56 protein-coding genes, 1 pseudogene, 1 riboswitch and 1 other annotated feature (1 of these 59 only partly in view) are annotated in these 57671 nt (G+C 38.0%); of the genes and pseudogenes, 30 read left to right on the forward strand and 27 right to left on the reverse strand.

What is annotated here, in order from left to right; translation table 11 throughout:
* Positions 1-47: 47 nt before the first annotated feature.
* Positions 48-1325 carry a histidine--tRNA ligase gene (hisS, locus tag LMB56_RS08915; protein WP_003669340.1) on the forward strand — a complete coding sequence of 426 codons (1278 nt, stop codon included), beginning with the start codon at positions 48-50 and terminating at the stop codon, positions 1323-1325.
* A 118-nt stretch (positions 1326-1443) separates the two neighbouring features.
* Here the strand turns inward: hisS and LMB56_RS08920 are convergent, their stop codons facing one another.
* The 3 genes from LMB56_RS08920 to LMB56_RS08930 form a co-directional block, all read right to left on the reverse strand.
* Positions 1444-1938 carry a helix-turn-helix domain-containing protein gene (locus tag LMB56_RS08920; RefSeq protein ID WP_153701055.1) on the reverse strand — a complete coding sequence of 165 codons (495 nt, stop codon included), beginning with the start codon at positions 1936-1938 and terminating at the stop codon, positions 1444-1446.
* A gap of 103 nt (positions 1939-2041) precedes the next feature.
* Positions 2042-2680, reverse strand: a complete 639-nt coding sequence (locus LMB56_RS08925; protein ID WP_229284071.1) for an NAD(P)H-hydrate epimerase — start codon at positions 2678-2680, stop codon at positions 2042-2044.
* A gap of 197 nt (positions 2681-2877) precedes the next feature.
* The gene (locus LMB56_RS08930) at positions 2878-4263 is read right to left on the reverse strand and encodes a L,D-transpeptidase family protein (protein WP_229284072.1); all 1386 of its coding nucleotides are present in this window, start codon (positions 4261-4263) and stop codon (positions 2878-2880) included.
* Positions 4264-4779: 516 nt separating this feature from the next.
* Here LMB56_RS08930 and LMB56_RS08935 point away from each other — a divergent pair.
* Complete coding sequence (locus tag LMB56_RS08935; RefSeq protein WP_019253184.1) at positions 4780-5436, forward strand: L,D-transpeptidase; 657 nt, start codon at positions 4780-4782, stop codon at positions 5434-5436.
* Between the two features lie 198 nt (positions 5437-5634).
* On the opposite strand, the gene LMB56_RS08940 is transcribed toward LMB56_RS08935, so the two are convergent.
* Complete coding sequence (locus LMB56_RS08940) at positions 5635-6216, reverse strand: hypothetical protein (RefSeq protein ID WP_229284073.1); 582 nt, start codon at positions 6214-6216, stop codon at positions 5635-5637.
* A gap of 70 nt (positions 6217-6286) precedes the next feature.
* On the opposite strand from LMB56_RS08940, the gene LMB56_RS08945 reads away from it, so the two are divergent.
* Together LMB56_RS08945 and LMB56_RS08950 are read left to right on the forward strand one after the other, a co-directional pair.
* Positions 6287-7498, forward strand: a complete 1212-nt coding sequence (locus LMB56_RS08945; protein WP_003675327.1) for a D-alanyl-D-alanine carboxypeptidase family protein — start codon at positions 6287-6289, stop codon at positions 7496-7498.
* A gap of 67 nt (positions 7499-7565) precedes the next feature.
* Complete coding sequence (locus tag LMB56_RS08950; protein ID WP_229284074.1) at positions 7566-8420, forward strand: alpha/beta hydrolase; 855 nt, start codon at positions 7566-7568, stop codon at positions 8418-8420.
* A 41-nt stretch (positions 8421-8461) separates the two neighbouring features.
* On the opposite strand, the gene LMB56_RS08955 is transcribed toward LMB56_RS08950, so the two are convergent.
* Positions 8462-9583, reverse strand: coding sequence for a glycerol dehydrogenase (locus LMB56_RS08955; RefSeq protein ID WP_229284075.1), 1122 nt, complete (start codon positions 9581-9583; stop codon positions 8462-8464).
* Between the two features lie 427 nt (positions 9584-10010).
* Between LMB56_RS08955 and LMB56_RS08960 the strand changes: the two genes are divergently transcribed.
* Genes LMB56_RS08960 through LMB56_RS09000 form a run of 9 tightly spaced genes read left to right on the forward strand, consistent with a single transcriptional unit; the run spans position 10011 to position 17713 of the window.
* Positions 10011-11225, forward strand: a complete 1215-nt coding sequence (locus tag LMB56_RS08960) for an MFS transporter (protein WP_229284076.1) — start codon at positions 10011-10013, stop codon at positions 11223-11225.
* Entirely contained in the window at positions 11212-12084 is an 873-nt protein-coding gene (locus LMB56_RS08965; RefSeq protein WP_229284077.1) for a shikimate dehydrogenase, read from the forward strand. Before LMB56_RS08960 ends, LMB56_RS08965 begins: the two co-directional genes overlap by 14 nt.
* Positions 12085-12090: 6 nt before the next feature.
* Positions 12091-12846, forward strand: a complete 756-nt coding sequence (gene aroD, locus LMB56_RS08970) for a type I 3-dehydroquinate dehydratase (RefSeq protein ID WP_229284078.1) — start codon at positions 12091-12093, stop codon at positions 12844-12846.
* Positions 12847-12857: 11 nt separating this feature from the next.
* Positions 12858-13130 (forward strand): chorismate mutase, encoded by a 273-nt coding sequence (locus LMB56_RS08975; RefSeq protein WP_229284079.1) that lies wholly within the window; start codon positions 12858-12860, stop codon positions 13128-13130.
* A gap of 5 nt (positions 13131-13135) precedes the next feature.
* Entirely contained in the window at positions 13136-14308 is a 1173-nt protein-coding gene (gene aroC / locus LMB56_RS08980; protein ID WP_229284080.1) for a chorismate synthase, read from the forward strand.
* Complete coding sequence (locus tag LMB56_RS08985; RefSeq protein WP_229284081.1) at positions 14308-14859, forward strand: type 2 periplasmic-binding domain-containing protein; 552 nt, start codon at positions 14308-14310, stop codon at positions 14857-14859. The genes aroC and LMB56_RS08985 overlap by 1 nt, the downstream gene beginning before the upstream one ends.
* Complete coding sequence (gene aroA / locus LMB56_RS08990; protein ID WP_229284082.1) at positions 14837-16129, forward strand: 3-phosphoshikimate 1-carboxyvinyltransferase; 1293 nt, start codon at positions 14837-14839, stop codon at positions 16127-16129. The genes LMB56_RS08985 and aroA overlap by 23 nt, the downstream gene beginning before the upstream one ends.
* 2 nt (positions 16130-16131) lie before the next feature.
* On the forward strand, positions 16132-17208 hold the full coding sequence (locus tag LMB56_RS08995; protein ID WP_229273020.1) for a prephenate dehydrogenase: 1077 nt from the start codon (positions 16132-16134) through the stop codon (positions 17206-17208).
* A 4-nt stretch (positions 17209-17212) separates the two neighbouring features.
* Positions 17213-17713, forward strand: a complete 501-nt coding sequence (locus tag LMB56_RS09000) for a shikimate kinase (RefSeq protein ID WP_229287866.1) — start codon at positions 17213-17215, stop codon at positions 17711-17713.
* A 46-nt stretch (positions 17714-17759) separates the two neighbouring features.
* On the opposite strand, the gene LMB56_RS09005 is transcribed toward LMB56_RS09000, so the two are convergent.
* A complete protein-coding gene (locus tag LMB56_RS09005) occupies positions 17760-19889 on the reverse strand; it encodes an LTA synthase family protein (protein WP_216577944.1) in 2130 nt (709 codons plus the stop codon).
* A 125-nt stretch (positions 19890-20014) separates the two neighbouring features.
* Positions 20015-20278 (reverse strand): hypothetical protein, encoded by a 264-nt coding sequence (locus tag LMB56_RS09010; RefSeq protein WP_229284083.1) that lies wholly within the window; start codon positions 20276-20278, stop codon positions 20015-20017.
* 130 nt (positions 20279-20408) lie between these two features.
* Here LMB56_RS09010 and LMB56_RS09015 point away from each other — a divergent pair, with 130 nt between their 5' ends.
* Positions 20409-21062, forward strand: coding sequence for a histidine phosphatase family protein (locus LMB56_RS09015; RefSeq protein ID WP_229284084.1), 654 nt, complete (start codon positions 20409-20411; stop codon positions 21060-21062).
* A 168-nt stretch (positions 21063-21230) separates the two neighbouring features.
* Positions 21231-22784, forward strand: a complete 1554-nt coding sequence (locus tag LMB56_RS09020; protein WP_029507510.1) for a YfcC family protein — start codon at positions 21231-21233, stop codon at positions 22782-22784.
* A gap of 161 nt (positions 22785-22945) precedes the next feature.
* Here LMB56_RS09020 and nhaC read toward each other — a convergent pair whose 3' ends face one another.
* Positions 22946-24355 (reverse strand): Na+/H+ antiporter NhaC, encoded by a 1410-nt coding sequence (gene nhaC, locus LMB56_RS09025; RefSeq protein WP_229284085.1) that lies wholly within the window; start codon positions 24353-24355, stop codon positions 22946-22948.
* Positions 24356-24666: 311 nt separating this feature from the next.
* Positions 24667-25995, reverse strand: a complete 1329-nt coding sequence (locus LMB56_RS09030) for a nucleobase:cation symporter-2 family protein (protein ID WP_229284086.1) — start codon at positions 25993-25995, stop codon at positions 24667-24669.
* Positions 25996-26099: 104 nt separating this feature from the next.
* A riboswitch (purine riboswitch) is annotated at positions 26100-26198 on the reverse strand.
* Between the two features lie 164 nt (positions 26199-26362).
* Between LMB56_RS09030 and LMB56_RS09035 the strand changes: the two genes are divergently transcribed.
* Positions 26363-27796: a C69 family dipeptidase gene (locus tag LMB56_RS09035; protein WP_229284087.1), complete on the forward strand. Its 1434-nt coding sequence runs from the start codon at positions 26363-26365 to the stop codon at positions 27794-27796.
* Between the two features lie 182 nt (positions 27797-27978).
* Here the strand turns inward: LMB56_RS09035 and LMB56_RS09040 are convergent, their stop codons facing one another.
* On the reverse strand, positions 27979-28896 hold the full coding sequence (locus LMB56_RS09040) for a magnesium transporter CorA family protein (RefSeq protein ID WP_229284088.1): 918 nt from the start codon (positions 28894-28896) through the stop codon (positions 27979-27981).
* Between the two features lie 146 nt (positions 28897-29042).
* On the opposite strand from LMB56_RS09040, the gene LMB56_RS09045 reads away from it, so the two are divergent.
* Genes LMB56_RS09045 through trxA form a run of 3 tightly spaced genes read left to right on the forward strand, consistent with a single transcriptional unit; the run spans position 29043 to position 31056 of the window.
* The gene (locus LMB56_RS09045) at positions 29043-29963 is read left to right on the forward strand and encodes an RluA family pseudouridine synthase (protein WP_229284089.1); all 921 of its coding nucleotides are present in this window, start codon (positions 29043-29045) and stop codon (positions 29961-29963) included.
* An 18-nt stretch (positions 29964-29981) separates the two neighbouring features.
* A complete protein-coding gene (locus LMB56_RS09050; RefSeq protein ID WP_003665044.1) occupies positions 29982-30737 on the forward strand; it encodes a TerC family protein in 756 nt (251 codons plus the stop codon).
* 1 nt (position 30738) lies between these two features.
* On the forward strand, positions 30739-31056 hold the full coding sequence (gene trxA, locus LMB56_RS09055) for a thioredoxin (protein ID WP_003675303.1): 318 nt from the start codon (positions 30739-30741) through the stop codon (positions 31054-31056).
* A gap of 67 nt (positions 31057-31123) precedes the next feature.
* Here the strand turns inward: trxA and LMB56_RS09060 are convergent, their stop codons facing one another.
* Positions 31124-32446 (reverse strand): MATE family efflux transporter, encoded by a 1323-nt coding sequence (locus LMB56_RS09060; protein WP_229284090.1) that lies wholly within the window; start codon positions 32444-32446, stop codon positions 31124-31126.
* A gap of 210 nt (positions 32447-32656) precedes the next feature.
* On the opposite strand from LMB56_RS09060, the pseudogene LMB56_RS10565 reads away from it, so the two are divergent.
* Positions 32657-32746 (forward strand): annotated as a pseudogene (locus LMB56_RS10565) (hypothetical protein); the annotation flags it as partial.
* A gap of 73 nt (positions 32747-32819) precedes the next feature.
* Here LMB56_RS10565 and LMB56_RS09065 read toward each other — a convergent pair.
* The 7 genes from LMB56_RS09065 to LMB56_RS09095 all read right to left on the reverse strand — a co-directional run bounded on the left by LMB56_RS09065 (position 32820) and on the right by LMB56_RS09095 (position 38877).
* Positions 32820-33152 (reverse strand): ArsR/SmtB family transcription factor, encoded by a 333-nt coding sequence (locus LMB56_RS09065; protein ID WP_035157273.1) that lies wholly within the window; start codon positions 33150-33152, stop codon positions 32820-32822.
* 47 nt (positions 33153-33199) lie between these two features.
* The gene (locus LMB56_RS09070) at positions 33200-33763 is read right to left on the reverse strand and encodes a cadmium resistance transporter (protein ID WP_229284091.1); all 564 of its coding nucleotides are present in this window, start codon (positions 33761-33763) and stop codon (positions 33200-33202) included.
* 65 nt (positions 33764-33828) lie between these two features.
* The gene (locus LMB56_RS09075) at positions 33829-34593 is read right to left on the reverse strand and encodes an ABC transporter ATP-binding protein (RefSeq protein WP_003669785.1); all 765 of its coding nucleotides are present in this window, start codon (positions 34591-34593) and stop codon (positions 33829-33831) included.
* Entirely contained in the window at positions 34586-35485 is a 900-nt protein-coding gene (locus LMB56_RS09080) for an ABC transporter permease (protein ID WP_182578561.1), read from the reverse strand. The genes LMB56_RS09075 and LMB56_RS09080 overlap by 8 nt, the downstream gene beginning before the upstream one ends.
* On the reverse strand, positions 35482-36477 hold the full coding sequence (gene trpX, locus LMB56_RS09085; RefSeq protein ID WP_229284092.1) for a tryptophan ABC transporter substrate-binding protein: 996 nt from the start codon (positions 36475-36477) through the stop codon (positions 35482-35484). Before trpX ends, LMB56_RS09080 begins: the two co-directional genes overlap by 4 nt.
* A gap of 374 nt (positions 36478-36851) precedes the next feature.
* Entirely contained in the window at positions 36852-37880 is a 1029-nt protein-coding gene (locus LMB56_RS09090) for a C40 family peptidase (RefSeq protein WP_229284093.1), read from the reverse strand.
* Between the two features lie 364 nt (positions 37881-38244).
* Entirely contained in the window at positions 38245-38877 is a 633-nt protein-coding gene (locus LMB56_RS09095) for a TetR/AcrR family transcriptional regulator (RefSeq protein WP_229284094.1), read from the reverse strand.
* A 569-nt stretch (positions 38878-39446) separates the two neighbouring features.
* On the opposite strand from LMB56_RS09095, the gene LMB56_RS09100 reads away from it, so the two are divergent.
* Both LMB56_RS09100 and LMB56_RS09105 read left to right on the forward strand, forming a co-directional pair.
* The gene (locus tag LMB56_RS09100) at positions 39447-40049 is read left to right on the forward strand and encodes a sortase (RefSeq protein WP_229287865.1); all 603 of its coding nucleotides are present in this window, start codon (positions 39447-39449) and stop codon (positions 40047-40049) included.
* Positions 40050-40094: 45 nt separating this feature from the next.
* Entirely contained in the window at positions 40095-40550 is a 456-nt protein-coding gene (locus LMB56_RS09105) for a class Ib ribonucleoside-diphosphate reductase assembly flavoprotein NrdI (RefSeq protein WP_182587194.1), read from the forward strand.
* 594 nt (positions 40551-41144) lie between these two features.
* Here the strand turns inward: LMB56_RS09105 and LMB56_RS09110 are convergent.
* The 3 genes from LMB56_RS09110 to LMB56_RS09120 form a co-directional block, all read right to left on the reverse strand.
* A complete protein-coding gene (locus tag LMB56_RS09110) occupies positions 41145-41765 on the reverse strand; it encodes a DUF3278 domain-containing protein (RefSeq protein WP_229284096.1) in 621 nt (206 codons plus the stop codon).
* Complete coding sequence (locus LMB56_RS09115; protein ID WP_020843384.1) at positions 41734-41958, reverse strand: helix-turn-helix transcriptional regulator; 225 nt, start codon at positions 41956-41958, stop codon at positions 41734-41736. The genes LMB56_RS09110 and LMB56_RS09115 overlap by 32 nt, the downstream gene beginning before the upstream one ends.
* Before the next feature lie 234 nt (positions 41959-42192).
* A complete protein-coding gene (locus LMB56_RS09120) occupies positions 42193-42495 on the reverse strand; it encodes a hypothetical protein (protein ID WP_019251948.1) in 303 nt (100 codons plus the stop codon).
* A gap of 219 nt (positions 42496-42714) precedes the next feature.
* Here LMB56_RS09120 and LMB56_RS09125 point away from each other — a divergent pair, with 219 nt between their 5' ends.
* From LMB56_RS09125 to LMB56_RS09135, 3 genes are all read left to right on the forward strand, one after another.
* Positions 42715-44256 (forward strand): ABC-F family ATP-binding cassette domain-containing protein, encoded by a 1542-nt coding sequence (locus tag LMB56_RS09125; protein ID WP_020843382.1) that lies wholly within the window; start codon positions 42715-42717, stop codon positions 44254-44256.
* A gap of 40 nt (positions 44257-44296) precedes the next feature.
* Positions 44297-45076, forward strand: coding sequence for a putative ABC transporter permease (locus tag LMB56_RS09130; RefSeq protein ID WP_229284097.1), 780 nt, complete (start codon positions 44297-44299; stop codon positions 45074-45076).
* Between the two features lie 77 nt (positions 45077-45153).
* Positions 45154-45747, forward strand: coding sequence for a glycoside hydrolase family 73 protein (locus LMB56_RS09135; protein WP_153702766.1), 594 nt, complete (start codon positions 45154-45156; stop codon positions 45745-45747).
* A gap of 72 nt (positions 45748-45819) precedes the next feature.
* Here LMB56_RS09135 and brnQ read toward each other — a convergent pair whose 3' ends face one another.
* Both brnQ and LMB56_RS09145 read right to left on the reverse strand, forming a co-directional pair.
* Positions 45820-47205: a branched-chain amino acid transport system II carrier protein gene (brnQ, locus tag LMB56_RS09140; protein ID WP_229284098.1), complete on the reverse strand. Its 1386-nt coding sequence runs from the start codon at positions 47203-47205 to the stop codon at positions 45820-45822.
* A 51-nt stretch (positions 47206-47256) separates the two neighbouring features.
* Positions 47257-47496: a binding site (T-box leader), on the reverse strand.
* 63 nt (positions 47497-47559) lie between these two features.
* A complete protein-coding gene (locus LMB56_RS09145; protein WP_107721163.1) occupies positions 47560-48795 on the reverse strand; it encodes a DUF2325 domain-containing protein in 1236 nt (411 codons plus the stop codon).
* Positions 48796-48930: 135 nt separating this feature from the next.
* Here LMB56_RS09145 and LMB56_RS09150 point away from each other — a divergent pair, with 135 nt between their 5' ends.
* Positions 48931-50010: a DHHA1 domain-containing protein gene (locus LMB56_RS09150; RefSeq protein ID WP_229284099.1), complete on the forward strand. Its 1080-nt coding sequence runs from the start codon at positions 48931-48933 to the stop codon at positions 50008-50010.
* A gap of 67 nt (positions 50011-50077) precedes the next feature.
* Here the strand turns inward: LMB56_RS09150 and LMB56_RS09155 are convergent, their stop codons facing one another.
* Positions 50078-50458, reverse strand: a complete 381-nt coding sequence (locus LMB56_RS09155; RefSeq protein WP_229279271.1) for a hypothetical protein — start codon at positions 50456-50458, stop codon at positions 50078-50080.
* A gap of 106 nt (positions 50459-50564) precedes the next feature.
* Positions 50565-50918 carry a helix-turn-helix domain-containing protein gene (locus LMB56_RS09160; RefSeq protein WP_225420836.1) on the reverse strand — a complete coding sequence of 118 codons (354 nt, stop codon included), beginning with the start codon at positions 50916-50918 and terminating at the stop codon, positions 50565-50567.
* A gap of 323 nt (positions 50919-51241) precedes the next feature.
* Between LMB56_RS09160 and LMB56_RS09165 the strand changes: the two genes are divergently transcribed.
* Positions 51242-51673 carry a hypothetical protein gene (locus LMB56_RS09165; RefSeq protein ID WP_229279272.1) on the forward strand — a complete coding sequence of 144 codons (432 nt, stop codon included), beginning with the start codon at positions 51242-51244 and terminating at the stop codon, positions 51671-51673.
* 17 nt (positions 51674-51690) lie between these two features.
* Positions 51691-54756 (forward strand): KxYKxGKxW signal peptide domain-containing protein, encoded by a 3066-nt coding sequence (locus tag LMB56_RS09170; protein WP_229284100.1) that lies wholly within the window; start codon positions 51691-51693, stop codon positions 54754-54756.
* Positions 54757-54941: 185 nt separating this feature from the next.
* On the opposite strand, the gene LMB56_RS09175 is transcribed toward LMB56_RS09170, so the two are convergent.
* A complete protein-coding gene (locus tag LMB56_RS09175) occupies positions 54942-55109 on the reverse strand; it encodes a hypothetical protein (RefSeq protein WP_229279280.1) in 168 nt (55 codons plus the stop codon).
* Positions 55110-55239: 130 nt separating this feature from the next.
* The gene (locus LMB56_RS09180; protein WP_011953591.1) at positions 55240-55524 is read right to left on the reverse strand and encodes a hypothetical protein; all 285 of its coding nucleotides are present in this window, start codon (positions 55522-55524) and stop codon (positions 55240-55242) included.
* 226 nt (positions 55525-55750) lie between these two features.
* On the opposite strand from LMB56_RS09180, the gene LMB56_RS09185 reads away from it, so the two are divergent.
* The gene (locus tag LMB56_RS09185) at positions 55751-56806 is read left to right on the forward strand and encodes an Rpn family recombination-promoting nuclease/putative transposase (protein WP_229284101.1); all 1056 of its coding nucleotides are present in this window, start codon (positions 55751-55753) and stop codon (positions 56804-56806) included.
* 104 nt (positions 56807-56910) lie between these two features.
* Positions 56911-57671, forward strand: the 5' portion of a protein-coding gene (locus LMB56_RS09190) for an Lreu_0056 family protein (protein ID WP_229284102.1). 199 nt of this gene lie beyond the right edge of the window; the window shows 761 of its 960 coding nt (coding positions 1-761); the start codon lies at positions 56911-56913; the stop codon falls past the right edge of the window.

Here is a 57671-nt window from a genome sequence, read left to right on the forward strand (position 1 = left end):
AAGTCTTAGAGGGCTTTTGTTTTTATACGTAACGAAAGGGGAAACATATGGATTATCAAAAGCCAAAGGGAACTGCAGATATCTTACCAGGAACTACAAGCATTTGGGAAAAAGTAGAACAAAATGCGCGCGAAGTTTTTAACCAGTTTGGATACCGTGGAATTCGAACACCGATGTTTGAAGACTACCATGTTTTTTCACGGAATGTGGGCGATACTTCAGATATTGTTGAAAAAGAAATGTACGATTTCCATGATAAGGGTGATCGGCATATTGCATTACGTCCAGAGGGAACAGCTGGAGTAGTACGGGCTTACGTAGAAAATAAGCTCTATGGTCCAGAATATCCTAAACCTTATAAAGTTTATTACATGGGGCCAATGTTCCGGTATGAACGACCACAATCAGGGCGGCAACGTGAATTTCATCAAATTGGGGTTGAAGCATTAAACAATGAGTCACCACAGATTGATGTGGAAGTTATTTCAATGGCAATGGCTCTCTTTAAGAAATTTGGAGTGCCAAATGTTAAATTAGTTATTAATACTCTTGGGGATAAGAAGGTTCGTGAAGATTACCGTGAAGCATTAATTAACTACTTGAAGCCTCACTATGATGAATTGAGTAAAGACTCTCAAGAACGTTTATATAAGAATCCATTGCGTGTGCTTGATAGTAAAGATGAAGGTGATAAGAAGATTGTTGCAGAAGCTCCATCAATCCTTGATTACCTTGATGAAGAATCACAAGCTTACTTTGACGAAGTGCAGGCTTTATTAAATAAATTAGGAATTGATTTTGAAATTGATACCAATATGGTGCGGGGACTAGATTACTATAACCATACTATTTTTGAAATTATGTCAGACTCACCAGTATTTGGTGGTGGGTACACGACTGTTTGTGCAGGGGGCCGTTATAATGGGTTGATTAGCCAGCTTGGTGGTCCTGAAGAAGGTGGAATTGGCTTCGGAATGGGTGTTGAACGATTAATGCTCTTACTCCAAGAAGAAAATCCTGCATTTGCTCCTCAAGACCAATTAGACGTCTTCTTTGCTAGTGCAGATCAGCAAGGAGATGAAATGGCATTTGAAGTCCTCAGTAAAATTCGTCAGCAAGGAATTGTGGCTGACAAAGATTACAGCGGGGTAAAAGTTGGTAAGCAGATCAAAGAAGCTTTCCGTCGTAATGCGAAGTACTTTGCAGTGTTTGGTGCTCGTGAAGTTGAAGAAGGAACTTTCCAACTAAAGAATGCTGCTACTAAGGATGCAACAACTATTAAAGTGAGCGATTTTGTAGCAAATCCGGCAGAATATTTGAAATAACTAAAATAAACGCAAGCGGGAAAGTGCCTTTCTGATAAGGCTTGACGCCATTAAAAAAGCAGCGGCTAAGAGATCATAGCAAATTCTCTTAGTCGCTGTTTTTTGATCGGATACCATTTTAACGGCAAATATTGCCAAGGGCGTTGTAATTTACGTCGCGGTTCGCATAATCCTCAGTTAGCTTATTTACGAGCCGGTCTAATTCTCGTTGTTCATTTTCACTTAATGTGTGGTAAGCAGCTTCAGCAATCTTGTCACGACGCTTTAGCAAATTATCAGCAACTTCGATACCTTCAGTGTTAAGCTGAATTTTATAGTCTTCCTCGTTAATTGGGGTGGTAGTTGCCAAATTGTTTGTTACTAATGCCTTGGTAGCATCTTCAAGGTCACTTGGCCGGTAATCGAAGTCGTAAATTAGTTGTTTGCTAGTTAAACCGTCATCATGTTTACGTAAAATCCGGAGAAGACGGTGGAAATTGTGACGATCAGGAAAACCTGGTAAGCAATAATCACCATGACGTTCTTCTTCAATGTGTACTTGACACTTTAACATTGATTGGTATTTTTCAAAATTTTTAACATCTATAAATAATTTGGTTGTTAACTCTGACATATTATTTACCTCCAAATTAGTTCACTGAAACGTTCGTCACTTATTATAATAATATTAATATTCAGTGATTAATAGTAAAACGGCTCGGTAAATAATATTCCAATCAATCTATTGCATAGGTTCCCATATCATTTGCAACGACAACATTTCCTGCGTAATCTTTTCCGTCATTCTTGGTTAAGCCGACCTTATTATAGGCAAAAGTTACGGTTGTAGTAGCTCTGACAGCAGTTCCCATTACTTCTCCAGTATCAGTATTAACTCCTGATGGCATATCTACTGCAACGACAACTGCATCAGTGTTATTGATCGCATTAATCGCGTCGGCATAAGCTCCTTTTACTGCGCGATCGATTCCGATTCCAAACATGGCATCGACAATTAATGTTGCCTTATTAAGGACAGCGAGATCAGAAGTTTCAGGAATTTGATAATAGTGCGCGATCTTTTCTTGTGTTTGATGTTCAGCAGATGCATGCTTAGGATTACCTATATTGAGGATTGTTACATGGACACCAGCAATATGAAGCAAGCGTGCAATGGCTATTCCGTCCCTGCCATTGTTTCCACTGCCAGCTACCACTACCACATCTTTTAGCGCAATCGGAAAAGCATGTAAAATTTCATCGCGAACGGCTAAGGCAGCCCGTTCCATTAACACAAGGGAAGGGATACCAATTGTATTAATGGTGTAAGAATCGTAATGTCGCATTTCTTCTGCAGTAACAATTTTATCAGTCATAATCTAAGCCTCCTAAGGTTAAGATACATTTTTACTGTACCACTATTTTAGAATTATGAGGTGCAAAGGGAAATTTTTTACGTATATATTAATTAAGAGAATAAAAAGTAAGCTAGCTTGCGAGTTTTTCACCACAGTCCAGTTAGGTGTTCTTTTAAAATAATAAAGAGGCTGGGGGTTCCCAACCTCTTAGAGTATTAATAAATAATAACAGGTTCATTTTGCTTTAAATCATGGAAGGCTTGACCAGCCACGCTTGGTTGCATATTAATACAACCGTGCGAACCATCGCTTAGGTAAGCAGTCTTGGACCAATTGTGACGCCAACTTGCATCGTGGAAGCCACATCCTGTTAAAGTAAACGGCGACCAATAATTAACTTTACTTGCATAACTTGATCCATCATCGTTTTGTCCACGGAGAACGGAAGGGCTTTGTTGGTACATGATATACCAGACTCCCTTTGGCGTTTTGTTGCCTTCATTATTAGTTCCACTAACGATATCTGTTTCAAGGACACATTTACCATCTTTGTAGAAATAAGCTCGTTGGTCAGCTAATGAAACCTCAGCATAAGTGTCGCCAATACCATTATTGGATGTAACATTGTAGCCGAGTCCAGCAGTGTTATAGCCTTTTCCTTCAATATCGTGCTCCCCATCAACTTCTTGGCGACCATCGATAATTGCCTTAGTTAATGAATTACCAGCTTTTTTCTCGCTAATTTTCCAACCATAGGAACCATTAGCTGTAGTGGTAATTTCTGCTCCAGAATGGGTTTTAAATTTAAATGGTTTATCAAGAGTTGCATGTTTTTCATTGATTTTCTTTACTTGTTTATTTAAGGCCGTAGTGTCGAAATGATATTTGCCACTTTGATAAGTTGCCCGGGTAATAATTTGATTGGTAGTGAAGCTATACTTTTCATTTTGAACAAGGTAAGTAACTTTCTTCCCTTTTAACTTATTTAACTGTTTTTCCTCGTTCTTAACGGTTTTGCTATTTGCCGTAATTGGCTGTTCCTTATGTAAAGTAATATTAATTTTAGTACTTCCTGCTTGATTGTTTAGTTGATTAACAGCATTTTGTAAATCATATTTATTACCCTTAACTGCAGGAACTATGGAAACTTTCTCATTTTGGTAGACCGCGTAAGCATCAACGGGAGCTTTACGACCTGTATTGAGCTGCTGTACCTTGTTAGTTAATTTGTTTTTAGCAATATTAAGCGAATCTTGATCAAAATTATCTGGCTTTATTGATAAGTTTGTTGCTTTATGAGATGGGAAAAATGTAAACTGTTTTTTCAGTGCTTGATTAAATTTTTGTTCATCATTATTGCTAAAGTTAGCCTTCATGGATTTAGTTTGGTAAACTAGCTTATTGTCAACGTATATCTTGGTTGCTCCTGAGGTCCCCTTTACCTTCTCAAAAGCTTGCTTGGCTGTTAGTCCCCCAACAGCAACATTATTGATGGTTACGTTTTTATTGAAATGATTTTTCTGGTGAACAGTCATCCCCGCAATCATTATAATTAATAATGCTCCTATTCCTGCTATCCAGTATTTAATATATGAATGCATTGTACCTTCCTCAAATCGAAAATAAATAATTACGTTCCTATCTTAGCACGGAAAATTGATAACTCAATAAAGAATTTATAAAGTTACCGTGTTCTTAAATAGCGATCAATACCATCTAAAAGGAACTTAAAAAACAAACAAATATTTAATAGCAGAAATACTTTAAAAAAGATCCGCCAATTAATTATTTTTAATGAAAAGTGAAAAAGATCGTAAACAATAACTAAAAGAATAAAAAGGATGTTGGCTCGTAAAATATCCTTTGACCATTTATGGTTGATGGTATACGACCAAATATTTGATATGAATGAAAAAAATGATGTCATAGTAGAATCCTCACGGTTATTACGCAAGATTTGCATAAATGATAGCAACAATAAAGAAAAAGATAGCAGTTAAGTATGAAACTTTAAGATTATCTCGCATTTTGTACACCTTTTTTAAAGTATATTGAATAAAAAATTTCCTATAATTATAATAGTGATGTTTTGAATTATCTGTAAAGGAGAAATTAATTTGAACTTACGAGTAAAGCATTGGATTTATGGAATATTTTGCTTATTAGTAGCAATAATTGCAATTGGTCCAGAATTACATGCTGCTTCAAATGCACATCCCAAAAAAGCAGTAGTTGAATCGCAAGTAAAAGAAAAGCCAACACAAGAAAAGGAAATCGATAATAGTGAAAGTCATATGAGAACCCCAATTGATTGGCATAAGTCCTCGGAAACAGTTCCGTATCCAGATTTGAATAAAGTGAAGGACTTTTGGATTAAAGTTGATTTAAAAAATAATCGGACATATTTGTATGATGGTTCAAAGGTCATTTACACAATGTATAGCACAGGTGGAATTTATAAAAAGGATCCAAAAACTGGTAAGCTGAAAAGCGCGACCCCGACAGGGACATTTTATGCTCAACAAGAGCGAGGAGATAGCTTTTTTAATCAATCGTTGAAAGAGGGAGCTAATTACTACGTTTCTTGGAAGAATCATGGAGAATACTTGTTCCATAGTGTTCCCACTAAAGCAGATGGAAAATATAATGAACAAGAAGCTGCTAAACTTGGAAAAACACAGGGTTCTCACGGGTGTATTCGGCTTTCAGTGCCAGACGCTCAATGGATGGAAAAGAATTTGCCAGTCGGTACTAAGATTGAGATTGTCGGCTAATTGTGTAACGCTAAAATCTTAAAGATAATCAAGAGTAGATCAATTATTAGAAAGAAGAAAATTATTTGAGTGATTGAAATTTTGATTAATGGGATGAAGTACGTAAGAAGATTATAAAAGCTAATTATAATTAGCAAAATAAGATTACTTCCAAGTAAGTGATTAAAAAACCGTCCATATTTTAGGCGTGAAATCATATTAATAGTCCTCCTTAACTATTAAGGGTGTGTTTTCAGGTAAAGTTTGCAGCCATTTAGCATCAGGGGTTGACACCTGAATAGTGTTTTCAACTTTGGGTGCTTTTCGTAGATTACGTGGGACCTGATGATTATTCATATCTGTAACGGGGGTTTCAATGTAGTTCCCACCATTAACGCCTAACCAGTTTTTAGCGATGGCTTGCTGGGAACCATTAATGTGATAGATTTGCTGCCCCCGAGCATGAAGTAAGCGAAAAGAATTTTTTTGTGCTGGTAAGTTAATTTGTGCGTGGATGATGTAAATAACTTGTCGCTTATTTGAGTTGATAACTAGGATTCTTTTTGCTTGTTTGATGGCGACCAATTCAATAGGAGCGTTATCGATCTTAGGGTATGCCCAATTTTCAGAGGAACGGTGGATATTAGGGGCACGAAGCCGATTTTGATTGAGAATTTGACTTGTTTTGCTAGCTTGGGGAATAAATCTAGCAGCATTATATGTATAAAGATTAAAAATTAGAACAAAAATAAGGAATAGGCCAGTTGAGATGAAAAGCAGAGATTTAAGTTCTTTATTCATAATGAATTCCTTTATTATTTATTATTAAGTTTATCTTACCGTACTTGGAGAAAATAGGAGAATAGATTTTATGAAAAAATTGACAGTTTTTATTTTATCTCTATTCATGATGCTAATGGTGGGAAGTCAATCCGTATTAGCAAATAATCGAATTGATGCTTCTGCAGCGATCATGGCTGATGCTTCAACAGGGCAAATTATCTATAAGCAAAATGTAGATAAGGCTCTTCCAGTGGCCTCAATTACAAAATTATTAACTATTTTGGTAATAGAAGATGAAATCCAACAGAAGCAACTCTCATGGGATACTCAAGTAAAAATAACTCCTGAAATTGCGGCTATTTCTAATGATGCTGCTTATTCTTCAATCGGACTAAAATCTGGTCAATCTTATTCAGTTCGGACATTAATCAATGCAGCTCTTGTAAAGTCAGCTGATGGAGCTACCGTCGCACTTGCAACTGCTACCGGGGATGGGACCGATGAATTTAATCTTAAAATGATGCAAAAAGCCAAAAAAATTGGAATGACTAAGACAAATATTGTTAATTCAGTTGGATTAGACAATGGAGATATGAAAAGTTTTAAGTTAGCTGATCTTCCTAACAATGCTGCTAATACGATGAGTGCACGTGATGTTGCCATTTTATCGCAATACTTTGTAAAACATTATCCAGAACTTTTGCAAATTACAGCACAAAAAGAAGTAAAATTTCAAATAGCGAAAGATCAAGTTAAGACTGAAAAAAATCTTAATAAGATGTTACCGGGAGAACAGTACGCTGTAAAAGGGGTAACGATTGATGGCTTGAAGACGGGGACTTCTGACAGTGCGGGAGCTTGTTTTGCAAGTACAGGTAAGTATCAAGGACATCGTATCATTACTGTTATCTTACATTCAAAAGGGAGCAATAAAGACAACCGATTTAAGGCTACTCAGAATTTATATAAGATCCTTAAAACAGAGGACCATTTACAAAAAATAAAAGTTCCATCATCAGTAACAACACGTAAAGTAGCTAATGGTGTTGAAAAAACAATGAAACTCACGCCACAACAAGTAACTATTTGGAGTCCGTATGATACAAAAACGGACTATACAATTGGAACACAATATAAAAAGAAAAAATTAGAAGCACCTATTTGGAAAGGTGAACGTGTCGGCAGTTTAAGGATAACGAGTGATCAGTTAGAAACGCTTAATGGGGAACCATTAACTTACTCTTTATATAGTGCTAATGATGTTCGCCGTGGGAACTTTTGGCAACGTCTCCTGCATTAAAATAAGTTTTGACTGCATTATTGTTCTTAGGCTTATAATCTAAGTAAACAAAAAAGCGGGTGAAATTATGAAAAAAAGCCATATTGGGATTGGTGTAGTGATAGTAATTGTTATCCTGGCAATAATTGGTGGGGCAGTTTGGCGTCAGCAAAAACATAGTAAGTATGTGCAATCAACAACGCCAACGCTATTTTTCCATGGTGGAGGTAGTAGTTATCATGCAGAAGAACACATGGTAAACGCTGCTAAAAAAGCCGGGGTAACGAGCACAGTCCTGCGAGCTGATGTTGCTAATAACGGGAAAGTTACCCTTCATGGTTCAATGCATAAAGGGGCCATCAATCCAATTGTTGAGGTGAATTATGATAACAATAGACAGTTGGATTTTAATAAGCATGGTGAATATGCGACAAATGTTGTAAAGGCATTACAGAAACGCTATCGCATAACTAAGATTAATATGGTTGGTCATTCCCTGGGAAATATTTCGATTATTTACTATATGCTGCAAAACGGTAAAAAGCAGAATATGCCTCAATTACAAAAACAGGTTGATATCGCAGGTCATTTTGCGGGATTGAATTTTAAACAGGTACCTGCTGCTATCCAGCAGCCAGTTGGAATGAAATTAAATAAAGACGGAAAACCAAATGAAATGAACGCTACATATCGTCAAATGACAGAAGTACGGCAAACTTATCCGAAAGGTCAAGTAGCTGTTCTTAATATTATTGGTGATGTTGGTAATCATTCAGACGGTACTGTTGATAATGTATCTTCATTGTCACTTAAGTATCTAGTGGCTGCTCGGGCAAAGTCATATCGTGTTCTAAAAATAACAGGAAAAGATGCTCAACATTCGAAACTTCATAATAATGCTCAAGTTGATAAGGCATTAATTAATTTCTTATGGGGTAAATAACAAAAAAATCAGACGCAGAAAAATTCCGCGTCTGATTTTTATTACATTTGGCTATGATGACAATGGTGACTATTTAAATATTGTTTAGTATATGCATCAACTGCTCGTAATGCTTGAGCCACGTCATCTGGTGTTACCTTAAATGGCAAACGATCCATGGTATCTTGTTCTGAACAGGCGGCTTTTCCAGCATTGAGCAATTCTTCATCAGTGACATTTTCTAAATGTAGATCAGCAAGAGTAGTTGGTAGACCTAAAGAAAGAATAAATTGGAAGTACTTGTTATAGCGTTCCTGGTCAGCGCCTTCCAACATTAATTGTGTTAAGGTACCGTATGCGACCTTTTCACCGTGTGTTAAATCATGAGTCTCTTCTAAAATTGTTAAGCCATCATGAATAGCGTGGGCACCAGATAGACCACCACTTTCAAAACCGAGACCGCTCATTAGCGTATTTGCTTCAACGATATTAGAAAATGCTGGTGTAACGACATGCGCTTCTGCATCAGCTACAGCTAGGTGTGAGTAATTAAATAATGTTTCTTCACACTTCTGAGCGATTGCATTTCCAACAAGGGTTTGTTTTTCACCAAGCATTGTATCGCTATTAGCTTTGGCAACTGCTTGTGCTTCAACATTAGTAGCTAAAGCATCAGCAATTCCGGAAATTAGCATCCGAACAGGACCATTAGCGATAACTTGTGTATCAACTAAGACCAAGTCAGGATTTTGGTTGTAGAAACGATAATGGTCAAATCCACCGTCATCAGTATAAATTACTGAGAGACGTGAACAAGGTGCATCATTTGAAGCCAATGTTGGCATAATTACAACGGGTAGATGGAGATTGTCGGCAATTGCTTTGGCGGTATCAACTGTTTTACCCCCACCAAGACCATAAACGACGGTTACATTATTTTCTTTACCAATTTCTGTGACCCGGTTTACTTCGTTAGTGGATGATTCACCATTAAATTGAACACAGGTAACATCATAACCACTTTCTTGAAGATACTGTTCAAAACGCTTACCTACAATTTTATAGACGGTTTCGCCAGCCAATAATAATGGTTTTGTGCCAAAGTTTTTAAGATACTTATCACTTTCAAAAAGGACACCTTTTCCTTGAATGTAAGACGATGGTGAGCCAAATTCTTCAACCATAAAAATCCCTCCATTATTCTTTGTGTATAAGTTAACAATATCACTTTTAATGAATTATAGAAATACCATATTTTTATTAAATTTAAATTAAATATTGACTTTAAATCATTAGAATGTTTTAATGATAGTCAATAATTAGACGGAAAGGAAGATTTCTGATGATCTCATTATCATTAACTACAAAGAAATACTATTTCAACTTTGCTTACTTTAGGTAGGTCCGTACTGTTTAGGTGCGGACTGAGACGTTCGAACCTAAGCAGAGTTGAGTTAATGATGCTTTGCTAGGTATTAATCTAGTGAAGCGAGATATTCAGAATTCCTGTATATAATTACAACACTTAATGTTGTTCAAAGCGCTAACTAGATTGATTGAGTCTCAGATCTAGTTAGCGCTTTTTAATATTGTTAAAGGGAGAGAAAAGACATGGAAATACCAGTTGCAAACTCACAGATTAATAAACGTCGTCTGTCATTAAGCCTTTATATGAATTATTTGATTCATGGTTTCGGAATCATTATTTTGGCACAAAACATGGTTGCTCTTAGTGGTGCCTGGCAAGTGCCAATAAAAACAGTTTCTTTTGTTATTTCAGGAATTGGAATTGGACGGTTGATTGCTTATTTAATAACTGGAACATTAGCGGATATATTTAGTCGAAAATTATTCGTATTTATTGGAATGGTCTGCTATTTGCTCTTTTCCCTGGGGATGGTAATGACGCACAATATTCCTATGGCTTACGGTCTAGCGATTTTAGCAGGGATTGCTAATTCAGCGTTGGATGCAGGAACGTACACAACTTTAGTAGAAATGAATAATGGTAAAGGTTACGATACGATTTTAATTAAAGGCTTTGTTTCGATTGGCGAATTTATCTTACCGTTAATTGTTGCGACTTTATCGGCCAACAATTTGTGGTTTGGTTGGTCCTTTATTGTGATGGCAGTGCTGATTATTGCAAATATGATTAACATGAGCACCATTAAATTCCCGAAAATTCAACGCGTGACAATTCGCCAACAACAAATGGCTAGTCAGTCTCCGAAGTCGATTAGAAAAAGAATTGCCACAATCCTTCTGCTAGGATATGGATACTCGTCAATGGCTGTAATGATTTGGTTTACCCAGTGGATTACCCTCTTTGCACAAAAGTCTTTAAGATACAACGATCTTGCTGCCCATACCCTCTTATCGCTTTATAGTGTTGGCTCAATTGTAGGAGTAATTACTTTATTTATTTTATTAAAGCGGAATGTTAGTGAAATGACTTTATTGGTCAGCTTGAATTTAATTGCAGTTATTGCATTACTCATTATCTTAACTGCGGGGAATAATATTAACCTTGTTAGTGTTGCAAGTCTAATATTTGGCTTTAGTGCTGCTGGTGGAATTATGCAAACCGGATTAACAGTTTTCATGAACCTCTACCCACACCATCGTGGAATGGCAACTGGAGCATTTTACTTTTTTGGTAGTATTGCATCCTTCACAGTTCCACTAATTACAGGAATTTTATCAGCGCATAGTATTGAATTAGCATTTGCTGGGGACTTGGCAGTTGCAGTTGGAGGAACGATTTTAATGGTTATTTTGGCTTTATTAAATACAAAGGAGAAGATTAATAATGGAACGAATTGATGGACACACAATTTTAATTGGACTAATGGCAACACCAATCAGGCACTCAATGTCACCAACAATGCATAATAATGCTTTTGCAAAACTAGGCTTAAATTATGCCTACCTTGCTTTTGAAGTAGGTAATGATCAGTTGGCAGATGCAGTACAGGCGATTCGCACGCTTGATATGCGCGGATCGAATGTTTCGATGCCAAATAAACAAAAGATTTTACCGTTATTAGATAAGTTATCGCCAGCAGCTGAGATGGCTAGAGCGGTGAATACTGTTGTAAATGATAATGGAGTGTTGACTGGCTACACTACTGATGGGATTGGATTTATGAAATCACTGGCAGATGAGGGCTTAGATATTTGCGGGAAGAAAATGGTCCTAACTGGCGCTGGTGGTGCAGGAACGCCAATTGCCATTCAGGCAGCATTAGATGGAGTAAAAGAGATTGCGATTTTTAATCGCCAGGATATCCAATGGCAACAGGCCAAAAAGAATGTTGAAATGATTAATTCGCAGACAAAATGTCAGGCCACGTTACACCATTTAGAGGATCGCGATGATTTTAAATCTGAGTTAGCAACTGCTGATATTTATTGTGATTCAACCGGGGTGGGAATGAAACCGTTGGAAAAGATGACTCTTGTTGAGGATCCGACATGGTTTCACGAAGATATGATTGTTTATGATACAGTTTATGCTCCCCGAGAAACAAGACTCATGAAAGTTGCTAAAGAAGCTGGCGTTAAACACGTCCTAAATGGTTTAGGAATGATGCTTGAGCAAGGGGCAGAAGCTTTTAAACTGTGGACGGGAGAAGAGATGCCAGTTGAATATATTCATCAGCTACTATTTGACGAGGAGTGAGGTTGGATGCGGACAGTTAAGATAAACGAACTTGAAATCGGTGCAGGTAAACCAAAAATTGCAGTTCCCTTAATAGAAGCGACGACAGAAGCATTAATTAATACGGCAAAACAGGTATGTCAAGAACCGATTGACATGATTGAATGGCGTTTGGATTTTTTTACTAATATCCATAGCATTGAGGCAATTCTTAAAACTGCCCGCCAGTTACGCCGGATTTTGGACAATCGACCGTTATTAGTTACGTTAAGAACAAAAGATGAAGGTGGCAATTACCAGCCACAGATTGCTGAATATACAAATATTTACCAAGAATTAATAAAAAGTCATTTAGTTGATTTAATTGATATTGAAGTTTTGCAGCCGACAACAGTAATACGACCGTTAGTTCAGCTAGCACATGAAGAACAAGTGAAAATTATTATGAGTAATCACGATTTTTGCAAAACACCGCCTGCAACTGTTTTGCAAGCACGCATTGAACAAATGACAAATTTTGGTGCTGACATTGCTAAATTTGCGGTTATGCCACAGTCACGGGAGGACTTATTAACAATTTTGAATGTTAGTATTCAGCATGCAAATTTGGCAGATGGGATCCCATTGGTTGCGATTGGTATGGGGCACCAAGGAAAAATTATCCGGATTGGTGGCGAAGTTTTTGGCTCCTGCATTAGTTTTGGTGCAGTTGGCAAATCTTCTGCCCCAGGTCAAATAGCAGTAGCTGAATTAAATGAAATTTTAGATATATTACATGAGTAAGGAGCATTTAGATGGAAGATTTAGCGATAAGTCGAAAGAAAATTAACGAACTCGATCAACAGTTGGTGAAACTTCTTGAAGAGCGTTTTAGCGTTGTAATAGAGATAAATAATTATAAGACTAAACATGATTTACCGGTGTTTGATGCTAAACGTGAACAACAGGTGCTAGCGAAAGTGGCAGAATTAGCTGACGATTCCGCTATTCTCCCCTATCTTCAAAAAATTTATCAAGAAATTATGCATTGTTCACGAGAATATCAAAAAAATCAACGAAAGGATTGAACTATATGCATTACATTACAGCAGGAGAATCACATGGACCGCAATTAACAGGAATTATTGAAGGAATCCCCGCTGGCTTAACAATTAATGTTGAGAAAATTAATCAAGCGCTTATAAGCCGTCAAGGAGGATATGGCCGTGGAAATCGACAAAAGATTGAACATGATCAAGTCGAAATAGTTGGTGGCTTACGGCATGGCGTAACACTTGGTTCACCGATTGCGTTAAGTATAAAAAATCGTGATCATGCGCACTGGTCTGAGATTATGAATCCAACTAGTCCGGCAACACCAGTCAACACTGTTCGGCGTGTCGAACATCCCCGCCCTGGACATGCTGATTTAGTTGGGGGGATGAAATATCGTCATCGCGACTTACGTAATGTTCTTGAACGCTCTTCTGCACGAGAGACAGCGATACGGGTAGCAATCGGAAATGTTTGTGAACAACTATTGGCAGCCCTTGATATTCACATAATTGGCTATGTTCAGCAAGTCGGATCAGTAAAAATTAATGCAGATGTTCCTCAAAAGCTAACAGTTCCCCAAATAAAAAGACAAGTAGAGAGTAATGATTTGCGAATTCTTAATTACGATAAAGTTTCGTTAATCCATGACTTGATTGATCAAACCAAGCGTAAGGGAGATACGCTTGGGGGTATTATTCAGGTAATAGTTGAGAATATTCCTGCTGGCTTAGGAAGCTATGTTAGCTGGAACACTAAATTAGATGCTAAATTAGCAGGTGCTGTTATGGGAGTTAACGCAATTAAAGGTGTTAGCTTTGGTGATGGTTTTAATGACGCTGAAAATTTGGGCAGTCAGGTAATGGATGAAATAAGTTATGACTCTACCAATGGTTTTTCACGACTTACTAATCATCTTGGTGGTTTTGAAGGCGGAATGACGAATGGGATGCCGATTATTATTAATGCGGCAATGAAGCCAATTCCAACTCTCTATAAACCATTGCAAACGGTAGATATAAATACTAAGGAACCATTAAAAGCAAATGTTGAGCGTTCAGATACGACGGCAATTGTTCCAGCATCAATTGTTGTTGAAAATGTTGTAGCAATTGAATTAGCAAAAGCAATAACGGATACGTTTGAATCTTCAAATATTAAGCGGCTTAAAGCTGAAATCAATCGTTATCGACAAGAATTGGTGGAATACTAATGATTATTCATACACTGGGACCCAGAGAAACAGATAGTTATCAAGCAGCCGTAACTTATATTCGTAAGCGAAAACTTAACGCCGAAATTATATTACATCCTAGTTTTGAAGAGATATATCGACAGCTTGAACAGTTAAGAGATGATTATTTAATTATTCCCGCGGCGTTTCGCAACCAGCAAGGAGACAGTTGGGGTGACTTACATTACCGCTATATTAAACAGTTAAACTTGGTTGATAGTTTAGTGACAGAGTTAGATCCATTGGTATTGTTGCAACGGGAAAAGACGAGTTCGTTAGTTGCTTATACCCATGCGGCCACAATAGAGTTGGTGCGAGAAAGTGTTGACGAACAGGTAAAGATTGTAACAGTTTCGAGCAAGTACGTGGCTTATCGACAATTTATAAATAATGGACGGTATGTATTAACTAGTAGGAAGTTTATTCGCTTAATGAGTGGGGTAAAGGTTAAAAAGGAATATGCTACTCAGATGCTTTGGGGAGTTTACCAAATAGGAGGAAGAAGAGATGAGAACGCTACTACCAGCTAAAAACGGATTACATGGTACTTTGATGGTTCCGGGCGATAAGAGTATCTCGCATCGGGCGATCATGCTAGGAGCAATTAGCCATGGTGACACGACGATTCATCACTTTCTTAATGGAGAAGATTGCCTTTCAACGATTCAGGCTTTTAGAGAGCTGGGGGTTGTAATTGAACAGGTGGATGATGATGTATTAGTTCATGGACAAGGATTTAAGGGATTGAAGCAAGCAAGAAGGCCATTAAATATGGGCAATTCTGGAACAACCACTCGCTTGATGATGGGAATTTTAGCGGGAACTGACTTCACAACAACTTTAATCGGTGATTCCTCACTTCAAAGACGACCGATGAAGCGAGTAAGTCAACCATTAGAGGTGTTTGGCGGAGAGATAGAACTAACCTCCAATGGAACACTACCCGCGAAGATTATCGGTCATCCTTTACACCATGCCGAGTACCATATGACTGTTGCTAGTGCTCAAGTTAAGAGTGCTTTGATTTTTGCGGCTTTGCAGGCAGACGGAAAATCAACAATTATTGAAAAGTTGCCCACCAGAAACCATACAGAGGTTATGCTCCAACAATTTGGTGCCGAAATTATGACGAGCAATGCCCGTACCATCTCAGTAACTCCTCATCCGCATTTAACAGGACAAGTAGTCGAAGTACCAGGTGATATTTCTTCAGCGGCCTTCTTTCTTGTTGCGGGGACAATTATTCCCAATTCAAAATTGACGTTACAGCACGTTAACCTTAACCCAACCCGCACTGGAATTATTCAAGTTTTACGTAAAATGGGAGCTGATTTATCGATCGAAGAATTGCCAACGGAAGGCGAACCTTTAGGCAATATTACCGTTAAAAGCAGTGAACTACGGCCAATTAATATTGGACCAACGATGATTCCGAGCTTAATTGATGAATTACCACTGGTTGCCTTGCTAGCTGCTTGTGCTAGTGGACAGAGTAAGATTACTGGTGCAGAGGAATTACGGGTAAAAGAAACTGATCGAATTAAGACTGTTGTTGAAGAACTACGTAAATTAGGAGTCCATGTAAAGGAATTAAGAGATGGCATGATTATTGATGGGCAACCAACATGGCAAGTTCGTAATTCCCAATTAGCGAGTCATGGCGATCATCGAATTGGAATGATGAATGCTGTTGCGGCCTTAAAAGCAAGTAATGAGTTAACGCTAATCGGTGAAGAGGCAATCAATGTTTCATATCCAGACTTCTTTAATGATTTGGAAACCTTAGCAGGGAGGAATTAAAAGTGGAAACAGTTTTTATTAAAGGACTGGGATTAATTGGTAGTTCATTAGCTCGTGCAATTAAGCAAACCCATCCCCAAATACAAATTATCGCAAGCGATATCGATGAAGAAGCCTTGCAATATGCAAAAGTGAATAAAATTATTGATCGAGGCGTAATTGATATGAAGGGAAGCGAACAGGCTGATTACATCATTTTAGCAAGTCCGGTTTCACAAATTATTAAAGATATTGACACGTTAACTAAGCAGAAATTAAAGGTGGGAGTCATTATTACAGATGTTGGCAGTACTAAGCAAACAGTAATGCAGGCAGCGAAGGCTTTAACGCGGCGTGGTGTGACTTTTATCGGTGGTCACCCCATGGCTGGATCGCATAAATCTGGTGTTCAGGCAGGACGGGCTGATTTAATTGAGAATGCTTATTATTTTTTATTACCTGCAAAGCAAACTACTGATCTTTCAAAGTTAATTGATCTGCTTAGGGGAACAAACGCTAAGTGGCTTCAAATAACGCCAGCACAACATGACAAAATTGTAGCGCAACTCAGTCATGTTCCTCATATTATTGCAGCAGAATTAGTTAACCAAACACAGCAAACGTTTAAAGATGAACCGGTTGGAATGCGGGTCGCTGCAGGGGGCTTCAAATCGGTAACGCGAATTGCTGCATCTGACCCAACGATGTGGAGTGCGATATTGCTTAATAACAAGAAATTAATTTTGAAACAATTGAGAAGCTACATTGCTGGGCTAGAAAAAATTGACGGCTTGATTGAAGAAGAGAATCGGCCAGCATTATTTGATTTCTTTCAGCAGGCTAAAGTAAGACGAGAAAGTTTAAACACGTCAGCTCGTGCACCATTTTATGATTTATTTCTTAATATTCCAGATAAGACTGGGGAGATTGCAAAGGTGACGGGGATCCTGGCTAAACAAAACATATCACTTATTAACATTCAAATTTTAGAAGTTCGTGAAGATATTAATGGGATTTTGCAATTGGTATTTAGTACGGCAGCAGCTTGTGACAAGGCAGCTCGTATTTTAGCAAACGAGTATGAAATAGTAACGAGGTGAAATGATGAAACTAATATTAATTGGCTTTATGGGGAGCGGGAAAACCACTGTAAGCCAGCTTCTTGGAAGGCAACTGGATGAAGCAGTTCTCGATTTAGATAGAGAAATTGAACGGCAAACTCAACAAACTATTTCGCAAATTTTTGCGCAAAGTGGTGAAAAAGGCTTTCGACAAATTGAACACGATGTATTACAGCAGAGTATGAGTTTTTCTGGAATTCTTGCTACGGGTGGAGGAACCCCATTGCGAGAGGATAATCTTCTACTACTTCGTCAAGCAGGCGTTCCTATTATCCTTCTTGCGGCCAGTCCAGAGGTAACTTATCAACGGCTTCAGCAACAGGATAATCGCCCGTTAGGAAATGAATTAGGGATTAACGGTATTCGGCAATTGCAACAAGATCGGCAGCCTTTTTATGATCGTTGTGCTGACTTCAGCGTTATGACAGATCATCAAAAGCCAGCAGAAATTACTCGTCAAATAATTAAATATCTTCAAAAATAAAACTGCTATCTCAAGGTGTTTCACCATGAGGTAACAGTTTTTGACTTTATTTATTATTAGCATCTGGGTTAGTGATCTTAATACGGTTGGAATCAGTGGAAGAGTGGTTTTGCTCAGGGGCGTCAGTGCTGTAGTCATCTACAGTTGAACGGTCACCGTTTTCTGAGTAAATACTTGTTGATTTAATTCCCTTCTTCTTTTCGATTCGCTGTGCTCGTTTTAGACCATTTGAATAATTATAATCAGCTGGGTTAACGTTTTTAAACCCTTTTGGATGGTAGAACCGCAAGAGATTCTTTTCGTTTAACGAATCAGAAAGAGTTAATTCCTCATTTACAAAATCTTGATCTTTCTTTAACTTCTCTTGCTGCTTCTTGGTAAGTTTAGCTTCTTTACCGGTCTTATTATTGTAAATTGTTCCGCCCACACTCGTATAAGTTGGCGTAACAAAATCCCGATTACGGAAGGCAACCACTTGATTATGCTTGCTGGAGAAGAGATCGGTTCCAAATTGAATATAGCGTTTACTGCTAATTCCTAATAAGTGAAGGAGGGTTGGAAGAACATCAACCTCTCCACCATAGGTATGATAAACTTTTCCGTGACCCGTACCAGGGATGACAAACATTAGCGGTACGCGTTGAAGTTGAGCATTATCAAAGTCAGTCCAATCATCTGCATTCTTCCCAAGAACACTTGCTAATGAAGTATTCTCGCTGTTTGAAATCCCATAATGATCACCATAAATCATAATAATTGATTTCTTATCAAGACCAGTCTTTTGGAGATAATTAAAGAATTCTTGAATTGATTGATCAAGATAATGAGCTGTTACAAAGTAGTTATCGACGTTACTATCCCCGGTATTAGTTGTTTGGAAGTTTGGATCTTTATCTTCGTCATCAAGTGTGTAAGGGAAGTGGTTAGTAACAGTGATATATTTAGCGTAGAATGGTTGCTGTAAACTTTGGAGATACTTGATCGAGTTTTTGAATAATAACTTATCTTTAAGTCCATATCCGGTAGCCTTATCTCCAGAAGTATCGTAATAACTAGCATCAAAGAAGTACTGATAGCCTAAATTCTTGTATACATTATTGCGGTTCCAGAAACTAGCAACATTTCCGTGGAAGACTGCGCTCGTGTAACCGGCACGTTGATTAAGAATAGCTGGAGCACCTTGGAAGGTATTATCGCTTCCTAACGTGGCAAATAAAGATCCTTGTGGCAAGCCAAATGTACTAGTCTCTAAGAGGTTTTCTGCATCACTAGTTTTACCTTGACCGACTTGGTGGAAGAAATTATCAAACGAGTAGGTATCCTTGCCGTTATAAAGCGAGTTAAGGAATGGGGTAACTTCTTGCCCGTTGATCTTCTTGTTAATCAAAAATTGTTGGAAACTTTCAAGGTGGATGATAATCACGTTACGGCCCTTGGCAATTCCATACATTTGTGGATTAGCTGGAGCGTAGTGCTTATCAGTGAACTTCTTAACTTTTAGTAGTTCAGGTTTAGTAGCACTTTGCCGCATATTATTGATATGTTGCGATTTTACTAAATCATAACCAGTAAAAGTATCAATACCAAGATATTTTACAATGTAAGAACGATCAAATGTCCGGCCCAGTAATTGAGGACGACTCATTTCCGCAAAAGACAAATTAACCCCAAATAAGACAAGGCCAACGGAGCTAAATGCGAATGCTAACCGTGTTCCAATTGCTCGTGGATCAAATTTGATAACTTTACAGAGCATTAAAATAAGAATTACAACGATATCTAACCAGTAAAAGACATCATGAAAGTTAGTGAGGGCAAGTGAACTACCACTTAAACCTTGATTAACTTTTGAATAGCCAGTCATCGTAGCAATTGTCATAAAATCGGTAAATTCACGATAATAGATGACATTTAAATAGAGTAACAATGTGTTCGCAATGTCTAAACCCATAATAACCGGGTAGAAGAACCGCGAACGCTTAAAGTAGAATGCTAAACTGTAAATAAAAAAGGTGGTCGCTAACGGGTTAAAAATTAAAATAAGGTATTGAAAAATTCCCGTAACGCCAAGCTTAAAGTCAGTAAAGTAAGCAAACAGGGTCTTTAACCAAAAAAGGATAACTAGGAGGGTGAAAAAACCAATCCTAGTATCCACAAATTTGCTTAATTTTTTCATTAGGAATGTTCCTCGCAATCAATATGGTTTGTTCTATATTATCGAAGTGCAATTTCGACAAATCAAGAATTATTTTATCATAGATTACTATAAAACATTCTTTTTATGGAAATCATTGAAGAAACTTAATTCTTTGCTGGGACCAAGGCAGGGACAGAAAGCCAGTCGTAACTAAATAATTTTTTTAGCTTTTTATTTACTGGAATCCATATTCCTGCTTTCAAGATATCAACCAATGATGCCCGTAAAGTTTTATCTTCCCGATATTGTTTAGTTAATGGAATCTTGAGTAAGTGGCCTTCTTCAGTAATTACGGTAACATTTTTCGGAGTAACTTTAATAATCTTAGCGGCAACAATATTTGGTTGACTAGTGTCTCTAAGTTTCATAATAATTCCTTCCTTCTATATTTTTAGTCTACGTGGAGAATATGAAGAAATTATGTTTAAAGCTCAAAGTTAATACTTAAATAGTCTTAAGGATTTGTAAGCGGTACAATAAGATTATGGAGGGATCGTTATGACTAAATTGAATATTTATCTTGTTCGTCATGGACAGACTTTCTTTAACATCTACAACAAATTACAGGGTTGGAGTAATTCTCCACTAACTATGAAGGGCAAAGAAGATGCAAAGGTAGCTGGGGAGAAGTTACAAAATATTCACTTCGATGGTGCCTTTTGTAGTGACCTTTCCCGAGCAATGGAAACAGCACAAGTAATCTTAAATCTTAATAATGCTAATTCTGTAGCTCATCCAGTCACTGCTCCTTATTTTCGGGAAGAGTTTTATGGATCATATGAAGGAACAAATATGGATCTTGCTTGGTACAATGCGGGTGCCCCTCATGGCTTTAAGAACTTCCGTGAAATTGTAACCGCATATTCCATTGGTCAAGCCAAAGACTGGTTAAAGGATGCTGATCCATTTCACGATGCCGAAAATAATGAAGAGTACTGGCAACGAATGAACAAAGGGATTGAATTAATTCGGAATGCTGATTTACCTGATAATGCAAATGTTTTATGGGTAAGTCATGGAAATACCGTTTTAAGTTTAGTAGAACGGTTTGGTCATGGAAAGTATGATGTGACAGAGCGCCCAGCAAATGGAAGCCTGACTCGATTAACATTGACTGATAATGATATGGAAATTGTTGAATATAATAAGTAGCCTAAGTAATAAAAGTGAAAATGTTAAAAAGCAGGGAAAACTAATGGGTTTAACCTGCTTTTTAAATAATAAATATGCATTTGTTGAATTAATCTGACTTATTACGAAGTTTGTTGAAAACGCTTGCTAAAATTAATAGAAGGGAGAAAGAAGACTTAAGGAGTGAGGATGATGGGAGAAGCAACAGCAGGAAAAAAGCATCGGTTTAAATTAAAAATGCCAGGTGCATTTACGATTTTATTCTTTCTAACGGTGATTGCAGTAATGTTGACTTGGATCGTTCCAGCGGGAAGCTATTCTAAGCTAGCATATGTTAATGATCATCTCCAAGTAACACAACCAACTGGAGAAAAAATTAGTTATCCGGCAACACAGGCAACATTAGATAAATTGCACATTCAGATTGATGTCGACCAGTTTAAATCTGGTGCAATCAATAAGCCAATTTCAGTACCGGGAACTTATAAGCGGCTTGAACAGCATCCTGCTTCGGTCAGCGATATTTTCTCTAGTATGGTCGATGGTACGATAGAATCAGTTGATATTATGATTTTTATCTTAGTATTAGGTGGTTTGATTGGTGTTGTTAAAGCAAGTGGAGCCTTTGAATCTGGGCTAGCCGCGCTATCTACCAAAACTAAGGGAAAAGAATTTATTTTAGTGTTCCTCGTAACGGTTTTACTAGCACTTGGTGGAACCCTATGTGGGATTGAAGAAGAAGCGGTTGCCTTTTATCCAATATTAGCCCCAGTTTTTATTGCGATGGGTTATGATTCAATTGTTTGTGTTGGGGCTATTTTCTTAGCAAGTTCACTTGGAACAACATTTTCAGTAATCAATCCGTTTTCAGTTGTAATTGCGTCAAATGCTGCTGGGACAACTTTTACGCAAGGAATGGCAGGACGAATTTTTGGCTTGGTTATTGCTGTTACTTGTTTATTATTTTACTTGCATTGGTATGCACGCAAAGTACAACAGAATCCACAGTTTTCCTATTCCTATGATGACCGGGATAAATTTGATCAAATGTGGGGAATGACTACTAGCGAAGAAAAAGATCAGCGGTTTACTTTAAAAAAGAAAATTATTTTAATTTTATTTGCTTGTGCTTTCCCAATTATGATCTGGGGAGTAATGGCCAAAGGATGGGCCTTTCCTAACATGGCATCAGCTTTCTTAACAATTGCTATTATTATTATGTTTTTAACATGTTTCGGGCACCAAGACGGTTTAGGCGAATATAAGACCACAACAGCTTTTTCTGATGGAGCAGCTAGCTTAGTCGGTGTGTCATTAATTATTGGTTTGGCACGGGGAATTAATAAAGTGCTTAATGATGGCTATATTTCTGATACAATTCTCTATGCTTCTTCAAAAATGGTTGCGCATATGAACGGATCATTTTTCATTATTGTGATGATGTTGGTATTCTTTGTCTTAGGCTTTATCGTTCCATCATCATCTGGTTTAGCAGTGCTAGCAATGCCAATTTTAGCGCCACTAGCTGATACGGTTCATATTCCACGATATACGGTTGTTACTGCATATCAATTTGGGCAATATGCAATGTTATTCTTAGCACCGACTGGATTAGTAATGGCAACTTTGCAAATGCTTGATATGCGATATTCTCATTGGCTGCGGTTCGTGTGGCCGGTAGTTGTCTTTGTTTTAATCTTTGGTGGTGGATTATTGGTAACGGAAGTGTTGATAGCAGGATAATAAAAAGGAGCTGTGACATAAGTTAGGTCACTTCCACAAAATACGAACAGCGCAGTACAACAATGGCCTTCATCGTCCGGCAAAGTCGAACGCTGAAGGCCTATTGTTGCTTGCGGGGGCTCGAAAACGAAGTCACGAGTGACTTCTGTCTCGCTCCCTTTTTAAGCTTCCTTTATTTGATTTTCATTTGTAGTATTGCGTTGCTTTCCTTTTTGCCATTTCAAACCAATTCCAGTAACTCCACTTAAAATTGAGAAAACTGGTGAAAAAAGACTAAAGAAAGCAAATGGTAGGAAGTGAAGGACTGGTACACCAAGAGTTGAGGCGGCGAATGAGCCAGCAACTCCCCATGGGATTAAGTAGTTAATAACACTTCCACCATCTTCAAGGACACGACTAAGGGCTAATGGTGAAAGACCCATTTTGTCAAACGCACCCTTAAATGCCTTACCTGGAAGAATAACGGAAAGGTATTGTTCCCCAACAAAAAGATTGATTCCAATACCAGAAAGAATTGTAACAGTAATAAGGCTGCCTGGCTTATGAAGGTGGTCAACAAGCGGCTTCATTGCTGACTGAACAATGTTAAACTTCATCAAAATTCCCCCAAGCGAAAGGGTAACAATGATCAGGGAAACTGTTCCCATCATACTGCTAATCCCACCACGGGTAAGCAGTGTATTAACAGTTGCATCGCTAGTGTGAGCAACGAAGCCATCATTAATTAATTTGGCAAGGGATTGAAGAGAGGTTCCTGGCTTTTGGAAGAAAATCATAACTACTGTAACGATGATATTGATAAATAAGGTTGGAATAGCTGGAATATGACGCCATGCACAGATAAACATTAAGGCGATTGGTAATAGGGCCCACCATGAAATCGTAAATTGTTGATTAAGGATAGCCATTGTGTGGGCGATCTTACCGGCGCTCATATGGGAACTGGAATTACCAAAGAACCAGAATAGAATTAGCGAAACGATAAAAGAAGGAATCGTTGACCACATCATATTCTTGATATGGGCGAAAAGGTCACTACCTGCGATTGCAGAGGCAAGATTAGTTGAATCAGAGAGTGGTGACATTTTATCACCAAAAACGGCTCCCGAAATGATCGCACCCGCTGCTAGCGCAGGATTAGCATTAAGCGCAACTCCCATTCCAAATAAGGCAATTCCGATTGTCGAAATAGTTGTAAAACCACTACCAATGGATAGACCGACTAAAGAACAGACAATGAATGTTGATGGAACAAAAAATTGACTGCTAATCAGTTTGAAGCCGACAATCATAATTGTAGGGATGACTCCAGCTTGAATCCAAACAGCGATTAATGCGCCAATAAGGATAAAGATAAAGATGGGGATGATTGCGGTACCGATTCCTTCTTGGATACCCTTATGAATCTCGTCCCAACTAGCACCACGAAGCTTAACCCAAAAAATAAGTAAAGCAATGACAAATAGGACGGGGATCTGTGGTGACAAGCCAAACTTAATCACGGCAGTCCCTAAAATTATTAGCATGATAAGTAAGAGGGTTGCGGCCTCTTTGAAACGAATACTCTTCATCGTTGTTCCTCCTTAGAAAAGAAATAAAAAAGTCCCGTTGATAAAAGTATCAACGGGACGATTATTTTAATCGCGGTACCACCCACCTACGCATCTTGATTTTATGCGCACTCATATCAGGTGGTAACGGCACTGAATATGGCCGGACAATTCAGATCACGTGATAATTCGAAACACTCCGCCTGACCGGTTCGCACCTAACCACCGGCTCTCTTACGCCCAACGAAGGCTCTACTGAAACGATAATTGTTGAAATTATAATATCGTGCTGAGATTTGAATGTCAACAACTAAATTAAAAAAGAATGAGAATTAATCATGATTAGCCCACCGGTGATTAAATAACAGATTAAGAAGAACGGCTGAAAGACTGGTGACGACAATCCCATTACCCAGAATGATTTGAAATTCAGTTGGCATATGCTGGAACAGTTGCGGATACATGGTAATCCCTAATCCTAGTCCAATTGAAACAGATGCAGTAAGAAGGTTGGCATTGTTAGAGAAATCAACTTTATGGAGAATTTGAACTCCTTGAACACCGACCATCCCAAACATCACAATCATTGCACCACCAAGGACAGGTTCTGGAATAACCGTTGCGAGAGCGCCGACTTTAGGTAAAAGACCAAGCAATAAGAGTAAAAAGGCGGCATAGTAAACGGGTTGGCGATTTTTCACTCCGGACATTTTAAGAACACCCACATTTTCAGAGAAAGTAGAATAAGGGAAGGTATTAAAAAGTCCGCCTAAAATTGCAGCAATCCCTTCAGCGCGGTATCCACGTTCTAAGTCGTTGGTTGTTAATTGCCGGCCAGTAATGTCGCTAAGGGCAAAGAAAACACCGGTTGACTCAATCATCGTCGTGAGCGAAACAAGAATCATTGTGATCATGGCACTCATATCAAAACGCGGAACACCAAAGAAGAATAATTGTGGAGCGTGGAACCAAGCAGCTTCACTAACTGGTTTAAGAGAGACAAAGCCTAATGCGCCTGCAATGAAAGAAGAAATTAAAATTCCTAATAAAATGGCGATTGACTTCATAAAGCCACGAGCAAAGGCATTGAATAACAGAATGATGGCAATTGTTAGAAAGCCGATAAGGAGGTTAGCGGGATCACCAAATGAAGCAGCAGTTGGCGTACCTCCTCCTAGGTCTTGGAAACCTACTGGAACAAGAGTAAATCCAATAATAGTTATTAAAGATCCGGTAACGACCGGCGGAAAAAACTTCTTTAAGCGGGCAAAAAAGCCAGCAATTAGGAAAACAAAGATCCCGGCTGCAATAATGGCCCCATACATATAAGTGATTCCTAGTTTTCCACCAATTGTTTCGAGGGGAGTAACAGCTTGAACTGCACAACCGAGGACAACCGGCAAGCCGATTCCAGTTAATGGTGTTCGCTTTAATTGTAAGAGGGTTGCGACACCACACATGAAAATATCGATCGAGACTAGGTAAGTCATTTGAAGCGTGGAGAAGTGTAAGTAATGTCCAATTAATAGTGGAACAAGAACGTCCCCCGAATACATTGCAAGTAAGTGCTGGAAACCAAGGACAAAATTTTGCCATTGACGAGTGAAATCGATTTTAGTGTGACGACTAGGTGCTTGAATAGATGAAACAGGTTCTTTCAAAATATACCTCCCCAAAAATTAACACGCCTAAATAAAAATAAGAGACTGAAAAATTCAGCCTCTCTACCGATTTTTTAAAGCTTTAAGTTAAAAACAGACAGTGTCAGTTTTTAAGAAGTGCTTATAGTCTAAAGTTTACGGCTTTAGGTAGAGACTAACCGACCATATTTCGGTATTATATAGGCTATTTATTTGATGTAGTTATCCTAGCACTAATACCGAACATTTTCAATGGCTTGTTCGGCATTATTGATATTTTAGATTGATTTGTGTGACTAACGTTCAGCTTTTTCTTTATAATCCAGTTAATTTCAGATAGTGGTATTATTAGAAAGTACAGTAACTACTGTGGAAGGAAGCGTATATTATGCAAAAGCTAATGAGTAGTTGTACGGCAATGCTTGTTGGAAAGAATGCTACGATTGATGGTTCAACAATTATTGCACGTGATGAGGATGCAGAAGATGGAGTCAATCCTAAGACATTCAAAGTATTTCCTGCCAAGGATTACACCGGTGAACATTATGTTTCAAAATATAATGGGTTAACTGTTGAGATGAAGGACCAGGGATGCCGTTATACGGCAACTCCCAATGGCGTGCCTGATGAAGGACGCTGGGATGAGCAAGGCATTAATGAATATAATGTTGCAATGAGTGCGACAGAAACCGAGATGACAAATGCCAGGGTGCTTGGTCATGATCCGTTAGTAGAGAACGGAATTAATGAAGATTCAATGGTTTACCTTGTCCTACCATTTATTAATTCTGCCCGCGAAGGTGTTCAACGGCTTGGATCATTAATTGAAAAGTACGGTACTGGTGAAAGCAATGGGATTGCCTTTAGCGATAAGGATGAAGTCTGGTATTTTGAGACCGGTGGAGGTCATCAATGGGTTGCCCAGCGGATTCCTGATGATGCTTATGCAATTGCACCGAACATTATGTGTATCGAAGAGGTCGACTTTAACGATCACGATAGCTTCATGTATGCGCCGCAAATTAAAGATTTTGTTGAAAAATATCATTTAAATCCTAATCCACAAACGTTTAATTTCCGGAATATTTTTGGCACACAAGATGAGGCAGATGCCTACTACAACACCCCACGTTCTTGGTATGGTCAAAAGCTCTTTACCCCATCCTTAAAACAGGAGCCTACCAGCCAAAAAATTCCATTTATTCAACATGCAGAAAAGAAAATTGCCGTTGAGGATGTAGAGTATTTCCTCTCATCGCATTATAACGGTACCCCTTATGATCCAATGGGAACTTATGCTTCTGGAACACCAGAGGAACAGCGAAAATTCCGTTCAATTGCACTTGATCGTAATCAAAGTTCATGTATTTTGCAAATTCGGAATGACGTCCCAGCACAATATGCTGCTATTCAATGGATTAATTTTGGCTTTTATTGCTATAGCCCTTATGTTCCGTTCTTTACAAATATTAGTGATACTCCGGCAAAATATAAGTATGCTACTGATGATGCTCAGCCGGATAAGAGTGCTTATTGGTTAAATAAATTGTTAGAAGTGATTGTAGAACCACGCTATCATGAATTTATCAATAAAGTAAATGATTTCCGAGATCAGTGTCAAAGCTATGGCGTAGGACGAGTGGACACAATTACAAAAACAGCTCAGATTCAAAATTCAGCTAATTTAATTAACTATCTTACTGAACAAAATATGAAAACTGCTAATCACATTCTGAACGAAACACATGAATTGATTAACCAGCTTTTGCATGAAGCATTGTTGAATTCTAAGTTCCAGTTTGAACGTGGCGATAACTTATAAAATAGAGGCTGAGAAAAAACGGAGTTTTTTCTCAGCCTCTTTCCTACGATTAGTCAAGATATCGTGGAAATTAACCACAAGGCTCGAGGCTAAGTCCGAACGATAATCAGCCCGTGCCGTGCTAATCACCGTTCTATCCTTAGCCCACCGCCTTGTCGAGAAGTTTAATTTCCACTCACTATTTATTTCCACCAATGACGATTAATAAGAAAGATGACACATGCCAACATTAAGACAATAGTAATGAAGATTGTAAAAACCCATGAATACGTCCCATTTGCGAGGGGTAATTTGACGTTTTCACCGTAAAAACCAGATACAATTGTTGGAATTGAGAGAACAATTGAATAAATGGTGAGGTATTTCATCGTTTGGTTTAGGTCACTATCAAGAACCTTGCTATAAGCATTAGAGACACGGGCAGAAACATCTGAAGTCATCTGGGCCATTTCTAGACCTTGCTGTGCTTCGACAATTACATCATCAAGGTCATTATATTGCTTTGTAGTAATATGGTTACCAAAGCGGCGTTTAAATTCTTCAAGTAGGGAAACATTCCCTTTGAGCGAGGTAAGAATATAAACTAGTCCAGTTTCGATTTCCATAAATTGGGTAATAGCTTGGCGGCCTGTTCGTCGTTGAAGATTTTGTTGAATTTCTTGTCGCTGTTGATCTGCACGACGAAGAGGACCAAAATAATCGGTTGAAAGGCGATAAAGAACCGGAAAGACTAAGTTTAATTTGTCGTTATTTTCCCCGTGTTTCTTTAATAATTGCAGCTGATTAGCGATGATTCCGTTTACAAAGTTAGTTTTTGCATTTGTAAAAGTAATGATATTATTAGCAGTTAGCATGATGCCAATTGGTGCGGTCTGTGGAGCCGTTACAGCATGAGTTGGCACATAGACATCGAAAATTAATAATGTAACTCCTGCATCTGGATCAATTTCAACCCGGGCTTTTTCGTAGGGATCAATTGCGTAATCAAGTAATTCTTGAGTAACCTCGTATTTTTCAATTAAATCTAGTCGCTCATGGGGGAGAGGTTCAAATATACTTATCCATTTACTATGATCATTAATTTGTTCTGTTGTTAACATCAGTACCCATCCCCTTAAATTTACTCATACTCTATTCAACGCTATTATCGGATAAAAGTAAACCGACTTAAAAATATTCTAAATATTTCCTGGGAAATACAGTAAAATAATCTTATCAGAATTTAGGCGAAAGAGAGGTGAGTAAAATGAAGTATCGGTGGCAAATTAATGAAAAATTAACTGATGACCAAGAGACAAAACCATTACGCAAGTTGCTGCATGATCAATGGCTGCTTCCTAGTCGGTTGATTCACTATTTAAGAATTAGGCGGACAGTGCTTGTTAACGGTAAATATCGGTCAATGAATGAACTGGTGGAAAAAAACGATAATATTCAGTTGCTATTTTGTGGTGATGAAATTCGGACCCCCACCGCAAATGATTATATTCCGTCTTCGCAATCACATTTAGAGGTCCTTTATGAGAATCGCGATTTGTTAGTAGTAAATAAACCGCGGGGACAAAAAACTCACCCTAATTACCATGGTGAAACAGGAACGTTAATGAATGATGTTGCAGGCTATTTAGCGCATAGTCAAAATAATGCTTATATGGTCCATCGGATAGACTTACAAACGAGTGGAGCAGTAATTGTTGCTAAGAATCCAATTGTTGTCCCAATCCTTAACCGATTAATTAGTGATGGACAAATTCACCGACAATATTTGGCGGTAGTGGAGGGTGAAATGGCCCAGAGTGGAAAACTAGATTGGGCAATTGGGCGTAATCCAGAGAATCCCCATCTTCACCAAGTAAACGGACAAAATGCGCAGCCGGCCTTGACCTATTATGATACACTGGCAAGTAATCGTGAACGTTCCTTGGTGAAACTTCGCTTAGTAACTGGCCGTACCCACCAACTTAGGGTTCATTTGGCGTATAGTGGTCATCCAATTGTTGGCGATCCGCTTTATAATCCTTTATCAACAGAGGGAATGCTGCTTCATGGTGTGTCGCAAAAACTCATATTACCCTTCGTAATGAAATCTTTAAATATTAGTGCGCCATTACCGTCGTATTTTGAAAATTATTTGGTAAAATATAACTTAGCTAAAAAGCAAATTTAAATTAAGGGAGGACATTAATTGTCACTTTTAGAGAAGTTGTATGGACCATTTTTTGATCCACATAACTGGGCAACAGTCGTTACATCAGGGCAGGATTGGTTAATCATCTTTTCGTTGGTTATGATTGAATGTTTACTGTCAGTTGATAATGCTGTTGTGTTAGCGGCTCAGACACGTGTATTACCAACGTTAAAAGAACAAGAAGAATCACTTTTCTATGGTATTTGGGGTTCTTACATTTTTCGGTTCTTAATTATTGGAATCGGAGTATATCTCATTAACTTTTGGGAAATCAAAGTTATTGGAGCTGCTTACTTAATTTACCTTGTCTATCGTTACTTTCATAATAAGTTCTTTGGTAAGCGAGCAATGCGAAAGACCCGTGAAGGTAAAACGCGTTTAACTGGACGAAAGCTTTTTTGGACAGTTGTTTTACAGATTGAATTTATGGATATTATTTTCTCCATTGATTCTGTTTTGGCATCATTAGCTGTCTCTAATAATCCGGTTATTGTCTTAATCGGTGGTCTGATTGGGATTGCATGTATGCGAGGAATTGCTGAAGTTATTATGAAACTGATGCGCAAAGTTCCTGAGTTAGAACCGATGGCATATATCTTAATCTTTGTGATTGCTATTAAGCTCTTCTTAACGATTCCTGCGATTGACATCGAGATTCCATCGGGGATTTTTGGTAGTTTTATCTTGCTTGTTTTTGCGGTAACGATTATTATTCACTTTATACGTAGATCACAGAAAAAGAAGGTAGAATAAAATGGCAATTGATGCAACAGCTGAGACCTTTGATAAGGATGTTCAAGGTTCAATAACGGTTGTTGATTTTTGGGCACCATGGTGTGGTCCATGTAAAATGATGGAACCAGCTATGCAGAAGCTTGAAAAACAATACGGCGATAAAATCAAGTTTGTGCGGATGAATGTTGATGGAAATCAAGAAATTGCACAACGGTATAAAGTAATGAGTGTCCCAAGTCTGGTCCTTTTTAAAGACGGACAGGCGAAAGAAAAGGTAACTGGATATTATCCAGAGGCTAAACTAGCTCATTATTTTGAACGAAAAATAACTGAATAAATTAAAAAAGCTTCTAACGTTTGAAAAAGTTGAACGGTAGAGGCTTTTTTGTCTGTCAAAATCTATTTTATTTAAAACGTGGGCGATAGCAATAGAAGAAAATAAGCGCCAGGATGAAAGTTAAACAATCGGAAATAGCTTGAGCGGCAATAATTCCAGTATAACCAAATAATTTTGCGGAAATACTAATCACTACCCCGAAAATCAATCCCTGACGACAGAATGAGAGCCAGAATGCAGGCGTTGCTTTTCCCATCGATTGAAACATGGTTGTAAAAACAAGAATGATACCAGCAAGAGTAGTCGAAACTGATAGCCAGCGAAGCATCAAGGCACCTTCTTTTACTATTTGGGGATCACTCATGAAAATGCGAATAACCTGGGGAGCGAAAATGAAAAGGATAACTGTGAGAAATAAGGCAATACTAGCAACAACTTGAATATCAAACTTAACAACTTTATTAAACCGTTGCTCATCTTTAGCGCCATATACGTATCCAATCAAGGGTTGCGCGCCAAATGCAAAACCAACCATTACCATATTGATGATCATATTTGCCTTCATCGCAATTCCCATGGCAGCTACACTATCCGCGCCATGAACAATCAAGTAACGATTAGTTAATGCAACCGCAAACGTTGCCATGATGTTAGTGACCGAGGCCGGGATTCCGATAGCGTAGATTTCAAATTGAAGCTTCCAGCCGATTTTTGTTTCATGAATTGAAGTCGTCAACTTTTTACTCTTTGTTCGCAAATAATAAATCATTAAAATATCGCCAATAACAGTACTTGTTACAGTAGCCAACGCTGAACCAGCTGCGCCGAGTCCACATGTAAAAATAAAAATTGGATTTAAAATGATATTAATTCCGGTCCCCACCATACTAGCGATCATCGACTGAATGGCTAGACCTTCTGTTCGCAAAATATTGGTTGGTGAAAGACCAAAGATAATGAAAACCGCGCCCCAAGCAATCACTAAGTAATATTCTCGTGCATATTGCCAAGTAGCTGGCGAGGCACCTAATAAATGTAAAATTGGTGTTTGAAAGATAATCATTATTGCAGTAACGATGATTCCACAAATAATCGGTGCATAGAAGCAATAACCGCTGACAAAGCGTGCTAATTTATCACGGTGTTCACCAAATAATCGGGAAATAACTGAGCTTCCGCCAAGACCAAAGATATCCCCAAGAGCAATCATTAACGTAAAAATCGGTGCTCCCTGGGAAACGCCGGCAACTAAATTGGGGTTTCCGGTTTTAGCCACGAAAAAAGTATCAACCATGTTATAAATCAAGGTTACAGCCATACTTAACACAACCGGTAAGGCTAGCGTAAAGTATGCTCGCTTGATTGAAGAATGTTCAAATAGCTCGTCCATTTTAAATCTCCTTTTAACAATCTGCTAATCATTTTACGCTAATCAGAATACAAAGTGAAAGACTGATTATTTCATTAAATTTTTTATACAAAAGTTTAAAATGGTTAACTGTAGCTAACAAAAGCAATTAATTCTGGCGGCGAAAACCTTTAGTATGTTGTCAAATATACTAAAGATGAAGAACCAAATAATAAGCGTCCGCAAACCGGTAATCAAGATTCAACTGCAATTATTGGTTTAGGCCTTGTAACTGCCTTTGCTAGTATCTTTGGTTTTGGAAAACGGAAGAGTGAAAAATAACTAAATTTAGCTTCTAACGAAAAAAGAGTGAATAGAGAATAACCTTTTTTGATGGTTGTTTTCTATTCACTCTTTATTTATATAAATTTCGGGGATGTGGTTCGCCCTTTATTTCGTGTTTAACGTGTTTTAGCATGTCATCAATCATTTCAATAACATGAGGATCATCTAAAGCGTAGTAAACGCGGGTCCCTTCTTTATGGCGACTGACTAACTGGTAGCGATACAAAATACCGAGTTGCTTTGAGATGATTGGTTGCGCAAGATGAAGATCATTGACAATTGTTTTAACATCAGCTTCACCGTCATAGTGCCGAAGATAATACAAGATGTTTAAACGCGTACTATTACTTAAAACTTTATAGATTTTAGCAGCTTCATCAATAAAGGCTTGTGTGGAAGACAATGGTTGCTGCTCCTCCTTTTAATCGGTTTAGTAATTATTATACCAAACTAAAGAAGGTGGATAAGGTGGGTAATTAATCCACTGTCCCAAAAAACATAACAACCAACACTAATATAAATGACTTTCATTAAGCTTTCGCTATAACGTTGCATTGTTTGCTTGATTAGTGGAATATTACCAATTCCTTTAATGAGAATCACAATCGCAATTGAAAGGACTGCGATAAAAAGAAGTGCCTGAGTAAATTGCTGGAAGGTAAGATTCGTTAAAATTGGTAAGAAAATTGAGAGGTTACAACCAGCGCAAACTGCCAGATAGGTTATTAAGGTGGTAATAATTGGGCCGTGCTTTTCGGTATGAGTGGGATCTTCATCGTTATCATGTAGAGCCATGTAAATAGGCAGGATCCCTAGTATTCCTAAAATCCATTCAGGGAGGAAAATGGCGAGAGTTTTTCCTAGTAAAAAGCTGATGGTAACTAGAACAAGAAGGGCACCAAGATAGCCAATGATTACATCACGAAAGTTATACCTTTCGAGTAAAAAGATTAAGATAAAAAAGAAATCGAGGTTTACGGCAAGAAATGTGATAAAAATAATCCACCAATTCATATTTAAGTCTCCTATATATCAAATTCGATATACTTAATATATATCGAAAATGGTATATAGTCAAATTATCCTTCAAAATAAGTATAAAGTTTCTCAGGGGTAAGAGATTTTCGTTGCTCTGCATTAAAATCTGCTTTGATTTCCCCATCTTTAAGCACGATTAGACGATTTCCATACTCTAAGGCATCTTCAAGGTTATGGGTAATCATTAGGGCAGTTAAATGATCTTTAGTGATCCGTTCATTAGTAGCGTGTAATAAATTTAGACTTGTGTGCGGATCAAGAGCAGCAGTGTGTTCATCCAGCAAAATAATGTCAGGTCGTTTGATTGTTGCCATTAAAAAGCTTAATGCTTGCCGTTGTCCCCCGGAAAGGGCGCCAGTAGCTGTATTCATGCGATTCTCAAGACCGTTATTCATTGTTGCAGCTAGCTTGGTGAAACGGTCCATATTGCTTTTGAGCTTCCGGGGAATAAGATGGCGACGTTCACCACGTTTAGTTGCTAATAGCATGTTTTCAGCAACTGTCATTCGTGCAGCCGTTCCCAGTTTCGGATCCTGAAAAACACGGGATAAGAAAGCTGTTCGCTGTTCTTCTGTCGTATTGGTAATATCTTGTCCATTATGCAAAATTTTTCCTTCGTCAGCGTGTAGGTTTCCACCAATGACATTAAAAAGGGTCGATTTACCAGCACCATTTGTTCCAACGATCGTAATGAAGTCTCCCTCGTTGATTTTAAGATTTAAGCCTTTAAGAATAGTGGTTTCACTAGATGTGCCCTTATTAACGATGGTTTTGACGCCTTGTAATTCCAAAATAGGTTTATTCATGAGGCCGGACTCCTTTCAAAATTGGCTTTTTAAGGTGAATGCGTTCTTCAAGTTGTGGCAACATCATGCAGATTGCAAGGACAACTGAGGAGATAAGGTTGAGGTCGTTTGCTGAGAAACCAAGTTGTAGCACGGCAAGTAAGATGATTCGGTAAATGATACTACCAAGAGTAACGGCGACAAGTCGCTGGTTAAGCGTTAATTCACCAAAGGCTACTTCACCAATAATGATTGAGGCAAGAGCGATAACAATCGTTCCAATCCCCATATTAATATCAGCGTATCCATTGTTTTGAGCAATCAACGCACCACAAAGGCCAACGATTCCGTTTGATACCATTAGGCCGATGATGACCATTGTGTCGGTATGAATACCAAATGATTTTGCCATCACAGGATTATCACCAGTTGCGATAAAAGCCTGCCCATAGTCAGTTGAAAGGAAGAAGATCAGGATTACGGTAATAATCGCAATCGTAACTATTCCCAAGAAGACACTGTCAAAGTATTGGGGCAGACTTCGCATGAATTCACCGCTAAAGAGAGTCTTTTGACCAAGCAACGAAACATTTGATTTACCCATAATGCGGAGGTTAACGGAGTAGGCGGCGGTCATAGTTAGAATTCCGGCTAATAAACTGGGAATTTTTCCTTTAGTGTAGAGCAATCCAGTGATTAAACCGGCGAGCATTCCAGCACCAATTGCAATTAAAGTTGCCAGAAAGGGATTAATGCCATGTGTGATTGCGGCAACAGCACTAGCAGCCCCAAGAGGGAAAGTTCCTTCAACAGTCATATCAGCAAAATCAAGAATTCTAAAAGTCAGGTAAAGACCAAGACCAAGTAAAGCCCATAATAGTCCTTGACCGATTGATGATACGATTAGATTCATTTGTAAACCTCTCCTTTCGTTTCTGCATCCTTTTCAAATTGAGCGGGAATTTGTAAATTAAGTTTTCGAGCCTGCTTAATGTTGAGAACAGGAGTCCCATGCTTCATGTACTCAATCGGAGTATCAGCCGGTTTTGACTTGCCTTTGAGGATTGCAACCGTCATCTTTGCACCTTGGACACCTAAAGCCCGTTGGTTAACACTGTAAGTTGCAACGCCACCTTGCTTAACCATTGTGTCAGTTGCCGGGAAGACTGGTTTGTTAGCAGCATCGGCATTCTTAGCTAAGGTTTGCATTGCCCCAGCGATCGTATTATCTGTTGGTACAATTACTGCATCAACCTGGCTAAGCATTTGTTCGGAAACCTGGTTTAAGTCGTTACTGTTGGCAATTGAATAAGCCTTTAAGTTAATATTCATCTTGTGACATTCACGCTTGATTTGGTGGTAACCGGCTACTGCTGAAGCATCACTTGAAGTGTAGATGACCCCCAGTGTTTTCATTCGCGGCATGAATTGCTTGATCAAATTGAGTTGTTCACGAATTGGTGCTTGGTCAGATACTCCGGTGATATTGCCGCCAGGGTGTTGATTATTTTTAACTAGTCCCGCTGCTTTTGGATCAGTAACAGCGCCAAGTACAATTGGTGTTTTGGTAGTAGAATTAGCTAATGCTTGAGCAGCAGGGGTCGTAATTCCAAAAAGAACAGTTGAGTTATCATCAACAAGTTTTGAAGCCATTGTTTTAAGATTACTTTGGTCACCATTCGCATTTTGATACTCAATCTTGATATTCTTACCGTTGTGGTAACCTTCCTTTGCCAATTCATCAACATATCCTTTGTAAATTTCATCTAACGCTGGGTGGTGCATCAAGGTTAACACGCCGACTTTTGGAATTCGTTGCTTAGTTACGAATCCATTGTTTTCTCTAAAGAATGCGAAACAAAGGAAAGCGATAATAATTGCAATTAAACTATACATTCTTTTCATCTAAAATCTCACCTCACAAAATAATAAAAAAACGAGAGCCCACATGACGGACCCTCGCTTTTTGAAAGGCAAAATAAAAGTCCGCATGTGGATCCATGCGGACTGAAATGAACATCAAACTCAGCCGGCACAGATGCAATCTGTTCTTCAGGTCGCATCCATGACGAAACAACCTGAATTACCGGCTTTGCCAACGAGTATTAACGTTGATAGTTTGATATACGTTCATTATACTTACTCCCTACATAATTGATTGTTGTTAAGTATAACCAATGATAATAAAGCTGTCAATATAATTATTAAAATTTGCTAAGAAAAAAGAGTAAGGTAGAAGAAAAGCCTCTATCTTACTCAATAATTGTACTACTCGTATCCTAGTTCATGCTGATGTAGAAACTAGGAGTGTAGTAGTTGATGTTACCAGTTTGAACGTTTTGACCTGGTGTAGGAGCTTGGATGTAACCACCATTACCAGTAGCGATTGCAACGTGGTAAGGAGCACTATCTGGACCCCAGAAGTAAAGGTCACCACTTTGAGCGTTTTGGATATCGTATTGGTGAGTACCAAGGTTAGTTTGTTGGTAAGTAGTCCGGTAGTTTGAACCAAGACCATATGCATATTGAACTAAGCCTGAGCAGTCAAATCCGCCTGGTTGGTTACCACCCCAAACGTATGGAGTACCAATTTGTGCTTGAGCAACGGCAACCGCATTAGCAGTAGAACCATTACCTTGGCCAGCAGCAGTTGAAGTTGCTGGAGTAGCAGTTACAGCAGCAGTACTTTGAACAGTAGTGTTGCTTTGTGGAGTAGCAACTGCTTCAGTGGCAGCGTATGTAGTTTGTGTTGGAGCTGCAGTGTTAGTAGTTGTTGTTAAAGTAGGAACGTTGTTGTTAGTATTTGCAGCACTAGTTTGAGCAACGCTAATAGGAGCAGAAGCAGCACTTACTTGGGCTGGAGCTTGGGATACAGCACTAACTTGAGCAGTAGTGTTGTTATCAGAAGCAGCAGATACGACTGTTGTTGGTTGTGCTTGGTCGGCTACGTTGCTTGCGTTTGTGGTAGAAACAACTGGTGTAGTTGATGCAGCGGTTGTTTCAGTAGTTTCAACGGCTGCTTGACTAGCAGTAGCGTTATCAGTTGCAGTAGGTGCAGCAACAGTTGCGGCAGCAGAAGCAGTACTGATAGCAGAAGATGGGATAACTAATTGTTGACCAACGTAGATTACGTTAGGGTCAGCTAATTGGTTAGCAGTAGAAATTGAATCAACAGTAGTAGCGTATTGTTGAGCGAATCCCCATACTGTATCTCCTGATTGTACTTGAACTTGTGTGTCAGCACTTGCGGTGTTAGCAACAGCTAATGCACCAGCAGCACCTAAGGCAGCAGCAAGGACTTTTGACATTGTTTTTTTCTTAGCGATAATTATTCACTCCTGAATTATTATTTGTTTTTCTTTTATGCATGCAACTAATTGTGCACTCTTTTACTATATGATGATATTGTGAAGAAGATATGAAAAATATCTTAAGGGTGGCGGTTGTTACATAATTGTTAAATTGCTGTAATAATTTTCTCTTCAAATTATTGGAATAAGAATTCTCCATACGCGACAAAGCACTATGGCTGCGAACAATAGAAAGATAACGTGGAACTAGCTTCGCGTCGTCACAAGGCTCGAGCGAACTATAATCAGCCCGTGCCGTGCTAATTATAGTTCTAGCTTAGCTCACCGTCTTGTCGAGGAGATTATTTCCCATTCTTTTTCATTAGCCGAAATATTCTTTATACATATCAATTAAATCAACTGGTGATTTTGTTTGAAGCAAGCCAGCAATATCTTTAATATCATTCGTACTCAACGAATCAGGGTCAGATTCCCATAACATAAGCAAGTTGATGATTGTGTTTACGTAAATCGTTTTGATAAATGTAAAAGGCATAATTGAACGACTAGCTATCTTGATATTTCCAAATAAATAAGGTACTCGTGCGTCAAATTCATCGTTTGCTAGTTTAACAATCATTTGCAAGAAGCGAATATCGCCATTGTCAGAAAGCAACCGTGATAAATAAGCCTTATGCTCATTGCAATAAGCGATTGTTTTGTCGAACGCCGTATTAGCTAGGTTCCTAATCTCTTCACTTTTCGGAAGGTGCCCCAAATTACTTAATTTCTTCCTATCCTGGTTCAGTGCTTGTTTTAATCCACTTAGTAATTCATTTTCAATCTCTCGTAACAATTCATGCTTATTCTGATAGTAATTATAGAAAGTCTTCTTACTTATCTCTGCAGCATTCACAATATCATTTGTTGTACTTTCAGATAATCGTTTTGTCGATAAGGTGATAATGAACCCTTCTTTTATCCTACTTTGTGTAGTAATTTTTCTTATATCCATTCCCATCTTCAGCTCCTTAATTAACTATCTTAAACAAGTGGCTCTTCCAATAGTATAGATGATGTAGGATAACTTAATGGAGAAAATATACTAACCGTGTACAACTTATAATATTAAGGGTACTTTTCTACTCATAGGACATATTCCTCGAAATCTATTAACTCAATAAAATTTAATTGCTACAATACGAACGGATTGAAGCAATACTTTGTGAAAAAGAGGGATAGTATGAAAAAACGATATCTTATCAGGATAATTGAAGTCTTACTTATCATGGTCATTTGGACGGTTAATTACGGTAACATTACTTTTCGACCCCCTAATAATAATTCGAAAAACTATACCAAAACTCTCCCAGCTAGCAATAGTACTCAAAGTGAGCGCAGGTTGCGTAATCTGGGGTATGGTTTGCTGATTGTTTCTGTATCAGAAATAGTTCAATTAATCATTGATAAAAGACATCATCTATACCACTAATGCATAATCTTCCCAAAACTTCGAAATATTTATTAATAATTGCGTTACTTTTACTAAGTGTTCTTCAATTCAATTACGCGAGATTGGAAGTGATGTGCGAAACAGTTCTACTTAATAATTATCATCCGCGACTTCATGCAGCAAAGATTCGGATGGCGAATGCCCATAATAATTGGCCCGATGTTAAATATTTAAACCTTTTTAATGTTATTAGCCAATATCGACATTCAACTGCTATCTATACGGGCGCAGTAATAATTCCCTCCCTTCAAATGGATGTACCCCTAGCAGCTTATACAGCTGATGATGTCTATACTTTAGGCGCAGGCATGTTAGTACCGCATTCTTTTGAAGAAAGTAATGAATTTATTATTGGCGCTCATAATATTGGATACTCTAGTACTGCCCTATTTACGCCACTTACTTCTCATAGATTAATAGGTAGGACTGTTTTAGTTACTAATGGCAAAAGCGTCAAGGAATATACAATAACCGCAACTAAAGTAATTATGCCGTCGCAAGTAGATATAGTATTTAAGAATGCTCCTAATCATCTTATCTTGTTAACATGCACTGATAACAATAAGAAAAGATTGCTAGTTAAATGTGAGTTTAAAAATGAATATTCAATAAAACATCTTCACTCAAGGGTAAAAAAAGAAGTCAAAAAGAAATATCGACTTCATAATATTTAAGTTTAGATTTAGGGGTTATTTAGAGAAAATAAAGGAGTGAGCACAATGTATGTGCATGTTATTTATATGTCTATTTCAGGCAATGTTAGGAGATTTGTGGAACGTCTCCAACAATACGCATTACAGCAACATTGTATTAATGAAGATAGTCCGCTGATTTCTCTTTCAGAAATTCGCAAAGATACTTCACCAATTGAATTAAGAAGTAACTTTTTTGTGATCTTGCCTACGTACACTGTTACTTTTGCTCAACATTGGATAGAAATTTTGACGACACCCATGCATCATCACTTAAAAACACATAATAATTATGAAAAATGCTTAGGTTTTATTGGAGCTGGTGATGCATCAAGTGGAATGTATGCTATTACTGCCCGAGCCTATGCAAATCATTATAAAATACCATTTTTAACAGCTTTTGAATCCCGTGGAACAGAAAGTGATGTTGAACGAATTTATGCATTAATTAAGCTTCAAGTGATTCAAAAAGTTTATGGTTAGAAAAAACACATCATGAAGGCTGCATCATGATGTGTTTTTTCTAACCATAAATTAAGGAGATATTGTTAAGGTATCTACATTGGCATATGGTATTATGACTAGATATAATTATTCTTCCCGAGAAAGGAACTATTATGACGAAATCTAATGACGAGATTCAAAAGGAAATGAAAGAGCTTAGAAGCGATTTTTGTATTTATTCATTTTTGATAATACTAACAATTGCTGGATTTTGTTTAAGACATATGATTCCGTGGAGCTGGTTAAACGCAATTGTTAATTTTCTGTTTATAGGCTCTGTGTTTGAATTGGGGCGCTCAATTGATAAGTATTTAAAATTGAGAAAACAACTAAAATGAAATCGAGAAATGTGTTAGTCAAAATCAATATCAAGTTGAAATTGACGGTCAAAACTAACTTTTCAATTATTGTTTGTCATTGAAAAATTCCCTCATTGCGTCATCAGTATTATCAAAGGTCTTTGCAGTATCTGGAATAATTCCTTTTTCTTCAGCATACGCACGAACTACTGCCTTTCGAGTTTTGTCATTAAAAGTGACGTGTCCAACTTTGGTATATTTTTAATGAATATGATTACTTGTGTATTAATAGGAGACCAGTGATAACAATAATAAATAAAATTAACCAATATTTTTGATGTAAGTGATTTTGAGTTACCTTTTTATCATTAGGATCACTTTTGATTTGATGTATTTCCCAAGTACCCATTAATAGTCCGTAGATAAGGCCACTGAAAATAGCACTACTAATTGTAGAAGGTTCTGTAAGTAATGGAATTAAGGCCCCTTTATTAGGCAGCCAATCGATAAGGATTGTTAATCCATACATTACAATTGCAAAGTAAATTCCTAAGCCAATTGCTCTTTTAATAAATTTTTGTTTAGTCTTGCCCTCCTGTTTGGCTTCAACATCAATTTCTGTTAAATGATGTCGTTTAGTTTCATATAGAATATAGCCTGAAGAAGCGAAAACAGTTAATAGTAGGACGCTTACTACGATATCAAGAGTAAGTTCAGAATTATTAGTATTAAGCATTAAAAGGCTAGCAATAAAACTTAATAATAGATTTATTGATAATAAAAATATGGCAATATTATTACCGATTCGATTGAGTTCATTGCGGCGATATTCATCTAATGGTCCATGAATATCGTAAAACCACTTAATGATTTTGGTGCTGATTGTTTCTTTCATCCGTATGTTCCTCCCAAAATAGTGAATTAAGATCAGTATTTAATGCTTTAGCTAAATTAATACAAAGTTCTAACGAGGGATTATACTTATTATTTTCGATTAAGTTGATAGTTTGACGAGCTACTCCAATTTTTTGAGCTAGCTTTAACTGGGATAATCCTTGATCTTTTCGAAATTGTTTAACACGGTTCAAATATTGGCTCCCCTCCTTTTGACACATATATGTGACATCTATGCTGAAAATTTTATCATTACTTGAATTTCGTGTCAATTATATGCGACAAAAATAATAGGCATCAAAGCACATTGTTGCTTCGATGCCCAATAAATATGATTAATTCATTAGCAAGTTAACTGAAGGAATCTATATTCATAAAAGATTTTCTTAATCTGTAAATCCAGCTAAAGATAATTATTGAAGTTTAGTTTATTTATTTTTAAGTCTATGTTTTTCATGATTATAGCCATTTATAAAACTTATGACTTCTTGCATTCTATTTCCAGAAATTAAGTTTAAAAGTACAAATGGTAATTTCGGATAAAATCTAAATTTTTTGCTAATTTGATAATCTTCGTATGCCTGATGTTTTCCCATTTGAAAGTCAGATAAGTTCTTTAAATCCTTAATTTTAGAGGGGTTAGAATTGTTCGATTTAGAAGTGTAATCTTGAGAGTATAAGCCGTGTTCATAATTATGCTTAATCATATCGTGGAGTTGGAATAGTAACATTTTGAGAGTACCTCATCTTTATTTAGTATTTTGGATAAGTATATGAAATTTATCAAGCAAAAACTAGCAAAGGTTTGTTGCATGCTTGTTATATCAATAGTTTTGGTAAATAACTTACTTGCTGGAATTATCCCAATAAATTGAAGCTCGGGCCTAAAATATGATAGTATGGATAGCAGTTTTAGCTCGTAATAAGTAAGAAAAAGAGGAGAGAATATAATGGCAGTATTAGATGTTGAAGGACTGACGATGAGCTATGCCGATAAGAAGCTCTATGAAGATGCCAGCTTTCAACTAGAAAAGCACGAACACATGGGGATCGTCGGGCAAAATGGTGCCGGGAAGAGTACCTTGATTAAAATCTTGATCGGGAAAACTCTCCCGGTCGATGGCACTATCAAATGGCAAAAAGGGGTCAAGATTGGATACTTAGACCAGTATGTAGATATTCCGGCGGGGATGACCTTGATTGACTTCCTTCATACTGCTTTCACGGAACTTTATCAGCTTAATGACCAGATGAATAAGCTTTATGCGGATTATGCAGAAAAGATGGATGATGAGCTCCTCACCAAAGCAGGCCGAATCCAAGAAAAACTTGATGCTAATAACTTCTATGAAATTGAAACGGAAGTCGAACGAGTGATGAATGGGCTAGGATTAACTGATATTGGTAAGGATCATGTCGTCTCTGAGATGAGTGGGGGACAACGGTCAAAGATTATCCTTGCCAAGATGCTATTGGAAAATCCAGATGTCATCTTACTAGACGAACCGACAAACTACCTTGATACAGCCCACATTGAATGGTTAATCGACTATCTTAATGATTTTGATGGTGCCGCAATGATCATCTCGCATGACTATGACTTTCTTGAACAAGTCACGAATACTATTTGTGATGTGTCATTTGGTAAAATTACTAAATACCGCGGGAGCTTTCAACAAGCGATGCGTCAAAAGGAAGAGCGCAAGGAAGCTCAAGAGCGGGAATATGAGAAGCAACAAGTAGTCATTGAAAAGGCACAACGGTTTATTCGGAAAAACAAGGCCGGTTCAAAATCAACTATGGCTAAATCGCGGGAAAAGATGCTTGCGCGGATGAAAAAGATTGATCCACCCGAAGATAATCTAAAAGCAACTTTCCATTTTCCATATGAAAATACTGGATCAGCGAATGCACTGCGGGTAGAAAAATTATCAGTTGGTTATAACCGACCATTACTGGCACCGGTAACTTTCTCGATGACAATGGGTGAAAAATTATTGTTCACTGGATTTAACGGGGTTGGTAAGTCAACTTTGATTAAATCAATTTTAAAGAAAATTCCAGCACTGGGCGGAACAGCAACCTTCTCCCCATCAGCTCGCATAAATTACTTTGACCAAGATTTGGAATGGGATGACCCAACCCTTACACCACTGCAAACAATTCAAAATATGTTCCCAACGATGCAACCACGGACGATTCGAACAAAGTTGGCGCGGGCAGGGATTAACGCCGCCAACACGATGAAGGAAATGAACCTTTTGTCTGGTGGAGAGCAGACGAAAGTTAAGTTGGCAATCCTTGAATTAACTCCATGTAATTTTCTTATCATGGACGAACCGACAAACCACCTGGACGACGAAACTAAGGAAGGTTTGAAGAAAGCCCTGCAAGATTTCCCGGGAAATTTAATTTTAGTTAGTCACGAACAAGGATTCTTTGAAGGATGGCTTGATAAGATCCTTAACGTTGAAAAACTTAGCTTGAAATAGAAATATATGAGACAATGAATTCAAAAAGGAGGGGAAACGAGTGCCCTATTCAATTTCTGAAATCATTGTCTTATTTTTTACCTATTCATTTATTGGCTGGCTATGGGAAACTTGCTACTGCTCGATTAAGGACCATCATTTTGCCTACCGGGGATTCTTATTTGGCCCTTATTGTCCGGTGTACGGATTTGCCGTTACGACGATTTTGATTACTACCTATCCATTCCAAAATAATATTTTTCTGCTATTCGTAGTAGGGTTTATTGTGGCTTCGATCTTTGAGTATGTAGCAAGCTGGCTGCTCGAAAAACTTTTTCATATGAAGTTATGGGACTATTCGCATCTAAAAGGAAACATTCAAGGAAGAGTTGCTCCCCAAATTTCATTTTTCTGGGGGATTGGCGTTGTTTTGTTGGTTAAATTCGTTCAACCATTTATTCAGCGGATTATTAATTGGGAAGAATCATGGACTCACGGGATGCTTGCCCTAATTATTGTCCTCGTGATGGGAACTGACACTATCCTCAGCGTTATTAGTGTGGAAAAATTCCATATTACAACTCAGCAATGGGATGAACGAGCGGCCGCGTACAGAAAGAAACTGCTGAATCGACTTGAAAAAGCGGCTCCTAAGGATAAAGTGGCAATTAAAGATCACCTTCAAGATTGGCAACGGCATTTTGCTCAACACTTAAATCAAGATGGAACTGAAAAACAATTGAGTTGGAACCATCGCCGGCTAATCAAGAGCTTCCCTAAGATGAAGGTTACTGATAGTAAATACTTTAATAACTATAAAAAGGACCTTAAAAGTAAATAGGATTATCGTAAAATTCTCGCTTTCTCATGGTGAAGTGGTTATAATAGCGTCAAATTCATAAAAAGGAAAGACACATCATGAAAAAAGAAACAAAAATCATTTGTGGAAGTGTGCTTGCGTTTTTGATTATTTTATTTGGGATTGTGGCGATTATTATCCACGAATCTCCCCAAATTCAACGTGAGACCCACCCAACAGATATAACCGTCAATGAATTTGTTCGGCAAATTGCACCAGCTGCTCAACGTGAACAGAAGAAGTATCATATTCCGGCTAGCATTACGATTGCACAAGCAGGACTTGAATCTAACTGGGGTCGGAGCCGGTTAGCAAATAAATACAATAACTTATTTGGAATTAAAGCTAATAGTGACGACGAAAAAGTACAAATGTATACGACCGAAAATATTCGGGGTAAAAATGTTCAAGTAAAACAATACTTTACGGTTTACAATAGCTGGGCTGATTCAATTAATGCGCACACATTACTCATTGTAAATGGAACTGCTGATAATCATGCACGTTTCCATGGGGTACAAACAGCGAAAACTTATCGCCAGGCAGCCTATGAATTACAGCGGAATGGGTACGCAACCGATCCAGATTATGCTAGTAAGTTGATTTACGCGATTAAGAAGTTTAATCTTGCCCAATACGATAATGTTAAATAATAATTTAAAAGCGTGAGGAACGACTCTTGTAATGAGCTATTTCTCACGCTTTTTTAACCTATAAAACACTTATTAATGTACTTCGCTTTGCATACTGGTGGAAGCAACCCGTTGATGACGGTACCAGTGAACTAAGAGACCAAGGACTAAGCCGACAAGTGCTGGAACAAGCCAGGATAATCCCATACTTGCAAGTGGTAAGTTATTTCGTAAAGCGGCAACAGATAAACCAAATGAACTTTGGCTAACAACCGCTGGGAAGGCAACAACCATATCACCGAGAGCTGGTACAACGGTGAACAGGACCACGAAGAAGTAGACAACGCCATCACGGTTAAAGAGTGGTGATGTCACAGATAAAAGGATAAGCACCATTGATAATGGGTAAAGGAACATTAACATTGGTGTTGACCAAGCGATGATTTGGTCTAAGCCAAAATTAGCAGTAAGGAAAGAGGCGAGGCAACTAAGGGCAAGCCATACGTGGTAGCTAACCTTTGGAAAGTGCTTATGGAAATCTTGAGCAAAAGCAGCAACTAAACCAACAGCCGTCGTTAAACAAGTAACAGTTAATAAGAATGCTAGTACAACTTGTCCGAATGCACCGGCATAAGCATTAACTAATTGGTTAAAGGCAACTCCGCCATCTGGGGAAACTTTGAAACGACCAAGAGACATTGCGCCAAGAAGGATTAGTAATAAGTAGATAAAAGCAACGGCACCCATTGAGAGGACACCAGCTTTTGCAACAACTTTGGATACATCTTTTGCTGACCGTTGTCCCATAGAACGAACGGCGGTTACCACTGTTACCCCAAAAGCAAGACCGGCAAGAGCATCCATAGTGTTGTACCCTTCAAGGAACCCGTTAGTGAGTGCACCATGAACATAAGCGCTAGTTGTAGGTGCGGTAGCAGGGTTACCAAGCGGACGAGCGAAACCAACAACGAAAACAAGGAATAAAAGGGCTAAGAAGACGGGATTTAATACTTTTCCGATATTAGCTAGGATGTCATTTTCCCGGTATGAGAAGAGGAAGGCAGCCCCGAAGAATAATGCTGAGAATAATAGCAACGCAAGGGATTGATATTGTTTATCAACGAATGGGGCAAGCCCAACTGTGAATGAAACAGTAGCAGTTCGGGGTGTACCGAATAATGGACCGATCGTAGCGTGGATAAGAACCATGAATACTAAGGCAAAACCGACGCCAAGCGGACGACCGATATCAAAGACTCCCTCTGCACGCGTAACAGCAACGGCGAGAACTGATAGAAGTGGTAAAAGAACTCCAGTAATCAGAAAGCCAACTGCAGCTGGTCCCCAATGACTACCAGCTAATTGACCAAGGTGTAATGGGAAAATCAAGTTTCCGGCCCCAAAGAATAAACCGAAAAGCAATGATGCAACAACTAAATAGTTTTTGAATGTTAACTTGCGCGATGTTAAATCTTGCATGTTTTCTCCTCCTAATCTGATCCCAACAAAAAAGTCCCTTAGCCAAACTGGCTAAGGGACGCTGAGCGTGGTACCACCCTATCATTGTACTGCTATTGCTAACAATACCTCACACGTACGGCCATAATGGCGATACGCTGACACGATAATGGGTGTAACCACTACAGCTTACTGGTATTTAAGCTGTAGACTCGAAAGTGATTTTCAGTTAGAGTTAAAACTGTCTCCTCACACCAAACGAGACTCGCTGAAGCTATCGTCTAACATACTCTTCTTTCTCATTGCGATCGAATAATTAAATTGTTGTCATTAATATTAACTTATTTCTCATAAAAGTCAACAGTAAATTAAAAATTATTTATAATTTTTCAAATCTTCGCTGCTTTCGGCGTATGCAGGATCACCATTTAATGCCCGGGCAATGGCTCGCTCAACAGCAGTATTAGAAGTAACATTTGCAATGGCGAGTGGCTTCTCATAACGTTTAGCGTGATGGTTGGCGAGTTGACTAATCCGATGGTGAATTGCATCGATGCAGACAATCACAAAGTCCGCATCCCGAATTTCACGTTTTAATTTACTGCTGGAAACTTTTTCTTCTGCAGATGCGTCTAATCCGCGGAACAGACCGTGGTGTTTATCAACGACTGGTTTAAGGCCTTTAACCTTGCTACGGATTCCGGTAATAACAAGTACCTTTCGTTGATGGAGGTCATAATCAAGTTTCTTTTCATAATCATGACGAGGATTAGCAGGCTTTTTAACAACTTTTGGTTTAGCTGGTTGCTTAGTTGTATCATAATCTTGCTTTTCATGAATCCAGCGAATCGCGCCATCTTTGGCATCAGTTAGGCCATTTCCTCGATCATAGTAGGCAAAATCAATAACCATTCCAGGCTTAATATCGCGGCCCGGGTACTTAAAGGGATCAATTACGATGGTATTTTCTGGCGCTTTGTCAACGATTGAATTACCCTTAATTGTTTTACTCAGTTGAAGGACATCGGAACCGGGCACGCGCTTTAATTCACCATATTCAATCACATTGACTTTTTCAGGAGTGTAATCGCTAAGATGGTCACCGGTGATCCGCCGAATAACTGGAAGCCCACGAACCTTTTGCTCATAGTCTAGTTGGGCAATGTCGCCATCCTCAACGGAAAATGGTAATGCATGCAGAATTGCTTCCGGGTAGTAACGATGATTAATCTCGGCCCCGCTTAATTTCCGGTGTACTAAGTAGCGATTGTCGGCTGCTAGGCGTTCTTCTTCGGTGATTTCTTTTGGTGCTTCGACTGAAGGAGATGCGGCGGGTCTTGCTATTGATGTTGACTTTTCTTCATCATTCGCTGGTCCAGTAAGCAGTGACTTCAATGTTTTGCGTGCTTGCGGAGGCAATTCATTTGATGATTGAATTTTGCGTTGAACAAACCGAGGTGCATTTTGTTTAACGGGTTTGCTTTCCTGATAATGATTTAAAATATTAAGAATGGTGGTAAGACTCCGCTGTGTCTGCAGTAAGCTTTGTGGATCATCAGCGGTATTATTTAAGAGGTCAATTAATTCTTGACGATAATCATAAACTTCCATATTGTTTTCCTTTCTTAAAATAAGTTACTAATTTCAATGATAGCAGTTCGTTAGCGTGATGTCAGTAATTAAGTGTGGTTTAGCCGATTTTCTACGGTATAATAAGAAACAAAATCAGAATTGCGAGGATCGAAAATGGCACAACGGTTAATAAAATTATTTTCCCACAATGATTTAGATGGATTCGGGGCTCCATTATTATTAAAAACACTACAACCAGTAATGTTTGAAGACACAGAATTTGAGATGACAAACTGTGGCGCTGGACGAATCGATGAAGAATTAAGTCGCTGGATGCAAACAGCGGAAGTAGGGCGCTTTACAGATGTTTACATCATGGATATGACGCCGGATAGCGATTATTCATTTAAGTTATTGAATGAACGTTTCGCTAATCATTGGCTTATCTTTGACCATCATGAAAGTGAAGCGGAACTACGACAAAAGTATGCGGCCAATAGTATCGTACCTGCTGATTCAACAGTTAACCCAAGTGCCACAAGCTTGGTATGGGATTGGTTAAAACAACAATCGTCTTTTGCAAAGGTTGATGAGCAACGGCAAAAAGACCTTGCTTATCTTGTGGAATTGATTAGGGCATATGACACTTGGGATTGGCAAAATGATCCAGAAATGAATGAGCAGGAACGAATTGATGCTGATAATCTTGATCAGCTCTTTTGGTTTTACCCTCTCCAAGATTCGGAAGAGTTTGTCCAAAATGTTTTTAATACCAGCTGGCAACAATATCAGGAAGAAAATCGGCTGTTGATTCGGACCCTAAACGAACGGCGGGCAAAGTACCTTAAGAGCCATTTGAAAGATGTTTTAATTACAGATATCGATGATCATAAGTTTGGGGTCGTATATGCAAGTGACTATAAATCTGAAATTGCCCACGAATTATTAGTGCAACATCCAGAAGTCGACGCGGCTTTGGTAGTCAGTCCGGTTAGCGTGTCGCTTCGAAGCAACGGAAAGTTAGATGTGGCTAAATTTGCTGAGAAATACTTTAATGGTGGCGGTCATGCTGATGCAGCAGGTGGCCGGTTAACGGTTAATCCGATTGAAGTTGGTGAACAAGCAGTCATTGATGACCTTAAGCAAACGATCACCAATCAGCAAAATGAACAAAAATCAAATGAAAGTACGCTTGCCGATAATCTTGATCCCGAAGTAGCAGCAAAGATGGCAGCTTTGTTTGGGAAGAAGTAGGGTGGAGAGTTAATCTCTACGGCATGGAAGTAAAAAAAAGCCCCTCACGATTGAGGAGCTTTTTTAGTTAGCTGATTAACCACGGATTAGGGATGCGGCCAACTTTAACAAAGTAGTCAATAAAAAGGTCGGTCAGCTGTGGTGAGACTCTAAGGGAATGATGTGAAGCTGGCGTAACAGGGCGGATATTGAGATTTATATCTGGTAATTCCGCTTCTTGAATGTTGATTTGCCACCTAATATAGTAAGTAGTGTCGGTTGGTAAGCTCATAAGCAACTGTAAATCATGAGTAATTGTCGTTAGTTCCCGGCAGCTATGTTCCAATTGGATGAGCTGCTCTTGGGTTACTTGGTTTTGCTCTAATGAAAAGTATTTCTGATGATCTTGCCAGGCGGTTTGTAATAGTTTGTTGAGAAGCGGAACAATTTGTTCTTGCGTTAAAATCATATAAAATAACTCCTTTGAATTTATTCAAAGGTTTTAGCGAGGCGATTAGCCTCGAATAGTAACAGCCCCAATCTGTTTTTAGATTGGGGCTGTAACGTTTAAATAATTATTTTGTGTATTTAAGGATATTTAAAAATGAATCCGTTAATTCAATTGCTATTTTCGGATCTTTTGATTTTAACTCAAAGCATAGTTGATCAACCTTATAATAATTATTTTGAGTTTCAGAAGGCTCATTATTATTAAAATTTGTATTTTCAAGTAGTTGTGTTATTGGAATTTGCAAAGCATTCGCAATTCGTCTCAGAGATTTTAAACTTACATTTTGGTCATTGGTTCGTTCAAGTCGTGAAATGAAGTTAACGGAGAGGCCGCTAAGTTCGGCTAAACGTTCTTGTGTTACACCAAGATGCTTTCGAATTGCTCTCATGTTGTCCCCAATATCTGCGATAACAGTCACCTTCTTTTTTATTAAAGATAACTGAAAAATTCGCTTGATATAACGATTTTTGGAAATAGTTTTCGATTATAATAACTGTTTATTAATGCATATGTGCACAGACGAATAGTTATCACTATTAAAATGTGATTGTATGATACATTCTTTTTAAATTTTTTTGCTTATCGTTAATAGCAAACAAAAATAAGGGATAACTGTAAATATTAAGCGATAAATATAAAAGTTATCCAGTTGAAAACTGTTAATATAGTGGTATTTTAAAAACGGATTATGTTAATGATTTTATATAAAAATAGGAGGAAATAGTTAGGGAGGATTTTGTCATGAAGAGAATCTTGGCAGTGACCGCTTCCGTAGCTGTTGCGTTGTCACTAGCGGCTTGTGGAAATAATTCAAGGTCTGCAAGTAATGAAAAGAATAGTGTGAGTTCTTCAAAAAGAGTAGTTAAATATCATGAAAAGAAGAATTCAAATAGCAGTAGTTCAAGTAGTTCTACTGTGTCATCAAATAATGCATCATCCGCTAACACTGAACAAAATGCTTCAGTGTTAACGGATGATGCACAAAGTAATAGTTCGGATTCAAATAGTCAAACAGTTAATGCGGAGAGTACGTCAGTAGATGATGAAGGAAATACGCACCACATTACAATGTCTGGACAGGTAGTCGATGGTCATCAACTTGGGACTGACATCGTGACTACTCCAGATGGTCAATCAAGAAGATATGAATTTGACAAGGCTATTGATGATTAAATGGGGGATTTTTTAAGATGGAAAATAAAGTACATTATAAATTATTTAAGAATGGTAAGTTTTTGTGCACAATGGCATTATCTACAGTTGCAGTGTTAACAACATTGGGCGCTACCAATATTCATGCTGATGCCACACCAGTTCAAAATAGCAATGAACAAAGTGAACAAACCAGCCAAAGCGCCTATCAACAAAAAGCTTCACAAAATGAACAACAATTATCAGATTTAGCAGCTGCTAATGCTACTAAAGAAACTAATGCAGCTAACTCATATGCTCAAGCAAATCAGCAAAGCGCTAATACTACAAGCCAACAAATTGCCGATATTCAAAATCAATACGCACAAAAGAAGCAACAAGCTGAACAACAAATTCAAGCTGCTTCTGATGCGATGACTTCTTCTGTAGCAAGTCAAACACAAGTCGTTAATAATTCAGCTGCTTCTGCAACTAGTGCTACTCAACAAGCTAACGCTGCTAGTGAAGCTCAAATGCAATCTGCAAATGCAGCAGCAATTGCTCAAGCTCAGCAACAAGTGCAAGAAGCTGCAGCTCACTCAGCAGCAGCTATTAGTGCTGCTAATAGCAACTATCAAGCAGCTGTTGATTCAGCTAACGCAACTCATCAATTAGCTACCTCAGCAGCAAATGCGGATTACACTGCTAATGTTAATAACGAGAACAATACATATAGTGCTAATCAACAACAAGTAAAAAATGATGTAACTGTCGCTCAAAACGCGGTAAATCAAGCGCAACAAAATGTTAAGGACCACACTACTACTCAAACCGTAACAGTGCCGGGCCAAAAACGGACAATCGATCGCATCACTAATGCGGCTGAGAATAGTACTGAATTTACAGGGCTCACTAATTGGGGAACAATTCCATATATGCAAGCATCTAATTTTAAAAATAAGACCTATTACAACACAATTATGGGAATGTTTCCTGGCCAAACACCTTATAATCGTGATGATGCTGCAAACCATACTGGCCTTTATGACTTTACTCATGTTCCAACTAATGTCTCAGAAATGCCAACCGACTTTCAGCCTGGGTTGTTGATTTATAATCCAGATCTTGATTCATCTGACGTAGTATCACCTGATGGATTCACTGAAGCACAAAAGCAAACACTTCGCGCATTTATGACTAGCTGGGCTAATTCATTCCGTAATTGGATCTACAACAATGATCGAGATGTTTGGAATGAAGCCAATAAAATTAGTGAGTTCAAGAATCAAACACCTCGTGAACTAAAGTTCACTACTACTATGAATGATGCCGGAAATAAGATTGGTCAAATGCGTACTGATGCTGGCTTAACTAATGATCAACACACTATTCCATCATCTAATCCAAACACTGATTACGATAAAGCACTTCCAGAAATCGACAATGTAGGATTACAAACTGGTAATTACATGATCGGTTCTACACAAGCAGAAATGGAAAACCTTATGACTGTTGAGCCGTCAATTGTTGCTAATGCAAAGCCAACTATGTTGAATTATTTGATTAGCGCTTACAATATGACTCAAGCAATGTGGTATGGTGAAATTTATTCCGATGGTTTAGGTGGTCATGCACGTGGAATTTTGGATAACGATCTCGGTTATATTACTGGTGGATTCGAAAAGATCACCCCATCTACGTATAGTAGTAAATTTACTAATAACCAAATGAGTAGTCGAGAAAAGTATTTATTCGATCACAACATGCCAATTTATGCGTTTACATATGACGCATATGGATATGTGCCATATGTATCATCATTTACTGATTTGTCGAATGTTATGACAACATTGCCAAATGATCAAAAAGTAATTAACAAATATAACGAACTGCAATCAACTGTTAACGATGCTATGGGCCAAGAAATTCAAGATCCAACATTTATGAGTGCTGTTTCATATGAAAAGAACGGTGATGGCTCACATACTGAAACTAAGCAAGTGACACCACAACAATACACTGATGCTTTAAACAATGCCAAGTCGCATCTGACACAAGTAACAAATGATGCTAACAGCAAGTTACACCAATTGACACAAACCCATCAAGATCACTTGAAGAATCTTGAAAACATTCGCGATAATGCAATTAAGCAAGCAGATGCAACATTACAAAAGGCTGTTGAACAAGCTAAGCAAACTCGTGATGACAAGATTGCCGAAGCTAATGGTAGTCAAGTTAATGTTGACGCATTAAAGAAGAGTCTTGATGAAAAGTATCAACAATTAGTAGCTAGCGATAAAGCTAAGCTTGATAAGATTGAAACCGATCGTCAAAATGCTATTAAGCAAATTAAAGCTAACGCCCAATCTGAATATGACGCTAAATTAAAGGCGCTTGGTGTTGATGATCAAGCTGTTCAAGCTCAAATCAAGCAATTACAAAACGCACATGAAGCTTTTGTAAAAGAAAATGCCGATAAACTAGCACAGTTGAAGGCGGAAGATGCTAAAGCCTACAATGATTTAAAGACTAAGCTTGATACTGAATTAGCCACCTTAATGCCTAAGCATGAAACTAATACTGATCATTCAAGTGACGTTATTAATACTGGGGATCATACTATCGTATTGCCATCAACAGATGACGAAAAGAATGAGTCTGCTACCCATAATAACGCTAGTCAATCAAGCGATGAAAAAGATACTAATTTGGGAAAGTACCAAAGCCAATCTGGTCAAAGTGCGATTGTGTCAGGGAAAGATAATTTATCTAATAAGTACACTAATTCATTAACCAATAGTGATACTGTTGTTGTAAAGAATGGCGATATCGCTCACACTTCTTTAAACGCTAATAATGATACATCTGTTTCAGCTTCTACAACAGTTGACAATAATCAAGTAGCGGTTCCTGTAAATTCAACTAATACTGAAGCATCAGCAAATGATTCTGTTCAAAATGAATTTGCTCCTGAATCAGTTACAATGACTCGTAAAGAGTATAAGCAACAAACTAAGAAATTGCCTCAAACTGGTAATGAATCATCATTAGCAATACTTCTTTTAGGAGCACTTGCTACTATGTTTGGCGTTGGCTTAGCAACTAAAAAGAAAGAATATTAGTGGATAGGCAACGAAAAAAGCGCTACGTGAGTGGCGCTTTTTTCGTAAGAAGAAACATATGAAAAAATTAACATATTAGTTTAACGACTTGCGGCTGTTAAGGAGTTTCATAGTAAGTGGGATAGAAAAGACAATCGATTATTCGAGCTATGGAAACCTAACTGTTGAGCAGGTTTATTGTAAATTTACTGCAACGTTTTTCGTTGATGAACTTCAAAAGATTGATACTGTCGAGAGCTGAACGCTTGATGAACGTTTAGATATTCATAGCGTTCAGCTTCTTCAACAGCAATAATTTTAATATTTTTATCTTTAATTCCAAGAGTATTTAGGATAGGATCATTATGGGACATTTGTTTAAACCTTCTTTCAAGATTTTTGTGGTGAATTGATTGTGTAACGAGGGGACAGCAAATGTCCTTTTTTTGTATAAAAAAGAACCATGACCCTAAGTCATAGCCCTGTAATTGAAAAGTAAACCAATCATGCGGTTGTGTGACCGTTGTGGGTAACGTTATTTTCACGATAACCAAAGTAGAATTGGATAGCAGCAATTGCAATGTTGACCCAATTCATTGTAAGGAACCAGCCATTAAGTACGTTGCCGTCGTGTGTCATGCCGTAGTATACCCAAAAACCAATTACGATAGCACATACATTAATCCATGCGAATGTCTTTTGTAGAATTTGATTGTTAAGGGCAAACCACATCCATACAACGTTTACTACAAACCAGATTGCAAGAATCCAAAAGATAACGTCGAACATAGTATTACTTCCTTTCAACATCCTATCTACACATACCATAGATAATACCTAATAAAGAAGATTTACTTTTCAATATCTATTATAGTCGGATCTTATCGATAGCCAAAAGATAAAGCATTATTAATATGCATTAATGATACATTGGAAAAATATTGAGTAAAAAAGTGCAAATCCTTGCTTTTTACGTATATATCTTTATAGAACTATTTAACAGGGGGATATAAGGATGAATGAATTCTTGCGCAAAAAGTGGGAGATGGCGGGCTTAGCCGATGACTATATCTTCAATAAGGTGATGCTTGATTATGATATTTGTTTAGAAGTTTTACGTCGGATCTTACCCGACTTGCATATTAAAAAGATTAAGTTGCCTAATAACCAGCAAGAGTTTGCTGTTGCACCTGATGCTAAGGCAGTGCGTTTTGATATCTATACGACCGACGAACAAGGCAACCATTATGACATTGAGATGCAAGTAGCTGATCACCACAATATCGCTAAACGAATTCGTTATTATCAAACTGCCAGCTCAATGGAAGCCTATGATAAAGGGCAGCCATATGAACAAGCTGATGATTCCTATGTGATTTTCTTCTGCAATTTTGACCCATTCCAACTTGGTCAGCAACGTTATGTGTTACATAAGCATATTGATGAAATTCCCGAACAAATTATAGAAGATGGACAAACCGATATCTTATTTAACGTCCCTTCCTTGCGCCACGATGTTGATCCTAAGATGCAGGCGTTTTTAGATATGATTGCTCAGCGAGAAGTTGAAGCGACCGATCCGCTTGTCGTAAAATTAAAGGAGAGAATAGCAGTTGTAAAGTGGAATCGGAAATGGAGGTCGGAATACATGCGACGTTCAGTATATGAAATGGATCAAGAAATGCGCGAGAAAAAGATTCGTGAGGGTGAACGTAGGATACGGGATGGCAAACGGGAGATATTAGAAGGGAAACGTGAACTTCAGAAAAGTAGACGAGAGATTCTAGAAGGCAAAAACGAGGTTCAAAAAGGCAAACGAGAGATTCAGAAAAGTAAACGAGAGATTCAGAAAAGTAAACGTGAAATTAAAGAAGGCCAGGATCGACTCAAAGAAAAAGAACAGCTAATTCAAGAAAGAGAACAAAAATTACACGAAAATCAGCAGACGATAATTAAAACATCTATTGTGGCAATGAGAGAGCTAAATATTGATGAAACAACAATCAAGAAAGAAATAAAAGAAAAGTTTAACTTGTCAGACAAAGAAATTAAGGATTATTTTACTGAATAAAATAAGAAGGAAGTCTCCAAATCAATTATGGAGGCTTTTTAGATGGCTCCTAGAGATTAAGGTATAATAAAACTTTAAATATAAGATCTGTGGGGAGGATCTTTATGAGAAAAATAGCGCTAATTTTGATGCTTTCATTGACGATGATGGTCATGGTAGCTTGTGGGAGAACATCCTCAAGTACTAATAGATCAACTAGTAGTATGACTAGTTCTTTATCAAGTACACAACAAACAAGGGATGATGCAGCACTAAACGCTGAACGATTAACACTTGAGCAAACTGCTGCACTTGTGTTGTACTATCGTGATGCGCATATGCCAGGAGCAAATGATTATGATTATTCTGCTGATATGGAAAACAATAATCAGGGAGCAACAGTTAAGATTTATGATAAAGGTGCAGTGCCATGGGGAGAGGGACCCTCTGCTAAGACTTATCCTAAAGGCGCCAAAGTTTTATACACGATTAAATTAACTTCCCAAAGTGATGAAGATGGCGATCGTTTAAATTCAGCCTATTATACAATTGTCGAAAATAAGGTTTACTATGCGAACAGTAGTAACGGTATTCGCAAAACAGGCGTAACACTCGCTGAAATGGTGACGTATGCCAAAACTCATGGGGAAGTTAATCGTGTTTTGAAAGTAGCAAAAAACACCCAAATTATTGATATGCGTGGTAAAGTTACACTTACGGATAAGGATGGATTAACTACCCAGCAGCTAGGAACATTAGTTGCATTGTTAAAGAACCCTGATTGGTTTAAGAATGAGGTTCAAAATGGTGAAATGTATTACGGAACACATTATGGTTATGGTGAAACTGCGGATTATCAATATGTAACAACACAGGGTGATCCGAC

It is taken from the genome of Limosilactobacillus reuteri, assembly GCF_020785355.1.
In the GTDB taxonomy this organism is placed as follows: domain Bacteria; phylum Bacillota; class Bacilli; order Lactobacillales; family Lactobacillaceae; genus Limosilactobacillus; species Limosilactobacillus reuteri_I.

Bases quoted from the DNA above. Each gene is read 5' to 3' on its own strand.
- LMB56_RS08930 (WP_229284072.1), bottom strand. From the start codon at position 4,263: ATGCATTCATATATTAAATACTGGATAGCAGGAATAGGAGCATTATTA.
- LMB56_RS08945 (WP_003675327.1), top strand. From the start codon at position 6,287: ATGAAAAAATTGACAGTTTTTATTTTATCTCTATTCATGATGCTAATG.
- LMB56_RS09125 (WP_020843382.1), top strand. From the start codon at position 42,715: ATGGCAGTATTAGATGTTGAAGGACTGACGATGAGCTATGCCGATAAG.
- LMB56_RS09170 (WP_229284100.1), top strand. From the start codon at position 51,691: ATGGAAAATAAAGTACATTATAAATTATTTAAGAATGGTAAGTTTTTG.
- LMB56_RS09000 (WP_229287866.1), top strand. From the start codon at position 17,213: ATGAAACTAATATTAATTGGCTTTATGGGGAGCGGGAAAACCACTGTA.
- LMB56_RS09100 (WP_229287865.1), top strand. From the start codon at position 39,447: ATGTGCGAAACAGTTCTACTTAATAATTATCATCCGCGACTTCATGCA.
- LMB56_RS08940 (WP_229284073.1), bottom strand. From the start codon at position 6,216: ATGAATAAAGAACTTAAATCTCTGCTTTTCATCTCAACTGGCCTATTC.
- LMB56_RS08950 (WP_229284074.1), top strand. From the start codon at position 7,566: ATGAAAAAAAGCCATATTGGGATTGGTGTAGTGATAGTAATTGTTATC.
- LMB56_RS09035 (WP_229284087.1), top strand. From the start codon at position 26,363: ATGCAAAAGCTAATGAGTAGTTGTACGGCAATGCTTGTTGGAAAGAAT.
- LMB56_RS08920 (WP_153701055.1), bottom strand. From the start codon at position 1,938: ATGTCAGAGTTAACAACCAAATTATTTATAGATGTTAAAAATTTTGAA.
- trxA (WP_003675303.1), top strand. From the start codon at position 30,739: ATGGCAATTGATGCAACAGCTGAGACCTTTGATAAGGATGTTCAAGGT.
- hisS (WP_003669340.1), top strand. From the start codon at position 48: ATGGATTATCAAAAGCCAAAGGGAACTGCAGATATCTTACCAGGAACT.
- LMB56_RS09015 (WP_229284084.1), top strand. From the start codon at position 20,409: ATGACTAAATTGAATATTTATCTTGTTCGTCATGGACAGACTTTCTTT.
- LMB56_RS09080 (WP_182578561.1), bottom strand. From the start codon at position 35,485: ATGAATCTAATCGTATCATCAATCGGTCAAGGACTATTATGGGCTTTA.
- brnQ (WP_229284098.1), bottom strand. From the start codon at position 47,205: ATGCAAGATTTAACATCGCGCAAGTTAACATTCAAAAACTATTTAGTT.
- LMB56_RS09155 (WP_229279271.1), bottom strand. From the start codon at position 50,458: ATGATTTTAACGCAAGAACAAATTGTTCCGCTTCTCAACAAACTATTA.
- LMB56_RS09040 (WP_229284088.1), bottom strand. From the start codon at position 28,896: ATGTTAACAACAGAACAAATTAATGATCATAGTAAATGGATAAGTATA.
- LMB56_RS09045 (WP_229284089.1), top strand. From the start codon at position 29,043: ATGAAGTATCGGTGGCAAATTAATGAAAAATTAACTGATGACCAAGAG.
- aroD (WP_229284078.1), top strand. From the start codon at position 12,091: ATGCGGACAGTTAAGATAAACGAACTTGAAATCGGTGCAGGTAAACCA.
- LMB56_RS09165 (WP_229279272.1), top strand. From the start codon at position 51,242: ATGAAGAGAATCTTGGCAGTGACCGCTTCCGTAGCTGTTGCGTTGTCA.
- LMB56_RS08960 (WP_229284076.1), top strand. From the start codon at position 10,011: ATGGAAATACCAGTTGCAAACTCACAGATTAATAAACGTCGTCTGTCA.
- aroC (WP_229284080.1), top strand. From the start codon at position 13,136: ATGCATTACATTACAGCAGGAGAATCACATGGACCGCAATTAACAGGA.
- LMB56_RS09150 (WP_229284099.1), top strand. From the start codon at position 48,931: ATGGCACAACGGTTAATAAAATTATTTTCCCACAATGATTTAGATGGA.
- LMB56_RS09020 (WP_029507510.1), top strand. From the start codon at position 21,231: ATGATGGGAGAAGCAACAGCAGGAAAAAAGCATCGGTTTAAATTAAAA.
- LMB56_RS09145 (WP_107721163.1), bottom strand. From the start codon at position 48,795: ATGGAAGTTTATGATTATCGTCAAGAATTAATTGACCTCTTAAATAAT.
- LMB56_RS08925 (WP_229284071.1), bottom strand. From the start codon at position 2,680: ATGACTGATAAAATTGTTACTGCAGAAGAAATGCGACATTACGATTCT.
- LMB56_RS09090 (WP_229284093.1), bottom strand. From the start codon at position 37,880: ATGTCAAAAGTCCTTGCTGCTGCCTTAGGTGCTGCTGGTGCATTAGCT.
- LMB56_RS09070 (WP_229284091.1), bottom strand. From the start codon at position 33,763: ATGAATTGGTGGATTATTTTTATCACATTTCTTGCCGTAAACCTCGAT.
- LMB56_RS08985 (WP_229284081.1), top strand. From the start codon at position 14,308: ATGATTATTCATACACTGGGACCCAGAGAAACAGATAGTTATCAAGCA.
- LMB56_RS09010 (WP_229284083.1), bottom strand. From the start codon at position 20,278: ATGAAACTTAGAGACACTAGTCAACCAAATATTGTTGCCGCTAAGATT.
- LMB56_RS09175 (WP_229279280.1), bottom strand. From the start codon at position 55,109: ATGTCCCATAATGATCCTATCCTAAATACTCTTGGAATTAAAGATAAA.
- LMB56_RS09135 (WP_153702766.1), top strand. From the start codon at position 45,154: ATGAAAAAAGAAACAAAAATCATTTGTGGAAGTGTGCTTGCGTTTTTG.
- LMB56_RS09060 (WP_229284090.1), bottom strand. From the start codon at position 32,446: ATGGACGAGCTATTTGAACATTCTTCAATCAAGCGAGCATACTTTACG.
- LMB56_RS09005 (WP_216577944.1), bottom strand. From the start codon at position 19,889: ATGAAAAAATTAAGCAAATTTGTGGATACTAGGATTGGTTTTTTCACC.
- trpX (WP_229284092.1), bottom strand. From the start codon at position 36,477: ATGAAAAGAATGTATAGTTTAATTGCAATTATTATCGCTTTCCTTTGT.
- LMB56_RS09120 (WP_019251948.1), bottom strand. From the start codon at position 42,495: ATGTTACTATTCCAACTCCACGATATGATTAAGCATAATTATGAACAC.
- LMB56_RS08975 (WP_229284079.1), top strand. From the start codon at position 12,858: ATGGAAGATTTAGCGATAAGTCGAAAGAAAATTAACGAACTCGATCAA.
- LMB56_RS09110 (WP_229284096.1), bottom strand. From the start codon at position 41,765: ATGAAAGAAACAATCAGCACCAAAATCATTAAGTGGTTTTACGATATT.
- LMB56_RS09180 (WP_011953591.1), bottom strand. From the start codon at position 55,524: ATGTTCGACGTTATCTTTTGGATTCTTGCAATCTGGTTTGTAGTAAAC.
- LMB56_RS09105 (WP_182587194.1), top strand. From the start codon at position 40,095: ATGTATGTGCATGTTATTTATATGTCTATTTCAGGCAATGTTAGGAGA.
- LMB56_RS09075 (WP_003669785.1), bottom strand. From the start codon at position 34,593: ATGAATAAACCTATTTTGGAATTACAAGGCGTCAAAACCATCGTTAAT.
- aroA (WP_229284082.1), top strand. From the start codon at position 14,837: ATGAGAACGCTACTACCAGCTAAAAACGGATTACATGGTACTTTGATG.
- nhaC (WP_229284085.1), bottom strand. From the start codon at position 24,355: ATGAAGAGTATTCGTTTCAAAGAGGCCGCAACCCTCTTACTTATCATG.
- LMB56_RS08955 (WP_229284075.1), bottom strand. From the start codon at position 9,583: ATGGTTGAAGAATTTGGCTCACCATCGTCTTACATTCAAGGAAAAGGT.
- LMB56_RS09185 (WP_229284101.1), top strand. From the start codon at position 55,751: ATGAATGAATTCTTGCGCAAAAAGTGGGAGATGGCGGGCTTAGCCGAT.
- LMB56_RS09095 (WP_229284094.1), bottom strand. From the start codon at position 38,877: ATGGATATAAGAAAAATTACTACACAAAGTAGGATAAAAGAAGGGTTC.
- LMB56_RS08965 (WP_229284077.1), top strand. From the start codon at position 11,212: ATGGAACGAATTGATGGACACACAATTTTAATTGGACTAATGGCAACA.